The 55,745-nt window shown below is 69.7% G+C and carries 52 protein-coding genes (2 of these 52 only partly in view); 27 read left to right on the top strand and 25 right to left on the bottom strand.

The window, feature by feature from the left end; genetic code table 11:
* The 5 genes from HLB44_RS27230 to HLB44_RS27250 all read left to right on the top strand — a co-directional run.
* On the top strand, window positions 1-26 hold the 3' end of the coding sequence (locus HLB44_RS27230; RefSeq protein WP_343051581.1) for a response regulator. The gene continues 442 nt to the left of window position 1, outside the view; the window shows 26 of its 468 coding nt (coding positions 443-468); its start codon lies beyond the left edge, outside the window; it ends in the stop codon at window positions 24-26.
* Between the two features lie 298 nt (window positions 27-324).
* Window positions 325-1,680: a TolC family protein gene (locus HLB44_RS27235; protein ID WP_173130362.1), complete on the top strand. Its 1,356-nt coding sequence runs from the start codon at window positions 325-327 to the stop codon at window positions 1,678-1,680.
* A 14-nt stretch (window positions 1,681-1,694) separates the two neighbouring features.
* Entirely contained in the window at window positions 1,695-3,062 is a 1,368-nt protein-coding gene (locus tag HLB44_RS27240; protein ID WP_173130365.1) for a multicopper oxidase family protein, read from the top strand.
* Between the two features lie 115 nt (window positions 3,063-3,177).
* Complete coding sequence (locus HLB44_RS27245) at window positions 3,178-4,251, top strand: hypothetical protein (protein WP_173130368.1); 1,074 nt, start codon at window positions 3,178-3,180, stop codon at window positions 4,249-4,251.
* The gene (locus HLB44_RS27250) at window positions 4,248-5,459 is read left to right on the top strand and encodes a hypothetical protein (RefSeq protein ID WP_173130371.1); all 1,212 of its coding nucleotides are present in this window, start codon (window positions 4,248-4,250) and stop codon (window positions 5,457-5,459) included. Before HLB44_RS27245 ends, HLB44_RS27250 begins: the two co-directional genes overlap by 4 nt.
* Before the next feature lie 45 nt (window positions 5,460-5,504).
* Here the strand turns inward: HLB44_RS27250 and HLB44_RS27255 are convergent, their stop codons facing one another.
* From HLB44_RS27255 to HLB44_RS27280, 6 genes are all read right to left on the bottom strand, one after another.
* On the bottom strand, window positions 5,505-6,953 hold the full coding sequence (locus HLB44_RS27255) for a GTPase domain-containing protein (RefSeq protein WP_173130373.1): 1,449 nt from the start codon (window positions 6,951-6,953) through the stop codon (window positions 5,505-5,507).
* Window positions 6,950-8,296 (bottom strand): DUF2868 domain-containing protein, encoded by a 1,347-nt coding sequence (locus tag HLB44_RS27260; protein WP_173130376.1) that lies wholly within the window; start codon window positions 8,294-8,296, stop codon window positions 6,950-6,952. The genes HLB44_RS27255 and HLB44_RS27260 overlap by 4 nt, the downstream gene beginning before the upstream one ends.
* A gap of 153 nt (window positions 8,297-8,449) precedes the next feature.
* Window positions 8,450-8,728 carry a YkvA family protein gene (locus tag HLB44_RS27265; protein WP_217283821.1) on the bottom strand — a complete coding sequence of 93 codons (279 nt, stop codon included), beginning with the start codon at window positions 8,726-8,728 and terminating at the stop codon, window positions 8,450-8,452.
* Between the two features lie 72 nt (window positions 8,729-8,800).
* Window positions 8,801-9,289 (bottom strand): hypothetical protein, encoded by a 489-nt coding sequence (locus HLB44_RS27270; protein ID WP_173130379.1) that lies wholly within the window; start codon window positions 9,287-9,289, stop codon window positions 8,801-8,803.
* 218 nt (window positions 9,290-9,507) lie between these two features.
* Window positions 9,508-10,521 (bottom strand): PEP-CTERM sorting domain-containing protein, encoded by a 1,014-nt coding sequence (locus tag HLB44_RS27275; protein ID WP_173130382.1) that lies wholly within the window; start codon window positions 10,519-10,521, stop codon window positions 9,508-9,510.
* A gap of 271 nt (window positions 10,522-10,792) precedes the next feature.
* Window positions 10,793-11,557, bottom strand: coding sequence for a uracil-DNA glycosylase family protein (locus tag HLB44_RS27280; protein WP_173130385.1), 765 nt, complete (start codon window positions 11,555-11,557; stop codon window positions 10,793-10,795).
* Between the two features lie 198 nt (window positions 11,558-11,755).
* Between HLB44_RS27280 and HLB44_RS27285 the strand changes: the two genes are divergently transcribed.
* On the top strand, window positions 11,756-14,206 hold the full coding sequence (locus HLB44_RS27285; protein WP_173130387.1) for an EAL domain-containing protein: 2,451 nt from the start codon (window positions 11,756-11,758) through the stop codon (window positions 14,204-14,206).
* Here HLB44_RS27285 and HLB44_RS27290 read toward each other — a convergent pair.
* The 3 genes from HLB44_RS27290 to HLB44_RS27300 all read right to left on the bottom strand — a co-directional run bounded on the left by HLB44_RS27290 (window position 14,173) and on the right by HLB44_RS27300 (window position 18,327).
* On the bottom strand, window positions 14,173-15,042 hold the full coding sequence (locus tag HLB44_RS27290; RefSeq protein ID WP_173130390.1) for a hypothetical protein: 870 nt from the start codon (window positions 15,040-15,042) through the stop codon (window positions 14,173-14,175). The genes HLB44_RS27285 and HLB44_RS27290 overlap by 34 nt on opposite strands.
* 61 nt (window positions 15,043-15,103) lie before the next feature.
* Window positions 15,104-16,765, bottom strand: a complete 1,662-nt coding sequence (locus tag HLB44_RS27295) for a serine/threonine protein kinase (protein WP_173130393.1) — start codon at window positions 16,763-16,765, stop codon at window positions 15,104-15,106.
* Between the two features lie 137 nt (window positions 16,766-16,902).
* A complete protein-coding gene (locus HLB44_RS27300) occupies window positions 16,903-18,327 on the bottom strand; it encodes a M20 family metallopeptidase (protein WP_343051582.1) in 1,425 nt (474 codons plus the stop codon).
* Between the two features lie 90 nt (window positions 18,328-18,417).
* Between HLB44_RS27300 and HLB44_RS27305 the strand changes: the two genes are divergently transcribed.
* The gene (locus HLB44_RS27305) at window positions 18,418-19,332 is read left to right on the top strand and encodes a LysR family transcriptional regulator (protein WP_173130400.1); all 915 of its coding nucleotides are present in this window, start codon (window positions 18,418-18,420) and stop codon (window positions 19,330-19,332) included.
* A 94-nt stretch (window positions 19,333-19,426) separates the two neighbouring features.
* Here the strand turns inward: HLB44_RS27305 and HLB44_RS27310 are convergent, their stop codons facing one another.
* Entirely contained in the window at window positions 19,427-20,302 is an 876-nt protein-coding gene (locus HLB44_RS27310; RefSeq protein WP_173130403.1) for an AraC family transcriptional regulator, read from the bottom strand.
* Window positions 20,303-20,390: 88 nt separating this feature from the next.
* On the opposite strand from HLB44_RS27310, the gene HLB44_RS27315 reads away from it, so the two are divergent.
* A complete protein-coding gene (locus HLB44_RS27315; RefSeq protein ID WP_173130406.1) occupies window positions 20,391-20,963 on the top strand; it encodes a carboxymuconolactone decarboxylase family protein in 573 nt (190 codons plus the stop codon).
* A 70-nt stretch (window positions 20,964-21,033) separates the two neighbouring features.
* Complete coding sequence (locus HLB44_RS27320; protein ID WP_173130409.1) at window positions 21,034-21,576, top strand: thioredoxin domain-containing protein; 543 nt, start codon at window positions 21,034-21,036, stop codon at window positions 21,574-21,576.
* 95 nt (window positions 21,577-21,671) lie between these two features.
* Here HLB44_RS27320 and HLB44_RS27325 read toward each other — a convergent pair whose 3' ends face one another.
* Window positions 21,672-22,775 carry a substrate-binding domain-containing protein gene (locus tag HLB44_RS27325; RefSeq protein ID WP_173130412.1) on the bottom strand — a complete coding sequence of 368 codons (1,104 nt, stop codon included), beginning with the start codon at window positions 22,773-22,775 and terminating at the stop codon, window positions 21,672-21,674.
* A gap of 133 nt (window positions 22,776-22,908) precedes the next feature.
* Between HLB44_RS27325 and HLB44_RS27330 the strand changes: the two genes are divergently transcribed.
* The 9 genes from HLB44_RS27330 to mobA all read left to right on the top strand — a co-directional run bounded on the left by HLB44_RS27330 (window position 22,909) and on the right by mobA (window position 31,898).
* On the top strand, window positions 22,909-23,370 hold the full coding sequence (locus tag HLB44_RS27330) for a formate dehydrogenase subunit gamma (RefSeq protein WP_343051583.1): 462 nt from the start codon (window positions 22,909-22,911) through the stop codon (window positions 23,368-23,370).
* Entirely contained in the window at window positions 23,367-24,929 is a 1,563-nt protein-coding gene (locus tag HLB44_RS27335; RefSeq protein ID WP_173130415.1) for a formate dehydrogenase beta subunit, read from the top strand. The genes HLB44_RS27330 and HLB44_RS27335 overlap by 4 nt, the downstream gene beginning before the upstream one ends.
* A gap of 10 nt (window positions 24,930-24,939) precedes the next feature.
* Window positions 24,940-27,807, top strand: a complete 2,868-nt coding sequence (fdhF, locus tag HLB44_RS27340) for a formate dehydrogenase subunit alpha (RefSeq protein ID WP_173130418.1) — start codon at window positions 24,940-24,942, stop codon at window positions 27,805-27,807.
* Entirely contained in the window at window positions 27,804-28,628 is an 825-nt protein-coding gene (gene fdhD / locus HLB44_RS27345; RefSeq protein ID WP_173130421.1) for a formate dehydrogenase accessory sulfurtransferase FdhD, read from the top strand. The genes fdhF and fdhD overlap by 4 nt, the downstream gene beginning before the upstream one ends.
* 17 nt (window positions 28,629-28,645) lie before the next feature.
* On the top strand, window positions 28,646-28,864 hold the full coding sequence (locus HLB44_RS27350) for a formate dehydrogenase subunit delta (protein ID WP_425500864.1): 219 nt from the start codon (window positions 28,646-28,648) through the stop codon (window positions 28,862-28,864).
* A 204-nt stretch (window positions 28,865-29,068) separates the two neighbouring features.
* Window positions 29,069-29,782, top strand: coding sequence for an ABC transporter permease (locus HLB44_RS27355; protein WP_173130427.1), 714 nt, complete (start codon window positions 29,069-29,071; stop codon window positions 29,780-29,782).
* Complete coding sequence (locus tag HLB44_RS27360; protein ID WP_173130430.1) at window positions 29,779-30,477, top strand: ATP-binding cassette domain-containing protein; 699 nt, start codon at window positions 29,779-29,781, stop codon at window positions 30,475-30,477. Before HLB44_RS27355 ends, HLB44_RS27360 begins: the two co-directional genes overlap by 4 nt.
* Complete coding sequence (locus tag HLB44_RS27365; protein WP_173130450.1) at window positions 30,465-31,292, top strand: ABC transporter substrate-binding protein; 828 nt, start codon at window positions 30,465-30,467, stop codon at window positions 31,290-31,292. The genes HLB44_RS27360 and HLB44_RS27365 overlap by 13 nt, the downstream gene beginning before the upstream one ends.
* A 9-nt stretch (window positions 31,293-31,301) precedes the next feature.
* Window positions 31,302-31,898: a molybdenum cofactor guanylyltransferase MobA gene (gene mobA, locus HLB44_RS27370; RefSeq protein ID WP_173130452.1), complete on the top strand. Its 597-nt coding sequence runs from the start codon at window positions 31,302-31,304 to the stop codon at window positions 31,896-31,898.
* A 3-nt stretch (window positions 31,899-31,901) separates the two neighbouring features.
* Here mobA and HLB44_RS27375 read toward each other — a convergent pair whose 3' ends face one another.
* The 11 genes from HLB44_RS27375 to HLB44_RS27425 form a co-directional block, all read right to left on the bottom strand.
* Window positions 31,902-32,300 carry a hypothetical protein gene (locus tag HLB44_RS27375; RefSeq protein ID WP_173130454.1) on the bottom strand — a complete coding sequence of 133 codons (399 nt, stop codon included), beginning with the start codon at window positions 32,298-32,300 and terminating at the stop codon, window positions 31,902-31,904.
* Window positions 32,301-32,323: 23 nt separating this feature from the next.
* Window positions 32,324-33,499, bottom strand: a complete 1,176-nt coding sequence (locus HLB44_RS27380; RefSeq protein WP_173130456.1) for a formate dehydrogenase subunit gamma — start codon at window positions 33,497-33,499, stop codon at window positions 32,324-32,326.
* 28 nt (window positions 33,500-33,527) lie between these two features.
* Complete coding sequence (locus HLB44_RS27385) at window positions 33,528-33,770, bottom strand: hypothetical protein (protein WP_173130459.1); 243 nt, start codon at window positions 33,768-33,770, stop codon at window positions 33,528-33,530.
* Window positions 33,767-34,396 (bottom strand): formate dehydrogenase FDH3 subunit beta, encoded by a 630-nt coding sequence (gene fdh3B / locus HLB44_RS27390; RefSeq protein WP_173130461.1) that lies wholly within the window; start codon window positions 34,394-34,396, stop codon window positions 33,767-33,769. Before fdh3B ends, HLB44_RS27385 begins: the two co-directional genes overlap by 4 nt.
* A gap of 15 nt (window positions 34,397-34,411) precedes the next feature.
* A complete protein-coding gene (locus HLB44_RS27395) occupies window positions 34,412-37,381 on the bottom strand; it encodes a formate dehydrogenase subunit alpha (RefSeq protein ID WP_173130462.1) in 2,970 nt (989 codons plus the stop codon).
* A 12-nt stretch (window positions 37,382-37,393) separates the two neighbouring features.
* Window positions 37,394-37,651 (bottom strand): formate dehydrogenase, encoded by a 258-nt coding sequence (locus tag HLB44_RS27400; RefSeq protein WP_246312498.1) that lies wholly within the window; start codon window positions 37,649-37,651, stop codon window positions 37,394-37,396.
* 150 nt (window positions 37,652-37,801) lie between these two features.
* Window positions 37,802-38,431 carry a TorD/DmsD family molecular chaperone gene (locus HLB44_RS27405; protein WP_173130465.1) on the bottom strand — a complete coding sequence of 210 codons (630 nt, stop codon included), beginning with the start codon at window positions 38,429-38,431 and terminating at the stop codon, window positions 37,802-37,804.
* Entirely contained in the window at window positions 38,424-40,529 is a 2,106-nt protein-coding gene (locus tag HLB44_RS27410; RefSeq protein ID WP_173131119.1) for a 4Fe-4S dicluster domain-containing protein, read from the bottom strand. Before HLB44_RS27410 ends, HLB44_RS27405 begins: the two co-directional genes overlap by 8 nt.
* Window positions 40,486-41,091: a DUF3306 domain-containing protein gene (locus HLB44_RS27415; RefSeq protein WP_173130468.1), complete on the bottom strand. Its 606-nt coding sequence runs from the start codon at window positions 41,089-41,091 to the stop codon at window positions 40,486-40,488. Before HLB44_RS27415 ends, HLB44_RS27410 begins: the two co-directional genes overlap by 44 nt.
* Window positions 41,091-41,597 (bottom strand): DUF3305 domain-containing protein, encoded by a 507-nt coding sequence (locus HLB44_RS27420; protein WP_173130470.1) that lies wholly within the window; start codon window positions 41,595-41,597, stop codon window positions 41,091-41,093. The genes HLB44_RS27415 and HLB44_RS27420 overlap by 1 nt, the downstream gene beginning before the upstream one ends.
* A gap of 129 nt (window positions 41,598-41,726) precedes the next feature.
* Window positions 41,727-42,701: a LysR family transcriptional regulator gene (locus tag HLB44_RS27425; protein WP_343051585.1), complete on the bottom strand. Its 975-nt coding sequence runs from the start codon at window positions 42,699-42,701 to the stop codon at window positions 41,727-41,729.
* A gap of 113 nt (window positions 42,702-42,814) precedes the next feature.
* Here HLB44_RS27425 and HLB44_RS27430 point away from each other — a divergent pair, with 113 nt between their 5' ends.
* Genes HLB44_RS27430 through HLB44_RS27465 form a run of 8 tightly spaced genes read left to right on the top strand, consistent with a single transcriptional unit; the run spans window position 42,815 to window position 50,002 of the window.
* Entirely contained in the window at window positions 42,815-43,774 is a 960-nt protein-coding gene (locus HLB44_RS27430) for a tripartite tricarboxylate transporter substrate binding protein (RefSeq protein ID WP_173130473.1), read from the top strand.
* A 48-nt stretch (window positions 43,775-43,822) separates the two neighbouring features.
* Window positions 43,823-45,502: a malonate decarboxylase subunit alpha gene (gene mdcA / locus HLB44_RS27435; protein ID WP_173130476.1), complete on the top strand. Its 1,680-nt coding sequence runs from the start codon at window positions 43,823-43,825 to the stop codon at window positions 45,500-45,502.
* 17 nt (window positions 45,503-45,519) lie between these two features.
* A complete protein-coding gene (mdcC, locus tag HLB44_RS27440) occupies window positions 45,520-45,840 on the top strand; it encodes a malonate decarboxylase acyl carrier protein (protein WP_173130479.1) in 321 nt (106 codons plus the stop codon).
* 56 nt (window positions 45,841-45,896) lie between these two features.
* On the top strand, window positions 45,897-46,787 hold the full coding sequence (locus HLB44_RS27445) for a biotin-independent malonate decarboxylase subunit beta (RefSeq protein WP_173130482.1): 891 nt from the start codon (window positions 45,897-45,899) through the stop codon (window positions 46,785-46,787).
* A gap of 12 nt (window positions 46,788-46,799) precedes the next feature.
* Window positions 46,800-47,501: a biotin-independent malonate decarboxylase subunit gamma gene (locus tag HLB44_RS27450; protein WP_173130485.1), complete on the top strand. Its 702-nt coding sequence runs from the start codon at window positions 46,800-46,802 to the stop codon at window positions 47,499-47,501.
* Window positions 47,502-47,511: 10 nt separating this feature from the next.
* Window positions 47,512-48,207 carry a malonate decarboxylase holo-[acyl-carrier-protein] synthase gene (gene mdcG, locus HLB44_RS27455; protein ID WP_173130488.1) on the top strand — a complete coding sequence of 232 codons (696 nt, stop codon included), beginning with the start codon at window positions 47,512-47,514 and terminating at the stop codon, window positions 48,205-48,207.
* Window positions 48,201-49,094: a triphosphoribosyl-dephospho-CoA synthase MdcB gene (mdcB, locus tag HLB44_RS27460; protein ID WP_173130491.1), complete on the top strand. Its 894-nt coding sequence runs from the start codon at window positions 48,201-48,203 to the stop codon at window positions 49,092-49,094. The genes mdcG and mdcB overlap by 7 nt, the downstream gene beginning before the upstream one ends.
* On the top strand, window positions 49,091-50,002 hold the full coding sequence (locus HLB44_RS27465; RefSeq protein ID WP_173130494.1) for an acyltransferase domain-containing protein: 912 nt from the start codon (window positions 49,091-49,093) through the stop codon (window positions 50,000-50,002). Before mdcB ends, HLB44_RS27465 begins: the two co-directional genes overlap by 4 nt.
* 214 nt (window positions 50,003-50,216) lie before the next feature.
* Here HLB44_RS27465 and HLB44_RS27470 read toward each other — a convergent pair whose 3' ends face one another.
* The 3 genes from HLB44_RS27470 to HLB44_RS27480 all read right to left on the bottom strand — a co-directional run bounded on the left by HLB44_RS27470 (window position 50,217) and on the right by HLB44_RS27480 (window position 55,488).
* On the bottom strand, window positions 50,217-51,611 hold the full coding sequence (locus HLB44_RS27470; RefSeq protein WP_173130497.1) for an FAD-dependent oxidoreductase: 1,395 nt from the start codon (window positions 51,609-51,611) through the stop codon (window positions 50,217-50,219).
* A gap of 113 nt (window positions 51,612-51,724) precedes the next feature.
* Window positions 51,725-53,779, bottom strand: a complete 2,055-nt coding sequence (locus tag HLB44_RS27475) for an ATP-binding protein (protein WP_173130500.1) — start codon at window positions 53,777-53,779, stop codon at window positions 51,725-51,727.
* A 110-nt stretch (window positions 53,780-53,889) separates the two neighbouring features.
* Complete coding sequence (locus HLB44_RS27480; protein ID WP_173130503.1) at window positions 53,890-55,488, bottom strand: AMP-binding protein; 1,599 nt, start codon at window positions 55,486-55,488, stop codon at window positions 53,890-53,892.
* 74 nt (window positions 55,489-55,562) lie between these two features.
* Between HLB44_RS27480 and HLB44_RS27485 the strand changes: the two genes are divergently transcribed.
* Window positions 55,563-55,745 carry the 5' end (the start) of a TetR/AcrR family transcriptional regulator gene (locus HLB44_RS27485; RefSeq protein ID WP_173130506.1) on the top strand. The gene runs 483 nt beyond the window's last position, so the window shows 183 of its 666 coding nt (coding positions 1-183); it begins with the start codon at window positions 55,563-55,565; its stop codon lies beyond the right edge, outside the window.

The following is a 55,745-nucleotide window of genomic DNA, read 5'->3' on the forward strand; positions in this document are numbered from 1 at the left end:
CCATCGGCGGCCGCGCGCCGGCCTGAAGGGCCCTGCCAATACCCCTTCGCGGGCAGGTCCACGGGGCGCTGGCTTGACGTTTCCCAACATGGGAACGTTGAAGATGCGGGCCTGAGCCCAGGGCGGCGGCCGGGCCGGCAGTTCAAGGCGCTGGCCCAGGCGCACATTCGGCGACCTCGACCGCAAGCTTGCAGAGCTGCAAGCGATGAAGGCGACACTCGAGCATCTGGTGCGCTGCTGCCGCGGCGTCGACCGGCCGGCGTGCCCCATCATCGGCGCGCTGGCGGGCCAGCGTGCCGATGGCGATTCAGACCCTGGCGAACCATGAACCTTCTGCGATCGATTGCCACCGTGGCGGCCGCCGCGCTGCTCGCCGGCTGCGCGTCGTTCTCCGACGACGGCGGCTTCGGCGCCGTCAGCGAGCTGACGCGTGAACGCAGCGGCCACGCGCCGGCCTGGCAGCGCGGTCCCGACCCGAGCGCCGCCGTGCGCGCGCGCGTCGCCGAGCTGCTGAACGCGCCGCTCGATGCCGACACGGCGGCCGAGGTCGCGCTCTTGAACCACCGCGGCCTGCAGGCGCGCTTTGCCGAGCTGGGCATCGCCGAGGCCGAGCTGGTGCGCGCGGGGCGGCTGCGCAATCCCGGCTTCTCGTTCAGCCGCATGCGCGGCGCCTTCGCGCTGAAGGAGATCGAGCGCTCGCTGATGTTCGACGTGCTGGGCCTGCTGACGCTGCCGAGCGCGCGCGCGGTCGGTGAGCGCCAGTTCGAACAGGCGCAGCTGCAGGCCGCCGCCGATGCCGTCGGCGCGGCGACCGAGGCGCGGCTGGCCTTCTTCGGCGCCGTCGCCGCCGCAGAGTTGCTGCGCTATCACGAACAGGTGAAAGAAGCGGCCGACGCGTCGAGCGAGCTGGCGCGCCGCATGCAGCAGGCGGGCAACTTCAGCACGCTCGCGCAGCTGCGCGAGCAGTCGTTCCAGGCCGATGCGACGGCGCAGCTGGCGCGCGCAAACCAGGAGGCCGTCGCCGGGCGCGAGCGGCTGGCGCGTGCGCTCGGGCTGGCCCAAACCACCTTTCGGCTGCCCGAGCGCCTGCCGGAGCTGCCGGCGCAGCCGCCCGAGCCGCGCGGGCTCGAGCAGGCCGTCATCGACCGCCGGCTCGACGTGCTGATGGCCCGCCGCGCCGCCGAAGCCACCGCGCGCAACCTCGGGCTGACGAAGGCGACGCGGATGGTCAACGTGCTGGAGCTCGGCTACCGCAACAAGAGCACGAGCTTCGATCCGCGCGAGAACGGCTGGGAGATCGAGCTCGAGCTGCCGCTGTTCGACTTCGGCGGCACACGCGTCGCGCGGGCCGAAAGCCTGTACCTGCAGGCGCTGCACCAGGTCGCCGACACGGCGCTGAACGCGCGCTCCGAGGTGCGCGAGGCCGATGCGGCCCGGCGCGGCGCCTATGCGCTGGCTCGGCACTACCGCGACGAGGTCGTGCCGCTGAAGAAGCGCATCTCGGAAGAAAACCTGCTGCGCTACAACGGCATGCTGATCAGCGTCTTCGAGCTGCTCGCCGATGCGCGCGAGCAGGTGCACGGCGTCAGCGGCTACGTGCACGCGCTGCGAGATTTCTGGATCGCCGAGACGCAGCTGCAAGCCGCCCTCGCCGGCCGCTCCCCCGGCGCCGCGCCCTGAAACAAGGCCCCCCGATGTCGAACCGCAGAATCTTCTTCCGCGCGGCCGGGGCCGCCGCGCTCGGCGCCACCGCCGTCAGCCGCATCGGCGCCGCGTCGCTGCCCGAGGCCGTGATCCAGACCTCGCCGACGATGCAGCCGCTGCTGCATCCGAGCACGGGCCGCCCCTACCAGCCGGTCGCGACGCTGAACGGCTGGTCGCTGCCCTGGCGCATGAACCAGGGTGTCAAGGAGTTCCACCTCGTGGCCGAACCGGTGGTACGTGAGCTCGCGCCGGGCATGAAGGCCCGGCTGTGGGGCTACAACGGCACGAGCCCGGGACCGACGATCGAGGCGGTGGAAGGCGACCGCGTGCGCATCTTCGTCACCAACAAGCTGCCGGAGCACACAACAGTGCACTGGCACGGCGTGCTGCTGCCCTCGGGCATGGACGGCGTCGGCGGGCTGACGCAGCCGCACATCCAGCCCGGCAAGACCTTCGTCTACGAGTTCACGTTGCCGCGTGCCGGTACGCACATGTACCACCCGCATGCCGACGAGATGACGCAGATGGCGATGGGCATGATGGGCCTGTTCATCATCCATCCGAAGGATCCGCGGCAGATGAAGGTCGACCGCGACTTCGCCTTCCTGCTCGCCGCCTACGACATCGAGCCCGGCAGCGCGACGCCGCGCACCGCCGAGATGACCGACTTCAACCTGTGGACGTGGAACAGCCGCGTCTTTCCGGGCATAGACCATCTGGTGGCGCGAACCGGCGAGCGCGTGCGCATCCGCATCGGCAACCTGACGATGACCAACCACCCGATCCACATGCACGGGCCGAACTTCGTCGTCACCGGCACCGACGGCGGCTGGGTGCCGCCCGCGGCGCGCTGGCCCGAGGTGACCACCGATGTCGCGGTCGGCCAGATGCGGGCCATCGAATTCGACGCCGTCGCCGGCGACTGGGCGATCCATTGCCACAAGTCGCACCACACGATGAACGCGATGGGCCACAGCCTGCCGAACATGATCGGCGTCGACCACCGCGGCATCGCCGAGCGCATCACGAAGCTGGTGCCCGACTACATGGTGATGGGCGACAAGGGCATGGCCGAGATGGGCGCGATGGAGATGCCGCTGCCCGACAACACGCTGCCGATGATGACCGGCACCGGACCGTACGGGCCGCTCGAGATGGGCGGCATGTTCAGCGTGGTCAAGGTGCGCGACGACGTGAAGCCGGGTGACTACAGCGACCCCGGCTGGTACCGCCACCCGCCGGGCAGCGTGGCCTACGAGTACACCGGCGAGGTCCGGCAGCCGGCGCGCGCCGCGGCGCCGAAAGCGGATGCGAAGACCTTGCAGGTGCGCAAGCCGTCGGGCCACTCGGGGCACTGAGCCGCCGACTTGCGCTCGGCGTCGCCGGCCCGCCCGTCACCAGAATGAAGGAGGCACCGCCTTCCCCTGGGCCCTAGCATGCGCTCCAGTCAGCCGTTTCTGCAGGGGAGGCGCCGTGGCCCATCACATCTTTCTCGTTCATGGAATGGGGAACTTCGAGGACGGTTGGTCGAAAGCCGGCGAGCCGAGCGTTCAGGACGGGATCCGAGCGCTCTTTCAGCAGTACACCGGAACCGCGGACCTGGTCGGCGACTTCGAGATCCATGAGCTCAACTACAACCAGGTCTTCGAAGCTTGGCGCAAGCGATGGGCCGAGCTTGCGAAGGACGCGGCCGCGGCGGCCCAGGCGCTGAAGATCACCACAGGTTTCGCGAAGAATCTGATCAAGCTGGCCGATGCGGCCACGGGCGACAACTTCCTGCGCACCCACATTCTCGATGTCGCGCTGTACCGCTTTGCGCGGCCGGTGACCGAGGAGGTGATGACGCTGGTGCAGGACCAGATCGGCCGGGTGTTCGAGGAGCCTGCGAAAAAGGGCGAGCCGATCGAGTACACGGTCATCGCTCACTCGCTCGGCACGCTGGTCGCCTACGAGGCGTTTCACGCGATGATGACGGACAGCAGTCCACTGCCGCCGTCGGCGCGCCCGAACAATGTCTTCATGGTCGCCAACGTGGTGGCGGCACTGTGGCAGCGAGGGCCGAATATCTACGTGCCCGCGATGGCGCCCAACCTGAAGTTGTCGGAGGGCTGGTGCTTCCGGCTAACGAATGTCGGGCATCGCCTGGATCCGGTCGCCCGGCTGCGGCCTTTCGATCCACCTGACGCGTGGTTCCAGCCGGGCAAGAAGGACAAGACGTACCTTGATGTGTGGCTGCAGGAAGACGACGTGCTCAGCGAGAACATCCACTCGTTGACCCACTACCTCAGCCATCCGCGGGTGCACGTGCCGCTGCTTCGACAGCTGACGCATCCCTCGCTGATCTCGGACGAGGAGGAGGAAGAGGCGATCGCCGAATGGGAACAGCTCGGCGACGACGTCGTGAAGCAGAAGGTGCAGGACGCGCTGGGCGGATTGCTGCTGAAGCTCGACCCCGACCTGATGAACCAGCTCGCGCTCTGGAAGAGCCTGCGCGAGTTGCTGCTGAAGTCGAACGATCCGAACCCTGACGGGGAGCGCCAGTCATGAGCACGTCCGGAACACGGATCGGCCCGCATGCCGCCGCGCTGTGCCTGTGGCTGTGGTTGTCCTGTGCGGCAGCACAGCCGGCGCAGCCCGCTGCGGCAGCGCCCTGCGAGGTCCCTTCCGCCGATGAAGCCGTGCCGAACTACACCGGCCGCGCGGTCTCGCTGAGGCGGTGCCTCGGCAATACCGACCGCGACAAGCATGCCCTGACGCAGTCCTTCGTCGGCAGTCTCGAGAAGCCGGTTGCCGTCACGCACACCCAAGGTGTCGAGGCGGCCCTGGACCTTCTGCTGACCGAGATCGCGCTGCAGTCGAAGGAAGGATTCGACCAGGCGCTGTGGACCGCGCTGGCTACCGAGCTCAGCTTCGTGCGGGCCCGGGCGGCACAGCTCGCGCAGGTTGCCGATGCCGGCGCATGGCGCAAGGCCAGCGAGGACCTGGTGCCGAGCAAATGGAATGCCCCGCAGGGGGTCATCGAACTGGCCGGTACCGAGTTCGACGTGCTGGCGGCCCCGACGGCGTGCGAAAACGCCAAGCCGTGCAGCGCGTTTGCGAGTCGTGTAGCGGCGATCCGCGTGATCAACCTGGTCCGGCGCCTGGATGTGCACCTGGAGAGCCCCTTCACCCTCCAGCACTTCGCGGCGGGTCGCGTCAGGCTTCAGCGTTGGGAAGCGTACCGGAAGGACGCACACCCCCTGTACTGGTGGGAGGTCTTCGTCAATGGGGCGTTGATGGATGGTCCGCTGCTCGGTGCCGGCGGCAAGGCGCCCTGCGAAAAGGATGGTTCCGGTACGTCGATCGGCTTCTGCGACGTCCCGACAAGGCAGCTGATCCTGCTGCATCCCGAACCCGCGGTCCGGTTTTCGCGCACGGCGACGAAGTCCAGCGAGCTGAAGCCAGCCCTCGTGGTCGAGCTGATCGGCTGGTATCGCTGGGATTGGGCCGGTGAGACATCGGCCGAGATGCGCGGCCGGAGAGGACTGTCGCTTGCCGCGACCTATACCAGCACCGAGCGCGAAGCCGAGCTGGGTTATGGGCCGATGTTCCACTGGAACGACTTCTCGTTGGCGGTCACCAAGGCCAGTCGCGGACGATGGAGCCTCGTCATCAGCGTTCCCCTCGCCGGCGAGTACTACGGCCGCAAGCAGCAGATCGTCGACGAGCTGTCCAAGGTCAAGAAGTCGAGCTTGTCCGAGCTGCTGCTGAAGTGACTTGCACGGCCGCGACCGGCGATGCGCTGAAGACCGCACACGACTTCATGAAGCAGCCGGCCAGCTGCCGGGATACAGGCGCTCGAGCAGCGCCTGCGTCAGGCCGGCGAGCAGCGGCTGCAGCTGCGTGCCGAGCCGCTCGGCTTCGCCGGCGTTGTCCAGCGTCGTCGCGCGGCCGGCCCACAGCGCCGCGAGCGCCGGCTCGCGCGCCGCGAGCAGTTCGTCGACCAGTGCGGTCCAGTGCGCCGGCGCTTCACCATCGACCCATTCGCCGCGGCCGCGCCCGAAGTGCGCGACGGCGAGGTAACGCAGCAGCGTCGCCTGCACGATCGGCGCCAGCGCGCTGTCGCTCCACGCGGCGAATCCGCTGCCGGTGCCGCGCACGACGTTGATCGCGCGCGCCGCGCCGGCGGCGCCCAGCGCACCGAGGATGCCGCCGGCCAGCATGCCGCCGCCGAGCGTCAGGCCGCCGGCCATCAGGTCGGCCGCCAGGCCGGACAACGCGCCGCCGACGACGCCGCCGACCAGCGTCGCCGCCGGTTCGCCGACCGGCTTGCGCAGCTGCACCTGCGACGCGACGCGTTTCAGGATGGCGCCGGTGGCGCGGCCGTCGATAGCATGCAAAGTGAGCAGCCGCGCGGTGCTCGCGCGGACCTCGGCGTCCAGCGCCTCGGCGAGCCGGCGCTCGGCGGCGGAGGCGGCACGGCGCCGGCCCGGGATGAAGCGCTCCAGGCCGCGGTCGCCGTCGTCGAGCGGCGCGCGCGCGGCGGCGATGCGGCCCAGGCTCGTCGCCAGCTCATGCATCGCGGCATCGAAGCGGGCCAGCCGCTGCCGCGCCCATTCGGCGTGCAGGCGCTGCAGGCGCGCATCGCCACCCAGCGCGCGGCCGATCGCTTCGAGCAGCGCGCCTTCCTGCACCCAGCAGCGCGCGAAGGCGTCGAGCGGCAGCACGTCGCGCACCTGGGCGAACGCGGCGACCCACACGCGCCAGCGCTCGACGTCGGCGCGCTCGTCGGCCGCGGCGCGCGGCGCGCCCATCTGGTTCAGCAGCACGATCACCGGCTTGTCCAGCCACGACAGCAGCTCGAGCTCGGGCTTCACGTAGCCGGCCGTCGCCACTGACTCGGCGGCGTTGACGAGGTACAGCACGATGTCGCTGGCGTCGTGCACGTGGCGCAGCGCCTGCTGGCTGGACCAGAACGGCCGGTCGCGCCAGCGGTCCCACACTTCGGCGAGGAACCAGCCGAGCGGCGTCGCGCGCTGTTGCAGCCGCCGCAGCAGCCGCACGCTGTCGCCGAAGCCGGGCGTGTCCCACAGCTGCAGCTGGTCGCCGGCGGCGGTCTCGAGCAGCACGTTCATCTCGGCGAACTCGGTCACGTGCGGCGCGTCGCGCACCTCGCCGATGTCGCGGCCCAGCAGCGTGCGCGCCAGCGTCGTCTTGCCGACGTTGGTGTGCGAGACCAGCGACAGGCGCAGCGCGGTGGTGGGGGTCATGCCAGCGCCGCTTTCAGGTCGGCGGCGGCGGCCTGCACGTCGCCTTCGAGGTCGACGCAGACCACGCGCACACCGTGCGCCTCGGCGAGGCGCTTCCACAGCGCGCGGCGCTCGCGCAGCCGCTCCGGCATCGCGGCGAAGCGGCGCTTGAACGCCGCTTCGTCGACGATCGCCACCAGCGGCAGCGAACCGGCCAGCGCCGCCAGCAGCTTGCCGTGGGTTTCCGGCTCGGGCGTGGCAGCCAGATCGAACAAGGCCAGACGCAGCGTGGCACCCGGCGCCGCGGCACGCGCCGCCTGGTCCTCATCACCGTAGGGCAGCGGGTCGGCGAAACGCAGCTCGACGCCGGCGCCCCACTCCAGCGCCAGCAGCGCGCGCAGGCCGAGGGCCGCCTGCGCGGACGGTGCGGCGGCATGCGGCTGCACCTCGGCGATCAAACGCTGCTCGCCACGCTGCAGCAGCCGCAGGCGGTCGAAGTACATGCCGTCCAGCGCGAGCGGAAAACGCCGCGCCAGCGAGCGCGCGCGCCCCGCGGCGATGGCCGCCAGCAGCAGCCGCGGCAGCACCACCGCGAGCACCAGCGTCGCCGCGAACAGGTGGATCCACGGTGCCGCGTGGCCGGCCGGCGCGCTGCCCGGCAGCATGCGCAGCGGTGCGACGTCGGGCACCGCGATGCCGGTCAGCGCGGCAGCCGGTGCCAGCAGGGTGCTCAGCGCCGCCTGCACGGTCGACGCGTCGAGAAACGTGCTCTGCCAGCCGGCGCGGTAGTCGTGTCCGAGGCCGCGCAGGTACAGCCCGGCGATCAGCCCGGCCGCGAGCAGCGCCGCGGCCACGTGCAGCAACGCCGCCATGCGTGCGCGCGTCAAGGGCGCGGCTTGCGTGGCCCAGCTCGCGCCGATCGCCGCCGGCCCTGCCGCGCGCAGCGACCACCCCGGAAGCCTCCGCGCGCGCCACGGCAGCAGCAACATGCCATAGACGCCCAGGTTCCACAGCACGATCAGCCACACCGCCGGCGCCAGCAGATCGATGCGCTGCTGCGGCCCGATGCGATCGGCCAGCAGCCCGAGTGCGAACGACAGCAGCACGGTCGCCGCCAGCAGACCCCGGGCGGGCCAGCGGCGCCGGTCGATCCAGCGCCGCGCGGCGGCATCCCGCGGCAGCAGCCGTTGCAGTGCGTGCCCGGCGCGCACGACGACGAAGCGTTCGAAATCCTGTGCGCTGCCCAGGTCCTGCAGCGACGCGCGAGTGGCCCAGGCGCGATCGTCCAGCGTCCAGACGGAGGTCGCGGCGCCGGACTCGAAGGCTCTTGCCAGCAGCACGCGGCGGGCCTCGTCTTCGGTCATCGGTGCCGGCCCGCGCTCCGTTGGGAGACCGCGAGCGACGTGAGCTGGGGGGTCATCGGTGCCCGCCCGGCCGTCCGAAGGGCACCGAGCGCCCCTTGGGGGCCGCGAACGAAGTGAGCTGGGGGCTGACCATCCACCACTGTAGCGGCGCCGTCAGCGCCGGCGCGGGCGTTCCACTTCGGTGCTGATCTCCGGCGGCAGCCGCTTCAGCAACCAGCGGATCGCCAGCGGCACGATGACCAGGTCGTCGAGCACGCCGATCACCGGCAAGGCGTCGGGCAGCAGATCGATCGGCGACAGCACGTACAGCACGATCAGCGCGGTCCCGAGCTTCAACCAGGACGGCGCGGCGGGATGGCGCAGCGCGAACCACAGTCGCCGCACATCGCCGCGCAGCACGCTCCACCACAAGACCAGCCGCTTGAACACCATCGTCCGCTCCTCGGTCGCCCGGGGCTCAGGTGGGGCAGCGCCGGCCGGTGTCAAGGGTGCCTGCACAAGCGGTTACGACCGGGTGGAGCGCCGGACGGGCTGGGCGTTGTCGCACCAGGCCTGGATCTCGCGCTCGAGTACCTGCCGCTGCAGCTGGTCGAGCGCATGCGCCAGCGTGCGCGTCGGCCGCGCGCGGCGCGCAATCCAACGCAACTCGGCGAGCGCCTGGCGCAGCACCGCGTCACTGACCTGTTCGAACGACCCATTCGGCCGCTTCAGCGCCAGCACGACGATGCGCAGGCTGGCGACGCCGGCATGGTCGCGGCTGACGGCCTCGATCACGCGCGACAGCTCGATCGCGGTCGGCGCCACCAACGGCGCGCACAACGGCGGCGCGGCACGGCGCAAGTGGCGGCGGCCGGTCGCGGGAGGCGACTGCAGTGGCAGCGTGGACGGCGGCGGCTTGGTCGTGGCGCGGTGCCAGGCGTCGCCCACCGCGGTGAACAGGCTGCTGCACACCTGGACGATTCGTTCCTTGCCGGCCATGGTCGACACGCGCATCACTCCTCCTCCTGGCGGCATGCAACGTTCCGCCTCACTCTGTTGCGAATGGCAAACCTCGTGCCCATGGCGGCGCGCCACCCGCAAACGGGTGGCGAGCTGCGACCTGCCTCAAAAGTCGCGCTCAGGCGCATTGCGCCAAGGCGTTGCCGTGGGGGAAGCCTGCGGCGGCGTTCGGGAGCGCGGTGCGAGGCGAGCGCCGTCGCACCTTCGCGCTGTTACCGGCGGCGGGGCGGGGCCTGCTCGGCTCGGCGCCGCGTCACACCGCCCAGTCCGAGCAGCGCCAGGGCCAGCAGCAGCAGGCTGGCCGGCTCCGGCACGACCGCAGCGACCACGTCGTTCGGGCCGGTGCCGTCGGGGCCACCGATCGGGGCGACGGGATTCCCCCATTCACTCGGTGGTTGTCCGCCATCGCCGATGGGGTCGGCAATCCGGCCGGGCCCCTCGAAAAGCCGCTCGAACGGATCATCCGGACCGTGGCCGCCAGGACCCCACGGACCCCCGGGACCGAATGGCGACCCTGACGGGCGGTTTGCGGCCGCCACGGGACGCCCTGCGGGCAATGCCCCCAGGTTTTCGCGCTTCCGAGGCCCGAAGCTATCGCTCGGCTTGATGGCGGCGACCCTGCGCAGGTCCGATGGGGCCGGGTCAAACGCATCGGCCGGCAGCACCCCGGGGATCGCGGCCAGGATGTCGGGGGTGTTCGAGCCGGGAGGCTCGCCCACCGACGATGGCTCCATGCGTCCATTGGGCTCGATCAGCGCCGCGATGATCGGCTGAACGCCGTCGCGGTCACGCGGGTCGTGGCCGCCCGCGACGCCGGGCAAGGACGGCAGGCTCGGGAGTGCGATCCCCCCGCCCGACACAGGGGCACCGGCCAGCAGGCCCGCCACGGCCGCGATGGCCCGTGAATCGCCGTTTGTCGGCGTGGCGAAGTCTCCGCTGCGCGGTGCGTCGGGGTCGGCCACCGTCGCGACACCGAAATCCAGTCCCAGCGCGGCCAGCCACTCGACGGTGGAGCCCGCCGGCGCGGGCAGCAGCACGCCTGCGATCGTGACGCTGCCATCCCCGGGATCGGCCACAGCGGTCATGAAGGCGCCCGGATCGAAGGGCAACAGGTCAGACGAGGCGGCCCTTTCGTCGGGCAATATCCCTTGCCCCAACATGCCGCACGTCAGCAACAAACCTGCGCCAGCCAGGGCGCGACAGGCCGAGTTCTTCAGGGGTTTCATGGTCATTGCCCGATCGGTTGAGTATCGAAAGCAATTCAAATCGCTACTGCCGATTACCCCAAGCAATTGCCGCGCCAGTTATTGAAATGCGATAGATAACAACGACTTGAATTCACGCCGAGCGATCGTACCGATTGACCTGTAAAAGGTATCGACGGGGGCGCTCCCAATGCGGAATCGACAGGCACGCCAATTGCCCTTCACTACGTTTTCGCACAAATCCGGCATTCAATGAATGATTGCAATGAGTGACGATTCGTGTGAATTGAAATCAGTCGCGCGTCTCTGGTAGCACGCCCAGCTGCGCGAACGTCTGGTCGACCGCATCGGCCCACCCTCGATTCGCCGCGGGGCTGGCTGGGCTCGGGTGCAGGATGCGCGACAGCTTGATCGCGCATGCCGGACCGGCCTCGACGCGATCGGTCTGCAGCACGGCGCGCAATCGTCGCTCCGCGAAATCGCCGATGCCGATCGCCCATTCAGGCTGCAGCGCCTGCAGTGCCGCGGCGAGATGGCGGTCGCAGACCTCGGTGAGCGCGCGGCGGACTGCGGCCGGCAGCTTGTCGGGCGTGAAGTTGCGGCCCGATGCCTCCAGGAAGACGAGCGGACAGTAGTTGAGGACGAACCAGTGCTCGAAGAAGGCCGCCGCCGTGCCGAAGCGACGCGCGGCCCAGCCCCACAGCCGCCGGCCGCTCGCCTCGGAGCGAGGGCAATCGAAGCCGGCGATCGGGCGCGCGGGGTGCTCGTGGGCCGGCCGCTGCACCGGCTCGACGATGCCCAGCCAATCGCGCACGGCCGCCACCTCGCCGAAGGGCACGCCGGTCTGCATCATGCCGAACGGCCCCGGGTTCATGCCGAGCAGCACGACGCGCTTGCGCGTGTCGCCATAACGCCTGATGTACGCCTCATACGGCGCCCAGGCGTACTGAAAGGGATCGTAGACGTGCGCCACTGGCGGCGGAAAGCTCAAGGCCGCGAGCGAGCGCGAGAGCGCGCGTCCAGCGATCAGGAGTTGTTGCGCGATGGGCGATGCCATTGGCCGAGTATGAGTCGGTGCATACCGGCTTGGCTTTCCCTACGGGCGGACTGTCGGGCGCCTTGGTGATTTGCGTAGGGAGTCCTTGTCGGCCGCCACAAGCTGCATGCAGGCGCGTGGTTTCAGCGCGATCCGGGCTTGAGTGCGCGGGGCCATCCGTCGAAGATGGGTGTTCTGCTCGTCGCTGGAGGCTCCGTCGTGGGCCGGCTCCTCAGGATCCCCGAAAAACTCAAGTCGGTGGGCGCCGTGTTCGGCGTCATCGTGCTGCTGCAGGTGGCCCTGGCCATCCTGAGCATCGACATCCTGTCGTCGGTGCGCGCCTACGTGTCGGGCGAGAGCCTGTATTCCAAGGGCCAGAAGGACGCGCTGCTGCATGTGCAGTCCTACCTCCGGTCGCACAGCGAGGCCGACTACCGGCAGTTCCTGTCCGCGCTGGTCGTGCCTGAAGGCGATGCGAAGGCCCGCCGGGCGCTGCAGCAGCCGATGCCAGACCGCGATGCGGCCCACGACGGATTCATCGAGGGGCTGAACCATCCCGACGATGTCCCCGGATTGATCCGGCTCTTCGTGTGGGCCCACGAAGTGCCGTTCATGGCCCGGGCGATCGCCGTCTGGACCGAGGGCGATGCCGCCATCGCGGAGCTTCACGCCCTGGTGCAGGCGGCCCGGCAGGGCGTGCGGGACGGTCAGCCCGATGCCCCGGCGATGCGCACCCTTGCCGCCCGGGTGCCCGAGATCAACCAGCGCCTGACACAGCTGGAGCGCGAGTTCTCGGACGAGCTCGGGCAGGCGTCACGGCTCGTGCAACGCCTGCTGCTGGGGCTGAACCTGCTGACGGCCACCATCCTCGCCACCTTGGGAGGACGCTACATCCGCAGCGTGATGCATGCGCTGCGGCGGCGCGAGGCCGAGATGACCGGCCTGATGCGCGCCGTGCACGAGGCCGTCGTGACGGTGGATCGCGCGCAACGGATCGTGCTGTTCAATCGAGCGGCCGAGCAGCTGTTCGGATGTGCATCGGACGCCGCCCGGGGCAGCCCCGTCGACCGATTCATCCCCGGCGGCCTGCCCGGGACGGCCCGCGCGCCGGCTTCGGGGACGCTGGAGGCCATGCACGAGCTCACCGGGCTTCACGCCGATGGCCGGGCCATGGGCCTGGAAGTCTCCTTCGGCGCGCTGGACGCGGCCGATGGCCCGCGAACCGTCATCGTCTGCCGCGACGTGACCGCCCAGCGCGAAGCGCGAGAGCGCGAGCGTTCGCTGCTGTTGCGCCGGAACACCGAGCTGGCGCGCAAGGCCCATACGGACGCGCTGACCGGCCTGCTCAACCGCGAGGCGCTCGAGCTCCACCTGAGCGACACGCTGGCCGGCGCGCAAGGCCGGGGCGATCCGGTGTCGGTGCTGTTCCTCGACCTGGACGGCTTCAAGGCGGTGAACGACCGGCACGGGCACTTCATGGGCGACGAGCTGCTGCGGCAGGCCGCCGAGCGGCTGCGCGACGCCGTGCGGCGGCAGGACGAGGTGTTCCGCATCGGCGGCGACGAGTTCGTCATGGTGCTGGCCGGCGACGTGGAGCCCGGCAAGGCGGAGGCGCTGGCGCAGCGCATCCTGGCTGCCGTTCGACGGCCCTACGGGCTGGGCGGCGCGACGGTGAACCTCACGGTGAGCGTGGGCATCGCCCACTACCCCGACAACGGCAGCGACGGGCGCTCGCTGCTGCTCGCGGCGGACGCCGCGATGTACCGCGCCAAGCAGAGCGGCAAGAACGGCTATCACGTCGGCGTGCCTTCGGCCTCCATCGTCCGCGAGCGGCCGCCGCTGATGCGCGAGCTGGAGCGCGCGCTGGCCGATGACGAGCTGGTGCTGCATTACCAGCCCATCGTCAGCGCGCTGGCGCCCGGCGCGCTCGGCGCCGAGGCGCTGGTGCGGTGGCAGCATCCGACCCGGGGGCTGCTGTCGCCTGCCGCATTCGTCCCGCAGGCCGAGTCGCACGGCATGTGCGACGCGCTGGGCCACTGGGTGCTGCAGCGGGCCTTGAAGATGCTGTCGGGCAGTGCCGCCGGCGCGCCGGCCTGGGTGACGGTCAACCTGGCCGCCGACCAGTTGCTGAACCCGCGCCTGCCCGAACAGCTGGAGCAGCTGCTGGGCGCTGCGGGAGTCAGCGCCGCCCGCCTGGGCGTGGAGCTCACCGAGTCGATGGCCATGCGCGATGTCGCGACCAGCCACGCGGTGCTGCAAGGCATCCGGGACGTGGGCGTGTGCGTGTGCCTGGACGATTTCGGCACCGGCTACTCCAGCCTCTCCCAGCTGCACCGCATGCCGGTGGACAAGCTCAAGGTCGACCGGTCCTTCGTCGAGCACCTGCCCGCCGATGCGAACGCGCTGTGCATCGTCGAAGCCATCATCGCGCTGGCGCGCGTGCTGGGCCTGCCGCTGGTCGCCGAAGGCGTCGAGACCCTCGAACAGGCGCGGACCTTGCGCGTGCTGGGGGTGGGCGAGTTCCAGGGCTTCGGCATCGCCCGCCCCATGCCCTGGGACGAGCTGCTCGCGTTCAGCACGGCGTGGCGCAGCCGCCCCCGCCTGGAAGACTGGATCCGGCCGGCCGCGGCCGAGCGTCACCCGGTTCCGGCGCAAGCGTTGCGTTGCTGATCGCGCTCGTGCGGCTCGTGCGGCTCGTGCAGCAGGATGCGCGCGGCCTCGACACGCACGGCAAGCACTGCGGTCTCGTCGTTGATCACCCGCAGCAGAAAGGCCCGCGCGGACTGGCGGCCCTGCTGCGCCGTGGCGAGCGCGTCTGCGATCGGCCGCAGGACGGGATCCGGCGGCAGCACAGCGGCGCCGACCGCTTCGTCCGCGGGCGCGTCGCCGAGGGACTCGAGCGAACCCGCCGTCATGACGCTCAAGCGCTCCAGCAGCGCGGCCTGGCCTTCGTCGCTCGGCGCACTGTCGAGCCACGGCGTGTCCTCGAAGACGGGCACCAGGTCGGGCGTCACGAACGCGGACCAGGTGGTCGCCCCCGGCAGCGGCGCAGGAATGCAGGGCGCATGCTGCGGCTGCTGCTGCTCCGGCGTCGTGGCGTCGATGGTCGGGTACAGGCGCAGGCGGTGCCGCGCGACGGTCGGCAGGTAGCGTGCGCAGAGCGCTTCGAGAAAGCGCCGGCCGGTGCGGGCGCAGACCGGCGCCGGCGCCGAGAACCACAGCTGCAGACCCGCGCCGCAGACCGCGATCGCCGGCGCGGGTTGGCCGAGCTCGGACTGCACCCCCTGCCAGACGGCGCGCAGCGGGGCCCATTCAGCAGGTGATCCCAGCTCGAGCACGAGGGCCCGCGTGCAGCCCTGCGCATCGACCAGATCGGCGGCCGCTGGCGGCTGCCCGGGCTGCGGCGTGGCAGGCGGGAGATACAGCCGCGCGAACTCGCTGCGCAGGCGGCTCGCAGCGGCTTCGGAGGGCACGGGGCGCGGGGAGACGAGCGACGCCATGGTCATGGCCGCGATTGTCTCTCGGGGGTGCAAGGCGGCGCACGACGCGTTCGCCGGCTGCGCCGGATCAACCGGCGCGGTCGGCCATCTGGAATCGCATGCACTGCCGGTGGTGTTTCCAGCGCGCCTTGGCGCACTGCTGCTCGACACAGCGAAGGCGGGCGAAGTCGCTGCGTTCGGCGCAGACCGCCCTCGGGCTGGTCGCGGCGACTTTCGCCGGGCGGACCTTCGATTCGGTGAGCCGAGACCCGCGCGACCCGGCCGGGCCGACCGCGCTGGCCGCACTTGAACCGGTGGTGGCAACGGTCCGGGCGACCGCTTCGGGCTTCGTTGCGGCCGGTCCCGCCGCCTGCGCCGCCACGGTCTCGCCCGGCGGCGCCGTCTCCGGCGGCGCCTCCACCGTTGCCGCCGGTGTCGAGCCGGCCGACTCGAGCGCCACTGCAAGCTGCTCGGCCGATCCCGCCGGCGACCGCGGCCCCTGCCAGGCGATCGCGGCGAGAACACCCAGCAGCGCGACGGCGGTCAGCAGGCTGCTGCCGGCAAAGCGGCGCCTGCGCGGCGACTTCGGCGGTGGATCGGCCAGGCCATCCTCCGACGCGGCTGCGGCGCGCGCAGCGGGCGGCGACCCGCTGCGCTCGGGGATCGCATCCAGAACGCGCCGGATCAGGTCGGCGGTCTCCGGATCGACCGCAGCTTCATCGGATGGCGCATCGGCAGCCGGCTGCGGATCGGCCGCGGCCGCCGCTGCAGGCATCGGCGGCATGATGTCAGGCGGCGCTGTGGCTGCGGACGCGGACCGAACCGCCAACCGTGGCGTACCGCGATCCAGCCACTCGCGGAACTCGGCGGCCGATTGCGGCCGCTCGTCGATGACCGGGGAGGCGGCGGCATCCAGCGCGCGCAGGAAGCGTTCGCCGTAACGCACGCCGGGCGTGTCGAAGTACAGCTTCTCGACGGTCGCGGCCAACGGCTCCGGCGCGGGCTCGTCGACCTGAGGCGGCAGCATGCGCGTGATGTGGAAGCGCGCGACGCGGGACAGCGCGAAAAAGTCGGTCCACGGTCCGGCACGACGCTCGCCAACGGCCAAGCGCTGCTCCGGCGCGAGAAAGCTGCCCGCGAGGGAATTCGCCGGCGGATCGACGTGATCGCCCGTCCCGCTGCGCCGGTGCATCACCGGGCCGAGCAGCAGGACGCGACCCTCGTTGTCGAGCAGGATCCGCGACGGGTTCACGCCGCCGTGCACGGCGCCGATGCGCTGAAAGGCCTCCAGCGCCCCGAGCAGGTTCGACAGCAGCCGGCGCAGCGCGGCTTCGTCGGGCGGGTGCGGCATGTCGCGGCGGACGTCGAGCAAGGGTCTGCCGCCGTGCCAGGGCATCACGCGGTACGCCGTCCGGTGGGCACGCAGCAGATGGCTGACGCGCACGAGCGAGGGGTGGTCGCAGCGTGCCAGCAGGCGGGCTTCATCGACGAAGGCCTCGAGGCGGCGCCGGAACTCCTCCGCACTGCGGCCATCGAGTGGCACCACGTACCCGTCGGCCTGGCGCCGCGCCAGCGCCAGCGGAAAGTGCTCCTTGATCGCCACGGCGATGCGCAGCTCATGGTCCCACGCGCGGTAGACCACGTCGTCGGCATCCCGGCGGGCGACGCCCTGCAGCTCGAAGCAGCCCAGGCGGTGGCCCGGCGGAGCACCGCCGTCGGCCGGAAGGGCCAGCGGGTCGGGTCGACTCATCGGCATGGACGCATCGATGGTCGCCGCACGCCGGCCCAGCCGGGGCGCGACCTGTTAGCCGATGTAGTGTCGGGATCGTCACCACGCCTGTGCGCAAGGCACGGCGAAGGCTTACCTCCGCTTGCGAGGTCGAAGCTTCAGGCGGTTGTGTTTTCGGCTGCCGCGCGGCGATCGCGCATCGTCGTGCCCGCGTCGCCGAGGTCCCAGAACAAGCCGGCCATCAGGCCCAGGGCCTCGCGCGCGACCGGCTCGAGCAGGTGCTCGTTCGGCGCATGCTGGCCGCAGGCCGGGTACGAGTGCGGCACCCACAGCGTCGGCAGGCCCAGCACGTTGGCGAAGATGTCGTTCGGCAGCGATCCGCCCAGGTTCGGCAGCAGCGCCGGGCGCTGGCCGGTGGTGCGCTGCATCGACTCCAGCGCCCAGTGCACCCAGGGGTCGTCGGGATCGAGCCGCGTCGCCTCGCCCTGCGCGCCGACGTGCAGCTCGACCGCGCCGAAGCCCTGTGCATCGAGGTGTGAGCGCAGCGCCGGCGCGATGTCCGCGAGCCGCGTGCCGACGACGAAGCGCAGCTGGCAGAACATGCGCGCGCTGCCGGGAATGGCGCCGACCGGCTGCGCCGGGTTGCCCGCGGTCATCGCCAGCACCTCGAGGCTGTTCCAGCCCAGCACGCGCTCGGCCGGACGCAGGCCGGGCTCGCCCCAGTCGCGGTCGATCGCCGGGTCGTCGGCGCCGCCGCCGACCTCGATGTCGCGCAGCGCGCGCTGCACGGCCGCCGGGATGCCGGTGGGCCGCAAGGCCTCGACCCGGATGCGGCCGCGCGCGTTGACCAGGCTGGCCAGCGCGTTCGCCAGCACGATCGCCGGGTTGGCCAGCAGACCGCCCCAGTTGCCGGAATGGAAGGCGCGCTCGCGGCAGGTCAGCCGCAGCTCGAAGTTGAATGCGCCGCGCGAGCCGAGGAACAGCGTCGGCCGCCCGGCCTGCAGGCGCGGCCCGTCGCTGGCGAGGAACAGGTCGGCGCGCAGCGTCTCGCGGTGCTGCTCGCAGACTTCGCGCAGGCCGGGCGAGCCGGCCTCCTCGCCCATCTCGACCAGCAGCTTGAGATTGAAGCCGAGCCGGCCGCCGCGCACCGCGAGCACCTGCTCGAGCGCGGCCAGGTTGATGCTGTGCTGGCCCTTGTTGTCGGCGGTGCCGCGGCCGTACCAGCGCTCGCCCTCGATGCGCAGCTCCCAGGGCGAGAGGCCGCTGCGCCACTGCGCGGCATGGCCGCGCACGACGTCGCCGTGCGCGTACATCAGCACCGTCGGCAGCCCGGGCGCCTCGATGCGCTGCGCGATCAGCAGCGGCAGCCGCTCATCCACCGGGTTATCGACCAGCTGCAGCGCGAAGCCCAGCACGGCCAGCGACGGCACCATCTCCGCATCCAGGTAGGCCTGCAGCGCGCCGGCAGCGGCATCGGGCTCTTCGCTCTCGGTGGCGTAGCGCACGCGTCGCGCCAGCACCGCCGCGAAGGCGCCGGAGTCGATCAGCGCTTGGGCCCGCTGGATGGCCAGGTTCCTCGTCACGCTGGAACTGTGCGTGCGAAGCCGCGCCGGCACCAGCATCGATAATCGAAACCAGCCTTGCCGCCACGGCAAAGCGGAGGGAGACCGCGCTTGCGTGCCCACGAACTGCAGGAGACTGCGCTGCGCTACTTCCTGGAGGTGGCACGCAGCGGGTCGCTCACGCTCGCGTCCGAGCGGCTGCACGTCGCCGCCTCGGCACTCAGCCGGCAGATCGCGGGGCTGGAGCAGGCGCTCGGCACGCCCTTGTTCGAGCGCCACTCGCGCGGCATGGTGCTCAACGCGGCCGGCGAGATCCTGGCCGGCCACGCGCGCCAGACGCTGCTCGATGCCGAACGCGCGATCGAGGACATCCGCGCCCTGCAGGGCCTGCGCAGCGGCCGCGTGCGCCTGGCCGCGACCGAGGCCTTCGCCAACGATTTCCTGCCGCGCGCGATCATCGGATTCCGGCGCGAGCACACCGGGATCCTGTTCGAGCTGAACGCGGCCTCGCACGCTGCCGTCTCCGAAGCCGTGCGCAACGGCGAGGCGGACATCGGGCTGACCTTCAGCCGCGCCCCGGAGCCCGGCATCCAGGTCGAGTACCAGCAGCCCTCGCCGGTGCTGGTGCTGATGCCGCCGGGCCATCCGCTGGCTGCGGCCGAGTCGGTCACGCTGCAGCAGATGCAGGCTTGTCCGCTCGCGCTGCCGTGGGCGCAGACGACGCTGCGCGCGCTGATCGACCTGGCCTGCAGCCGCCGGCGCGTGCTGCTGGAGCCGGTGCTGACGACCAACAACATGGTCACGCTGCACAACTTCGTGCTGCATGGCGGCGGGCTCGCGGTGTCGGGCGAGGTCTCGGTGCGCCATTTCGTCGCGGCCGGGCTGATGGCCGCGCGGCCGCTCGCCGATCCCGGCCTGGAGCAGCGCGAGATCGAGGTGCAGACCCTCGCCGGCCGCACGCTGCCGGCCGCGGTGCGCTCGTTCGTCGAGCACCTGACGCGGCAGTTGAGCGGCGTTGAAATCTAGTCGCCGCTCGGCGTCGGAAACGCTTCGCCTCGCAGAGCGCCAGCAAGAGACGCGCAGCCCTTGCCAACCGGCCGCGCACTTTCAGAGATAGCACTCAAACGGTCTTCAACCATGCTCGCGGCGAAGCCCCGACGACCTGGGAGAAGGCTCTCGAGAATGCCGCGGGACTCGTGTAACCCAGGTGATCACTGACCGCCTTGACCGACACCCCACCGCGCAGCATCGTCTGCGCGACTGAAACACGCCACCGCAGCAGATAGTCCCCGGGCGTGGTCCCGAGCGCCGCCTTGAACTCCGCCGCGAACGCGCTCCTGGACATGCCCGCCTCGGCCGCCATGGTCTCCAGCATCCACGCATGGCCTGGCCGTTCATGGAGGCCGGTGAGCGTTCGAGCCAGCTTCGGATGCGACAGGCCTGACAGCAGGCCTTCGTGAATGCCGGCTTGCGCAGGGTGATCCAGCAGCCATCGCAGCATCTGCAACAAGAGGACCTCGAACAGCCGGTCGGCGAGCAGCCGCCGACCACAGCGCACGCGCTCGGTCTCGCCGAACAGCAGGGCCAATGTCTGCTCGATGCCTTCGACCTCCTGCAGTCGAAGCGTCACCAGCGCCGGCAGCGCCTGCACGAGCGGGTGCTTGCTGCCACCGTCGAAGTCGAGCGTCGCGCAGACGAAGTCGCTGCCGTCGCTGGGCGCATGATGGAACTCGTGATCGAGGGGGCGCGGGTAGAACAGCAGGGTGGGTTCGGACACCTTGATCTTGCGCGGCGCGCCGCTGCGAGCCCGGTGGGTGACCACCATGTCGCCGCGACGCAGCACATGCAGGAACGCCCGACCCGGCTCCGCGGCGAAGTGGGTGATGCCGCAGAGGGGCCCGGCAAAAAACAGGTGCGCGCGCACGCGAAAGCGCTCGAGCAGCGCGGAGAGGCGGTCGACGGTGGGCAGCGATCGATCACTGGAAGCGCCTGCCATGGACGATCAGCAATGTTCTGTGGACGATATGCATCCAATGATACGGACTTGCCGCCCACACTGGGGTCCTGCCACCCACGGAGATCCCATGCTTTCCACACGACCCGCCCTGTTCACGAATCGTGTTCCCCTCATCGACCGCGCCGAGACCACGCCCGACCGCAAGGCGCTGCTCGACCAGATCCACGGAGCCTTCGAAACCACGCCCAACATGTTCCGCGCCGTAGCCAATTCGCCCGCGGCCCTGCAGAGCATGTGGGGTTCGTTCCGCGCCCTGGGCGCCGGTACCCTCGGCGCCAGGCTCGGCGAGCAGATCGCCGTCGCGGTGGCTGACCGCAATGCGTGCGAGTACTGCCTGGCCGCTCACACCGCGCTGGGCAGGAAGGTCGGCGCGAGCGGCGAAGAGATGGCGGCAGCCCAGGCCGGCCAGTCGAGCGACCCGAAGACCCAGGCTGCGCTGCGGTTTGCGCTCAAGGTGGTCGATCACCGCGCCCAGGTCAGCAGCGCCGATGTGCAGGACCTGCGCCATGCCGGCTTCAGCGACGAGCAGGTGGTCGAGATCCTGGCCCACGTCGCGCTGAACCTGTTCACCAACTACGTGAATGTCGCGCTCGCCGTGCCGGTGGACTTCCCTTCGATCAAGCTGCGCCACGCGGCCTGATCGGGCCGCAGCGTTCCAGCGCCCGGCGTCGTGTCGACGCCGGGCGTACATTGCGTTCGTGGAGAGAGCCATGGATCGTCCGGTCCCATCCGCACTGCAGCTTCACGTCAGTCGCTGGTTCAACACACCGAAGCCGATCGCGCTGGACGAGCTGCGTGGCAAGGTGGTTGCCGTCCACACCTTCCAGATGTTGTGTCCCGCTTGCGTGGCCCATGGCCTGCCCCAGGCGATGAGGCTGCGTGAGGCTTTCTCGGCGGATCAACTCGCGGTGATCGGCCTGCACACGGTCTTCGAACACCATCCCGTGATGGGGCCGGATGCGCTGCAGGCCTTCATCCACGAGTACCAGTTGCGCTTCCCGATCGGCGTCGACGAAGCCGACCCACACGGCACCGTGCCCAGGACGATGGCAGCCTGGGGCTTGCGGGGCACGCCCAGTCTCGTGCTGCTGGACCGGTACGGACAGGCCCGACTGAGCCACTTCGGCCGCATCGACGACCTCACGCTCGGCGCCGTCGTGGGGCAGTTGCTGGAACGGCCGTACCAGCCCGAGGTCATGGCCGATGAGCACGTTCGAGATGGCCGGTGTGACGGCGACGCCTGCCACCCATGAAGACGCTGGTTGCGCTGCGACACCTGGCTTTCGAGGATCTCGGCTTGCTCGCGCCACTGATGCAGGGGAGCGGCGCTGCCGACGTGACGCGACCTCTATGCGGGATACCGACTGCCTGAACTGTCGGCGCTCGACGCGGGAAATGCTTCGCCGATCTCGAGCACGCGGCCGCAATCGTCGGCCTGGTAGCCCGCCAGCTGGTCCACCGCCTCGCGGAAGGCCGCGCCGCGCAGCACCTCGAGCAGCGCCTGCACCACCGGCGCCGCCAGCGAGCGTTCATCGCACAGCAGGAAATAACGCTCGATCTGATCGGGGATGAAATCGAGCTTGAACTGCCGCGCCGGCGTCTCGACGCCGTAGCCGACATCGGCCATGCCGCTGGCGACGAAGGCCGCCACCGCGGCATGCGTGAACTCCACCTGCTCGTAGCCGGCGATGCGCAGCGGATCGATCGCCAGCGAGCGCAGCCGCAGGTCCAGCAGCAGCCGCGTGCCCGAGCCGGCCTGGCGGTTGATGAAGCGCACACCCGGCCGCACCAGGTCGGCGGGCGAATAGATCTTCTTCGGGTTGCCGCGCGCGACCATCAGGCCCTGGCGGCGCGTGGCGATCGTGATCAGCTTCTGCGTGCGAGCGTTGAGCCAGCTGCGGTAGTGCTCGAGCACCGGCGCCTCGAACTCGCCGATCGGCACGTGGAAGCCGGCGATGTCGCAGGCGCCGTTGCGCAGCGCGGCCAGGGCCTCGACGCTGCTGCAGTACTTCAGGTCGTTCGGCACCTGCGCGTCGGCGAGAAAGCGCTGCAGGGTGGCGACGGCGAAACCATGGCTGGCGTGGATGCGCAGCAGCGCCGGCAGCGGCGCGAGCAGCTTGCCGATCTCGGCGCCGAGCTCCGAGGCCAGCGAATCGAGCATCGGCGTCAGCCGCGCCTGGATGCGGCGATCGGCCCACACCAGCTTCTCGCCCAGTGGCGTCAGGCGCGAGCCCTTGCCGCGCTCCATCACCACCAGCGGGTCGCCGAACAGGGTCTCGCCCTGGCGAATGAGTTCCCAGGCGTGGCGGTACGACACCTCGCTGGCCTGGCAGGCGGCGGCCAGGCTGCCGTGCTCGTGCACGCCGACGAGCAGCTCGATCACCCGCGGCGGCAGCGCGGCGCCCGTGCCGGCGCGGATGGTCCATTGCGGGCGAATGCGCACCTCGTGCATTTGAAATATGCGGCTCAGAGCCTATTAACGTGCGGACTCCGATCATATTGCCGCCCACGTGCACGGTCCATAGACTGCCTCCGCAGCGCTTCACAGCCTTATGCCGTGAAGAGCCTATTGAAGGAGACTGCCCGTGGACCTTGCCGCAAGCGCCCGAATCATTGCCGCCGCGCACCGGGACACCCCGGGCGGCCTGCTGCCGGCCCTGCACGCGGTGCAGGACGCGCTCGGCCACGTGCCGCCGGCGGCCGTGCCGGGCATTGCCGAGGAGTTCAACCTGTCGCGCGCCGAGGTGCACGGCGTGCTCACCTACTACCACCACTTCCGCTCGACAGCGCCGGCGCCGCGCGTGCTGCAGGTCTGCCGCGCCGAGGCCTGCCAGGCGATGGGCGCCGACGCGCTGCTCGCGCATGCGCAGCAGCGCCTGGGCTGCGGCCTGCATGGCCGCAGTGCGGATGGGGGCGTGACGCTGGAGGCGGCGTACTGCCTCGGCCTGTGCGCTTCGTCGCCGGCGGTGATGCTGAACGACGAGGTGCATGCGCGCATGACGCCCGAGCGGCTCGACGAGTTGCTCGGCACCGAGGTACCGGCATGACCGCGCCGATCACGATCTATGTGCCGCGCGATTCTGCGGCGCTCGCGGTCGGCGCCGATCGCGTCGCCGAGCGCATCGCGGCGGTTGCCGCGCAACGCGGCATCGCCGTGCACATCGTGCGCAACGGCTCGCGCGGCCTGTTCTGGCTCGAACCGCTGGTCGAGGTCGCGACGCCGGCCGGCCGGATCGCGTACGGTCCGGTGATGCCGGCGGACGTGCCGGCGCTGTTCGATGCCGGCTTCCTGCACGGCGGCGCGCATGCGCTCGGCCACGGCCTGACCGAAGAGATCGCCTACCTGAAGCGCCAGGAGCGCCTGACCTTCGCACGGATCGGCATCACCGATCCGCTGTCGCTCGATGACTACGCGGCCCACGGCGGCTGGGCCGGCCTGCGCGCGGCCATCGCGCTGGACCCGGCCGCCATCGTGCAGCAGGTGGCCGATGCCGGCCTGCGCGGCCGCGGCGGCGCGGCGTTTCCGGCGGCGATCAAGTGGAAGACGGTGCTGCAGGCCGACGCGCCGCAGAAATACATCGTCTGCAATGCCGACGAGGGCGACTCGGGCACCTTCTCCGACCGCATGGTGATGGAGGGCGACCCGTACCTGCTGATCGAGGGCATGGCGATCGCCGGTCTCGCGACCGGGGCGACCGAGGGATACGTCTATGTGCGCTCGGAGTACCCGCATGCGCTGGCGACGCTGACTGAAGCGATCAACCGTGCCGAAGCCGCCGGCTGGCTCGGCGACGACGTCGGCGGCAGCGGCCGGCGCTTCGTGCTGCACGTTCGAAAAGCGGCCGGCTCCTACGTCTGCGGCGAAGAAACGGCGCTGCTCGAGAGCCTGGAAGGCAAGCGCGGCATCGTGCGCACAAAGCCGCCGGTGCCGGCGATCGCCGGCCTGTTCGGCCGGCCGACGGTTGTCAACAACGTCATCACGCTGGCCTCGGTGCCGCTGATCCTGGCGCAAGGGGCCGCGTACTACAGAGACTATGGAATGGGCCGCTCGCGCGGCACGCTGCCTTTCCAGCTGGCCGGCAACATCCGCTTCGGCGGGCTGGTCGAGAAGGCGTTCGGCCTGACCTTGCGCGAGCTGGTGATGGACTTCGGCGGCGGCAGCGCCACGGGCCGACCGGTCAAGGCGATCCAGGTCGGCGGGCCGCTCGGCGCCTACGTGCCCGAGTCGCAATGGGACCTGCCGCTCGACTACGAGGCCTATGCGGCAGTCGGCGCGGTGCTCGGCCATGGCGGCATCGTCGTGCACGACGACACGGCCGACATGGCCAGGCTCGCGCGTTATGCGATGGAATTCTGCGCGCTCGAATCCTGCGGCAAGTGCACACCCTGCCGCATCGGCTCGACGCGCGGCGTCGAGGTGATCGACCGTCTCGTCGCGAACCACAACCGGCCGCAGCAGGTGATCCTGCTGCGCGACCTGTGCGACACGATGCTGCACGGCTCGCTGTGCGCGATGGGCGGCATGACGCCCTACCCCGTGCTGTCCGCGCTCGACCACTACCCGCAGGACTTCGGCCTCGCCGCCCCGGACCGCGAAGCGGCCTGAAAGGTCTCCCATGCAGAACCACCTGAACGAAGTTGATTTCGGCACGCCGAAGCGCGTGTCCGAGCGCGAGGTCACGCTGGAGATCGACGGCACGCCCGTCACGGTGCCGGCGGGCACCTCGCTGATGCGCGCCGCCGTCGACGCCGGCATCAAGGTGCCCAAGCTCTGCGCCACCGACAGCCTGGAGCCCTTCGGCTCGTGCCGGCTGTGCCTGGTCGAGATCGAGGGCCGCCGCGGTTATCCGGCCTCGTGCACGACGCCGGCCGAGGCCGGCATGAAGGTGCGCACGCAGAGCGACAAGCTGCAGCAACTGCGCAAGGGCGTGATGGAGCTCTACATCTCCGACCACCCGCTCGATTGCCTGACCTGCGGCGCGAATGGCAATTGCGAGCTGCAGGACATGGCCGGCGTCACCGGCCTGCGCAACGTGCGCTATGGCTTCGATGGCGCGAACCATCTGGATGCGAAGAAGGACGAATCGAACCCGTACTTCACCTACGACCCGAGCAAGTGCATCGTCTGCAACCGCTGCGTGCGCGCCTGCGAGGAGACGCAGGGCACCTTCGCGCTGACGATCGAAGGCCGCGGCTTCGAGTCGCGTGTCTCGCCGGGCCAGGGTGAATCGTTCATGGACTCCGAGTGCGTTTCCTGCGGCGCCTGCGTCGAGGCCTGCCCGACCGCCACGCTGCAGGAGAAGTCGGTCATCTGGCTCGGCCAGGCCGAGCACAGCGTCATCACCACCTGCGCCTATTGCGGCGTCGGCTGCGGCTTCAAGGCCGAGATGAAGGGCACGCAAGTCGTGCGCATGGTGCCGTGGAAGGACGGCCAGGCCAACGAGGGCCATTCGTGCGTGAAGGGCCGTTTCGCGTGGGGTTACGCCACGCACCAGGACCGCATGCTCAAACCCATGATCCGCCGCAAGATCACCGATCCGTGGCAGGAAGTCAGCTGGGACGAAGCGATCAACCACGCGGCCAACGAATTCCGCCGCATCCAGCAGGAACACGGCCGGGAATCGATCGGCGGCATCACCTCCTCGCGTTGCACGAACGAAGAAACGTATCTCGTGCAGAAGCTCGTGCGCGCGGCCTTCGGCAACAACAACGTCGACACCTGCGCGCGTGTCTGCCATTCACCCACCGGCTATGGCCTGAAGCAGACGCTGGGCGAATCGGCGGGCACGCAGACTTTCGCCTCGGTCGACCACTCCGACGTGATCCTGGTGATCGGCGCGAATCCGACCGATGGCCATCCGGTGTTCGCCTCGCGGTTGAAGCGCCGGCTGCGCCAGGGCGCGCAGCTGATCGTCATCGACCCGCGCCGCATCGACCTCGTGCGCTCGCCGCACGTGCAGGCCGCGCACCACCTGCAGCTGAAGCCGGGCACCAACGTCGCGGTGATCACCGCCTTCGCGCACGTGATCGTCAGCGAGGGCCTGGTCGACGAGGCCTTCGTCGCCGAACGTTGCGAAGCGAAGTCGTTCAACGAATGGCGCAACTTCGTCACGCGCGCCGAGCATTCGCCCGAAGCCACCGAAGCCATCACCGGCGTGTCGGCGGCCGAGTTGCGCGCTGCCGCGCGGCTCTTTGCGCGCGGCATGAATGGCCGGCGCAACGCGGCCATCTACTACGGCCTCGGCGTCACCGAGCACAGCCAGGGCTCGACGATGGTGATGGGCATTGCGAACCTGGCGATGGCCACCGGTAACGTCGGCCGCGAAGGCGTCGGCGTCAACCCGCTGCGCGGACAGAACAACGTGCAGGGCTCCTGCGACATGGGATCGTTCCCGCACGAGCTGCCGGGCTATCGGCATGTCTCCGACAGCACGATCCGCGCCGAGTTCGAAGCCGCCTGGGGCGTGGCGCTCGACGCCGAGCCGGGGCTGCGCATCCCGAACATGTTCGACGCCGCGCTCGGCGGCAGCTTCAAGGGCCTGTACTGCCAGGGCGAGGACATCGCGCAGTCGGACCCCAATACGCAGCACGTCTCGGCCGCGCTGTCGGCGATGGAATGCATCGTCGTGCAGGACTTGTTCCTCAACGAGACCGCGAAGTTCGCGCACGTCTTCCTGCCCGGCTCGTCCTTCCTCGAGAAGGACGGCACCTTCACGAATGCCGAGCGCCGACTGTCGCGGGTGCGCAAGGTGATGCCGCCCAAGGCCGGGCTGGCCGACTGGGAAGTGACGCAGCAACTCGCCAACGCGCTCGGCTACCCGATGGCCTACCGCCATCCCGCCGAGATCATGGCCGAGATCGCCGCGCTGACGCCGAGCTTCCGCGGCATCGACTACGCCAAGCTCGACCGCCTCGGCAGCGTGCAGTGGCCGTGCAACGACGAAGCGCCCGAGGGCACGCCGACGATGCACGTCGAGCGCTTCGTGCGCGGCAAGGGGCGCTTCGTCATCACGCAGTACGTGGCCACCGACGAGAAGGTGACGCGGCGCTTCCCGCTGCTGCTGACGACCGGCCGCATCCTGTCGCAATACAACGTCGGCGCGCAGACGCGGCGCACCGACAACAACCGCTGGCATGCCGAGGACCGGCTCGAGATCCACCCGCACGATGCCGAGGAGCGCGGCATCCGCGAAGGCGACTGGGTCGGCATCTTCAGCCGCGCCGGCGAGACGGTGCTGCGCGCGCTGGTGACCGAGCGCATGCAGCCGGGCGTCGTCTACACCACCTTCCACTTCCCCGAGTCGGGCGCCAACGTGATCACCACCGACAACTCCGACTGGGCCACCAACTGCCCGGAGTACAAGGTCACTGCCGTGCAGGTGATGCCGGTGATGCAGCCGTCGACGTGGCAGCAGGCCTACCGCCAGAACGACCGCGAGCAGCAGGCGCTGCTCGAAGCCGGCCGCGCGGTCCTGGACCGATGAAACCGGCGGACGGCGTGATGTTCACGGGCGGCGCGGTGCAGTGTCCCGTCGCGGGACGGCGCGGCGGCCGAAGCTTCGAGGCGAGTGATTGGCTGGCCGAGGAAGTGCCGGTGGCGCTGGAATTCAACGGCGTCGCCCATGCGGTGATGCTGGCGACGCCGCTGGACCTGGAGGACTTCGCGCTCGGCTTCGGATTGAGCGAGGGCATCCTCGCGCACCGCGGCCAGCTCTACGGTGTCGAGCGACACGACGGCGCCGAGGGCATCACCTTGCGCCTGGAGATCGCCAGCGCCGCCTTCGTGCGCCTGAAAGACCGGCGCCGCACGCTGGCGGGCCGCACCGGCTGCGGCCTGTGCGGCACCGAGAGCCTGGCGCAAGTGGCGCGGCCGCTGCTGCCGCTGCCGGTCACGCAGGCACCGATGGCGTCCGCCGCGATCACGCGCGCGATGGGCGAGCTGCGCGCGCTGCAGGCTTTGCAGCAGGCCACCGGCGCGGTGCACGCAGCGGCCTGGTGTGGCGCCGATGGCGAGGTGCGGCTGCTGCGCGAGGACGTCGGCCGCCACAACGCGCTCGACAAGCTGGTCGGCGCGCTGGCCGTCTCGTCGGTGAACGCGGCGAGCGGCTTCGTCGCGGTCACCAGCCGCGCCAGTTTCGAGATGGTGCAGAAGACGGTCTGCGCCGGCGTGCCGCTGCTGGCTGCCGTGTCCGCGGCCACCGCGCTGGCGGTGCAGACGGCCAAACGCAGCGGGCTCACGCTGGTCGGCTTCGCGCGCGGCGACGACCACGTGGTCTACAGCCATCCGCAGCGCCTGTACAGCTGAAAGGAGCGGCCATGGAAATGGACAACCTGATTCGCATGGCCAACCAGATCGGCCACTTCTTCGACGCGATGCCCGACCGGCCCGAGGCGTTGGAGCAGCTGGCGCAGCACCTGCGCCGCTTCTGGGAGCGCCGCATGCGCGAGCGGCTGCTCGCGTTTGTCGATGACGAGGGCGGCGCCGGCTTGCATCCGATGGTGCTCGAGGCACTGGTGCTGCACCGGGGCTTGTTCGGCTAGCCACCGCCAGATTTTCGAACCTTGACCTTTGGTCAATGCTGGGCGAGCACACGGACCAGGTGCTGGCCGAGCTCGGCTACGACGCCGACCGGATCGCCACCTTCCATGCGGTGGGCGTGGTCTGAGGGAGGTGCGAGGCTGAGGGGTTGCACAAGGGTCATCCGCCTGTGGCGGTGAAGGGGGGCTGCGGATAATCGTGCCCACATGAGCGCCTTTGCAGACAGCTTTCGCACCGCGGTCGAGCTCGTCTGGCAGGCCGACCCGGTGTTGCTGCGCACCGTGGCGCTGTCCTTGACCGTGAGCGCCACGGCCTGCGCGCTCGCGGCAGGCCTGGGCCTGGCGGCCGGCGCGTGGCTGGCCATCACCACCCTGCCCGGCCGGCGTGTGCTGATCACGCTGCTCAACACCCTGCTCGCCCTGCCCTCGGTCGTGGTGGGGCTGCTGGTGTACCTGCTGCTGTCGCGCAGCGGCCCGCTGGGCGCCTGGGGCATCCTCTTCACGCCTTCGGCGATGGTGGTGGCCCAGACCATCCTGGTCGTCCCGGTGATTGCCGCGCTGTCTCGGCAACTGGTCGCGGACGCGCTGCGCGATGGCGGCGACCAGCTTCGCTCGATGGGGGCCACCGGCTTCGTCGCCGCCTTGCTGATGCTGCTGCACGAACGCTGGGCCGTCGCCACGATCCTTCTGGCGGCGTTCGGGCGGGCCATCTCCGAAGTGGGCGCGGTGATGATCGTCGGCGGAAACATCGATGGCGTCACCCGGGTCATCACCACCACCATCGCGCTCGAGACGAGCAAGGGCGACCTGCCGCTGGCCCTGGCGCTCGGGCTCGTGCTGTTGTGCATCGTCGGCGCCATCAACGTGCTGATCGGCGCTGCGCAGCGGATGCAGGGCAGCAGTCTCGCGGGGGTGCGATGACGATCCTGCTTGCACTCGACGACGTCGGCGTGCGCTATGGCGAGGTCCGCGCGCTGCAAGGCGCGGCCTTGCAGATCCATCGCGGCGACTTCGTTGCGCTGATCGGTGCCAACGGGTCCGGCAAGACAACCCTGCTGCAGGTGCTGCACGGCCTGGTGCCGCATTCCGGCATACGCACCGTCAGCCCGCTGGGCGCGGCCCAGACCATGGTGTTCCAGCGTCCGTTCATGCTGCGCATGTCCGTCTGGAACAACATGCGGCTGGCCCTGTGGCTGGCCGGGGTCCCGGCCGCGCAGAGGCCGGCCCGCGCCGAACAAGCCCTGGACCGGGCGGGGCTGCGGGGGGTGCGCGCACGGCCCGCACGCACGCTCTCCGGCGGCCAGCAGCAACGCCTGGCACTGGCTCGCGCGTGGGCTCTGAAGCCCGACGTGCTGTTCCTCGACGAGCCCACGGCCAACCTCGATCCTTCAGGCAAGAAGGAGGTCGAGGCGATGCTCGCAGGGTTCGCGGCCGATGGCATGACGCTGGTGATGAGCACCCACAATCTGGGGCAGGCCAAGCGCCTCGCCACCCGCGTGGTCTACCTCGATCGGGGCATCATCCGGGCCGATCTTCCGACGACACACTTCTTCCAGGACAGCCTGGACGACCGCACCGAACTGTTCTTGAAAGGCGACCTGAAATGGGAAGTGTGAGCAGGCTGGCGATCTCGCTGGCGCTGATGCTGGCGTCCGCATGGGCCACTGCGCAGGAGCGCAGCATCCTGATGGCGTCGACCACCAGCACCGAGCAGTCCGGCTTGTTCGCCCATCTGTTGCCGGCGTTCAAGAAGGCCACCCACATCGACGTGCGGGTGGTGGCTCAAGGCACCGGCCAGGCCCTGGACATGGGGCGGCGTGGCGACGCCGACGTGCTCTTCGTGCACGACCAGACCGCCGAAGAGAAATTCGTGGCCGATGGCTTCGGGCTGCCGCGCCGTGCGGTGATGTACAACGACTTCGTGCTGATCGGCCCGGCATCCGATCCGGCGGGCGTGAAAGGCCGGGACGTGGTCGCTGCGATGAACCGCCTTGCCAACTCGGCGTCGGCCTTTGTCTCGCGCGGCGACAAGAGCGGCACCCACGCCGCCGAGCTGCGCTACTGGAAGTCGGCCGGCATCGACGACCCGGCGATCAAGGGCCCTGCCCGTCCATTCGACTACCGTGCCTGCGGTTGCGGCATGGGGGCGGCGCTCAACATCGCTGCCAGCAGCAACGCCTACGTGCTGGCCGACCGCGGCACCTGGCTGTCGTTCAAGAACCGCGGTGAACTGGCGGTGCTGGTGGAGGGCGACACGCGGCTGTTCAACCAGTACGGCGTCATCGTGGTGAACCCGGCGAAGCATCCCCACACCAAGACCGCACTGGCGCAGGCGTTCGCCGACTGGGTGGTGTCGCCCGACGGCCAGGCCGTGATCGCCACGTACAAGATCGGCGGCGAACAGCTCTTCTTTCCCAACGCGAGGCCCTGAGGTCGTTCGATGATCGAACCCCATGACATCACCGGTCTGGTGCTGGCGGGTGGCCGCGGCAGCCGCATGGGCGGCGTCGACAAGGGGCTGCAGAAGCATGCCGGCGTGCCGCTGGCGATGCACGCGCTGATGCGGCTGGCACCGCAGGTCGGCGCGGTGATGATCAACGCCAACCGCAACCTGGGCGCCTACGAATCCTTCGGCGCGCCGGTCTGGCCCGACGCCGTGACCGACTATGCCGGTCCGCTGTCCGGCTTCCTCGCGGGCCTGGAGCATTGCGAGACCCCCTGGCTCGCCACGGTGCCCTGCGACTCCCCGCTGTTCCCGCTCGACCTGGTGCAGCGCCTGGCGGCGGCCGCGCATGAACACGACGCCGAGATCGCGATGGCGGCAACGCGAGAAGCCGGGGTGCTCCAGGTCCAGCCGGTGTTCTGCCTGCTGAAGATCGGCTTGCTCGAGAGCCTGGTCCGGTTCACGCAGGGCGGCCAGCGCAAGATCGACAAGTGGACGGCGCAGCACCGTTGCGTCGAGGTCGAATTCGAAGACGCGCACGCGTTCGCCAACGCGAACACGATGGACGAGCTGCAGCAGCTGCAGCCCCGCTGAGTCTCACTTCTTGGCCGTGCCCTGCAATTCGGCTGCCGTTTGTTTCGAGCTCGGCGGCGCTGTCGCGGTCTTGGGCGGTGAATGGGCGCCAGCGGCTTCCAGCGGTGGAGTCGCAGCGGGCGGCACGAACGCGCCCGGATCGGTGCAGGGGGGAGTGTCGACGGGCGCCATCACCGGCTTGCCGCCGGCCGACGCGGTCTTCTTGTAGTGCTCGACCGTGCGCTCCATCGAGCGGCAGAGCTGGTACGCGCCTACCTTGTTCGTCCACTCTGTCTTCGCCGCGGTTTCCGCAGCCTTGGCTTTGGCTTCGTCGCTGAGGGGCGGCAGCTTGGCAGCCGCGGGCGACGAGACGAGAAGGACGGCCACGCAGACGGCGATCAGTGAAGTCTTGGCAAGGCGCATGACAGTGTCCTCTCGATCGTGATTCAGACCTGCGCGGCTGGTTGCCCAGGGCGATCATCCGGCGCGGTGCGCCGTGCAGGAATGCGGCCGGCGCGGATGTCCTCGTACCAGAGCTCGTGGTGCTCCTTGGCCCAGCCCTCGTCGACATGGCCCGTCTTCATCGCCTTGAAGGCATCCTTCATGCCCAGCGTGCCCAGGTAGATGTGGCCGAGGAACATCGCCATCATCAGCGCCGTGGCGACACCGTGGACCATGTGGGCGATCTGCATGTCGCCGCGCTGGTAGGCCATGCCCGGGATCACCTTGTCGAGCACCAGCCCGGAGACGACCACGATGACGCCGAGGAAGAACACGCCGCCCCAGAAGATCAGCTTCTCGCCGGCGTTGAAGCGTCCCGAGGGCGGCTCCTTGCCGCCGAAGAGGCCTCCTCCCTTGCGCAGCCATTGCATGTCGGAGGCATTCGGGAAGTTGTCCTTCAGGAAGGTGAAGAACACGATCAGCAGGGACACCGCAAAGAGCGGACCCAACAGGTTGTGCGCGGTCTTCAGCGCATAGGTCAGCCATCCGAACAGCGTGGTGCCGGTCAATGGCAGCAGGATGAACTTGCCGAAGGCCATCACCAGGCCGGATATCGCGAGCACGCAGAAGGCGATCGCGTTGCTCCAGTGCGCCGCGCGCTCGAAATAGGTGAAGCGTTCGATCTGGCGTCCGGTGTCGGGCTCATGCCCGCCGAGCGGCCCGCGCGTGAAGAAGTAGAGCGCGATGGCCAGCACGGTGATGACGATCAGCGCGCCGCCATACGGAATGATCCACTCGTTGCGCACCTGTCGCCAGGCATCTCCGGCATTCGTGTAGCGCGACCCCGGGTACTGCACGAACGGCTGGACCAGCACGCCCTGCTCGGCACCGGGCAGGCTGGACGTGCCCTTGTTGACACCCGACTCCCGCACGGCGCGCCAGAACGGCGCGTTGTTGCCCGGCTGGCTCTTGGCGCGCTGGGCGTTGGTCTCGTCGGGTTTCGGTTCGGGGGGCGCCACGAAGCCGGCCGGCGGGCCGGCCAGGGCGGGCGTGGCTGCCGGCGCTGTTGCAGTCGAAGCCGAAGCTGAACCGGCGGCCTCGGGCACGGCCTGTCCGGACGCCATCGTGACAGCCAGCGCGGCCAGGAGCCCTGCCAGCACGCGGGGAATCAGGGGTCGCATCGCGGTCTCCGTGGGGGCTCGGGGCTTCTCAGCGCACGTAGTCGTTCTGCGCCTGGGCTCGCTTGCGGATCTGCTCTTCCCAGGCGGTCTTGTCGCCCACCTTCCACCCGGAAGCAAGGAACGCCGGGGTTGCGGCGTCAGACGCCGACCAGGGCTGCGCGTCAGGCTTCCTGGCCGTCTGATCCAGCTTCTGGGACCGTTCGCCGCAGCCCGCCAATGCCGCCGCCGCCAGCACGACGGCAGCGACACCGCAGGCCGCCCGCTGCGTCACTTCTTTTCCCCGGTGGTGGGCGTTGCCAGCGAGGTCTGCGTCGGCTTGCCGTAGGCGGTTCCCCAGCCCCAGACTTCGCTGCCCTTGCCGCGATTCAGCACACGGGTGCGGAAGATGTCGGCCACCACGTCACCGTCACCGCCGAGCAGCGCCTTGGTCGAGCACATTTCCGCGCAGGCGGGCAGCTTGCCTTCGGACAGGCGATTGCGGCCGTACTTGGCGTTTTCTGCGTCGCTGCCATTGGCCTCCGGGCCACCGGCGCAGAAGGTGCACTTGTCCATCTTGCCGCGCAGGCCGAATTCGCCATTGCTGGGGAATTGGGGCGCACCGAATGGGCAGGCATAGGAGCAATAGCCGCAGCCGATGCACACGTCCTTGTCGTGCAGCACCACCCCTTCGTCCGTGCGATAGAAGCAGTCGACCGGACAGACGGCCATGCACGGCGCATCGGAGCAGTGCATGCAGGCGACGGAGATGCTCTTCTCGCCGGCGGCGCCGTCATTGAGGGTGACCACGCGACGCCGGTTGACGCCCCAGGGCACGTTGTGTTCGGCCTTGCACGCCGTGACGCAGCCGTTGCACTCGATGCAACGATCGGCGTCGCAGATGAATTTCATTCTTGCCATGCCGTTCTCCTGGGGTCAGGCAGTTGCCTTCTGCACCTGGCAGACCGTGGTCTTGGTTTCCTGCATCATCGTCACGCTGTCGTAGCCGTAGGTCGTGGCCGTGTTGACGGCCTCGCCTCGAATGACCGGTGCCGCGCCATTCGGGTAATAGGGCAGCATGTCCGTGCCCTGCCAACGGCCCGAGAAGTGGAACGGCAGCCACACGGTCTCCCGGTCCACGCGCTCGGTCAGCAGCGCCTTCACCGTGAGCCTCGCACCGGTCGGTGTGGTGACCCAGACATTCTCGCCATTGCGAATGCCGCGATCGTTGGCGGTGGCCGGATTGATTTCGACGAACATTTCCTGCTGCAACTCGGCCAGCCAGGGGTTGGATCGTGTCTCCTCGCCGCCGCCTTCGAACTCGACCAGGCGCCCCGAGCTCATGATCAACGGGAAGGTCTTGCCGATGTCCTTGTTCTTTTCCTGAACGCTCTTGAACAGCGTCGGCAGGCGCCAGAACGCCTTCTTGTCGTCGTGCGTCGGGTACTTGGCGATCAGGTCGGGCCGGGTGGAATACAGCGCTTCCCGGTGCTGCGGGATCGGATCGGGGAAGTTCCACACGACAGCGCGCGCACGCGCGTTGCCGAACGGATGGCATCCATGGGCCAACGACACGCGCTGGATGCCCCCGGACAGGTCGGTCTTCCAGTTCTTGCCTTCGGCAGCGGCCTTTTCGGCTTCGCTCAGGTCGTTCCACCAACCCAGCTTCTTCAGCAGGATGTGGTCGAACTCCGGGTAGCCGGTGGTGATCTCTGCACCTTTGGAGCAGGACCCATCGGCGGCCAGCAGGTTCACGCCTTCGCGCTCCACGCCGAAGTTCGCGCGGAAATTGCCACCGCCCTCCATCACGTGCCTGGACGTGTCGTACAGGTTCGGCGAGCCGGGATGCTTGAGCTCGGGGTTGCCATAGCAGGGCCAGGGCAGGCCGAAGTAGTCGCCGTCGAGCTTGTAGCCGGTCTCCTTGTCGACGCCGCCCTTGGCCCTGAGCGTCTTCACGTCGAAGACATTCATGTTGCGCATGTGCGCCTTCAGCCGCTCCGGGCTCTGGCCGGTGTAGCCGATGGTCCACATGCCCTTGTTGATCTCGCGCAGCACGGACTCGGGCTCCGGCTCCATCATCCCGCCCTTGCCGGCCACCAGCTTGTGGCTCTTGGTGAACTCCTTGTCGAAGCCCAGCTTCTGCGCCAGCTGGTACATGATCATCTGGTCGGTGCGCGAGTCCCACAGCGGCTCGATCACCTTCTCGCGCCATTGCAGCGAGCGGTTCGACGCGGTGCAGGAGCCGCTGGTCTCGAACTGCGTGGCCGCCGGCAACAGATAGGTGGCGCGGTTCGGATTCAGCTCGCTGTCCTTGCCGGGCATGGCCGCCATCGCCGCGGTGGCCGACGGGTACGGGTCGATCACCACCAGCAGGTCCAGCTTGTCCATCGCCTTCTTCATCTCGAGACCGCGCGTCTGCGAGTTCGGCGCATGCCCCCAGAAGAACAGGCCGCGCAGGTTGCTGTCCTGATCGATCAGCTCGTTCTTCTCGAGCACCCCGTCGATCCAGCGCGAGACGGTCATGCCGGGCTTGGTCAGCATGCCCGGCGCGTACTGCTTCTTGATCCACTCGAAGTCGACGTCCCACACCTTGGCGAAGTGTTTCCAGGCGCCTTCGGCCAGCCCGTAGTAGCCGGGCAGCGAATCCGGATTCGGGCCCACATCGGTGGCGCCCTGCACGTTGTCGTGGCCGCGGAAGATGTTGGCGCCACCGCCCGAGACCCCGATGTTGCCCAGGGCGAGCTGCAGGATGCAGGAGGCGCGCACCACCGCATTGCCGGTGGTGTGCTGGGTCTGACCCATGCACCAGACGACGGTGCTGGGCCGGTTGTCGGCCAGCGTCTTGGCCGTCTTGTAGCAGGTGGCTTCATCGACGCCGCAGGCCTCGAACACCTTGTCCGGCGTCCACTTCGCCATGATGTCGTCGCGCACCTTGTCCATGCCATACACGCGGTCGGCGATGAACTTCTTGTCTTCCCAGCCGTTCTTGAAGATGTGATAGACCAGGCCGAAGAGGAAAGGAATGTCGCTGCCCGAGCGGATGCGCACGTAGTCGTCGGCCTTGGCTGCCGTGCGCGTGAAGCGCGGGTCGACCACGATCATCTTGCAGCCGGTTTCCTTGGCATGCAGCATGTGCAGCATCGACACCGGGTGCGCTTCGGCCGCGTTCGAGCCGATGTACATCGCGGCCTTCGAATTGCGCATGTCGTTGTACGAATTGGTCATCGCCCCGTAGCCCCAGGTGTTGGCAACACCCGCGACCGTGGTGGAGTGACAAATGCGCGCCTGGTGGTCGCAGTTGTTGCTGCCCCACAGGCTCACCCACTTGCGCAGCAGATAGGCCTGCTCGTTGCTGTGCTTGCTCGAGCCGACGATGAAGATCGAGTCGGGCCCGCTCTGCTTCTTCAGCTCGAGCATCTTGGCGCTGATCTCGTTGAGCGCCTGATCCCAGCTGATCTTCTCGTACTTGCCATTGACCAGCTTCATCGGCGTGCGCAGCCGGTATTCGCCGTGGCCGTGCTCACGCAGCGCCGCGCCTTTCGCGCAATGAGCTCCCAGGTTGATCGGCGAATCGAACACCGGCTCCTGGCGCACCCACACGCCGTTCTCGACGACCGCATCGACGGCACAACCGACGGAGCAGTGGCCGCACACGGTGCGCTTGATTTCCACCTTGCGTGCCTTGCCCGATGCCGGGGCATCGGCCGCCTGCGCCTTCTTCTGCACCAGCGCCAGTTGCGAGACCGCGATGCCGGTGCCGACACCCAGACCCGATCGGCGCAGGAAGGCACGCCGGTCCATCGTGGGAATCGCACGCGAGACGCCGCGCGCCAGGCTGGCGACGAGTCCGCTGTCCGAAGCGCCGGCGTGACCGCCGGAGTGGCCGGGTTTGCGCGTGAGCAGCATGACAGCTCCTCTTTAGCTGCGGGTGGTCTCGTAGTAGCGCAGCACGTGCGCCGACAAGCGATATCCCGCCGATGTGTCGAGCGCCTTGGGCACCGCCGCGGCAGCGGCAGCCACTTCGGGCGTGGCCTCAGGAAGCGCCGTCACCGCCAGGGCGGCAGCCCCTGCTGCGCCCGCGCCGGCCAGCAGGCCGCGGCGCTTCAACGGGTTCGCCGGTGGAGCCGGTGGAACCGGTGCAAGAGGCTTGGCGTCGGAACCGTGATGCTTGCTCATGGCTGATGCTCCAGCTGGGCGCAGCCCGGCCGGCGGGCCAGCGCATAGGGCCGAATGTGGCAGGTCCGGCCCTGGGCTTCATCAGGGTCTTTCCGTAGCCGGTCTAGACAAGTTGCCGCAGCGATGCCGCGGGGTGCTTGCTGCGGTGCGTCAAAGCAGATCGAAAGCCTGCGCTTCGACGGCCATGAAGTCGCGCGTGAATCCGGCCAGCGCGCGGTAGAAGTCCGCTGCCGGCTGTTGCTCGATGGTTTCGCACAGCCGCTCGCACCAGCTGCGCAGGTGGGCATTGAAGAACCGCTGCTGTGTCGCGAGGTTGCTGACGCTCACGTCCTCGCCGGTGATGAGGTAGCTCATCACCTCGCACAGCGCCGCGATGTGGTCTTCGGTTTCGAGCACCGCCACCGGACGCTCCAGGCCCAGTGCGTCCAGGTCATCGCGCAGCGCGACCAGCGGTTTCTCGTTCAACGCACCGGCCAGGAACCACGAGGCGTTCAGGGCGACCTCCGGCTTGCCGACCCCGCCGAACAGCGTGACGAACTCGTCCGCCACATGGCCCACGGGCACGCGCCTCGCCGCAGCGACCAACGCGGACCAACTGCTTTCCAGGAAGCCACCGGCGCTGGGCGCTTCAGTGGCCGCCATGCGCAGCCGGTCGTACAGCTCGGGCGTCGGCGCGGCGTGGTAGAGCTGGGCCAGCAGCCCGTAGACCTCGGCACGCGCCCGCTCCTCGGCATCGTCCGGCAGGCCGAGGTGCACCGGGGACACGGCCGCATCAGACATCGGTGATCCTCACTTCGCTGCTGCTGGAATGGATGTCGATGACTCGACAGTCTCCACACATGCGCAAGCGGTCGGCGGCCGCGCCCTGGAACATCGGGTGCATCCCGAGTTTCGTGACCATCAATTCGATGGCTTGCAGCGTCCCGAACGGTTTGCTGCAACGAATGCATCGGTAGGGCTGCCCTTCGTTGAGCACGCGCGACTCCTTGCGCGTCCGGCCCTCGTCGGCGAGAAGCAGCCGCGGTTGCAAGGTGATCGCCTGCTCCGGGCAGGTGCTCGCGCAGAGACCACATTGCACGCAGTTCTTCTCGATGAAGCGCAACTGCAGCTTGGCCGGATTGTCAGCCAGCGCCGCCGACGGGCAGGCGCCCACGCAGCTGAGGCACATCGTGCACTTCTGCGTGTCGATGAGGAGGCTGCCGAATGGGCTGGCCTGGCGCGGCAGCGCAATGGCATCGACGGCGGCCGCCGACTCCACCCGCAGATGTTCCACCGCGAATTCCAGGGCCGTGCGCTTGTCGGCGGGCACCGCGAACTTCGCCGGCCGCAGTGTGATCCCCGGCGAGGCGATGCGCAGCGCGGCGTCGAGCGAAGGCACATCGCGCGCATCGAGCAGGCCGAAGTGCTGGCCCGGGAATCCGAGTCCGTTCACGATGGCCTGCGCAACGGCCATTTGCGCCGCCACCGCACGCCGGTAGTCGGGCGCTTCCTCGCCGGTCATCAGCACCAGGACCTGGGAGGCACCGTACGCGATCGCCGACAGCCACAGTTCCATGCCCACCGATGCGGTGTGCCAGACATCCAGCGGCAGGCAGCGCGCCGGCACCCCGTGCACGGCCGCATCAACCTGAGCCGACCGGCCGAGTTCCCCGATCAAGCTGGCGCCGCCACCCTGGCTATGGACCAGCAACGCGGCATCCTTGCCGCCCGCGCGCTGGTAGGTCGTCAGCAGGGTCTTGATGCGTCGGCCCTGATGGTCGATGCGTGGCGCTGCGTAGCTGATGGCGCCGCTTGGGCAGACCGTCGTGCATGCGCCGCAACCGACACACAGATGAGGCTCGACGATGATGCCGGGCAAGGCCAGGCCACCGGCCTTTCCCTTGGCGGATGCGTCGCTGCGGATGGCGCGCGCCGAGCAGACGTCGATGCAGGCCGTGCAGCCGATCTTCTCGTTGCGGCTGTGGGCGCAGATCCTCTGTTGATACTGGAAGAACCTGGGCTTCTCGAACGCTCCGGTGCTGTCGCGCAGCTCGAGCACCGCGCCGATCAGGGCCTGGTCGTCCGCGGCGTGAAAGTAGCCCTGCGGTGGCTGATGCAGGCTGATCAGCGGCGCGGGGTTCAGATCCAGCACGAGGTCGAAGCGTTCGCTGACCGCTTGGGCGTCGCGCTGGAAGTCGATGGCGCCTGCCGCATCGCACACCTTCACGCAGTCGCGGTGACTGCTGCATTTGGCCAGGTCGATCTGGTAGCTGAAGTCGATCGCCTGCTCGGGACAGGCGCGGATGCAGGCATTGCATCGGGTGCACAGATCGAGGTCGATCGGGTTGCTCGTTTCCCAGCTCACCTCGAAGGCACCCAACCATCCGCTGATGCCGGTGACCCGGCCTGCATGCACCGGCACGGTCCGCGCCTGCGGCAAGGTGCCGGGGCCCTGGAGCAACAGGCTGACCTGCAACGTGTCCGCCAGCATGGCGGCCGCGCGCACCGCGCGATCCGTGGGGCCGATCACCAGCACGCGCCCGTTCGAGGTGTATTCCACCGTCGGTACGGGATCGGCGTCCGGCAGCTGCGCCAGCGCGATCAGCGCCGCGATCTTCGGCGTGGCCAGCGCGGCATCCTTCGACCAGCCCCCCGTCTCGCGGATGTTCACGAACCGGATGGGACGCTCGGCCAACCCGGGCGCACCCACCGTCTGCTCGTTCAGCTCGAGGAAGAGGCGGCTCTCCTGCGTGCACGCGACCAGCAGGTCATCACCGCGCTTGGCCGCGCGCTGGAAAGCCGGCGCCTCCCGCCTGCACAGCGTGCAATGAACCGTTTCGAGGCCAGCCCCGGCGTCAGGCCCCAGTGCCTTGACCAGGCTCGGGCCGTCCAAGGGCATGGTCTTGTTGCAGTTGCAGATCAGCGTGGTCATCGTGCGTGGCTTCAGGATCGGGTGACGCGGCGTCGGCAAGTTCAAGCGCGGGGCGTTCAGCGGCCACGTCGACTGCGGCGGGGGTTTCCTCCTCGAGATCGAACAAGCGAAGCGCCTTCGACTGGGTCATCTGCCGAAGCATCGCCATCGGAATCGGATCGGGCTTGTTGTAGTCGTCGATGTAGGTGTCGAGGCCGTCCATCACATTGAAGTGCGGATCGCTGAACAGCTTCTTCATGGCGGCCTGCTTGACGCCCTCGTCGATGCCGGGCGCGACGAAGCGTGAAAAGTCCGAGTCGCGCGTCAGTTGCGCCACATCGGCGTGCGTCGGAAGCGGTTCGGCCACTGGCGGCCGAGCCTGCACGTCCGGCTCGGCCCGGGCCGCAACGGCCAACGGTGTTGCAGCAGGATCCGGCGGAAGCGGGACGACGGCCTCGACATCGGTGGCGGCCGGCTCGGCCGGATGCCCTCGCCTGGCCTGCACCTTGCGCCGTGACCAGCGCGCGAGGAAAGGGGTGTCGTCGGCCATCACTGCCGATCCCCCGGGGCCAGAAAGGACTGGGGCCGCCGCCGCTGCTTCGGCTCCGGCCGATAGTGTTCTTCAGTGAAGCCTTGAAGCCAGGCCACGATGTCCGCCGGCAGCGGCACGTTGTCGACACGCTCCTGCGCATCCAGCCAGCGCCCTGCCTCGGTGTACGAGACGCTCACCGTTTCCGGCCAGGCCACCGAGGGGTCTTCGTCGTCGGACCGCCAGACGACAAACCAGACCGGCGCACCGGAGGCCAGGTTCAGGTGGTAGCCCTCGGCTTCATCACGGAACAGTTCGACCGTGAAGCCCGGATACAGCTTGCGCTGGAATGTGCCGTCGTCGCGCAGCACGCGGGGCGCCGAGCCGAACGCCGGCTCGGCCGGGACGACGTCGATCAGCTTGAAGCGCCAGGCTTCCCACTGATTCGGGCGCGCCTGCCTTTCCATCACCACGGCAACCTGCACAGAGGGCCGCGCGATCGTCGGGAGGCGCATGTCGGAGGACATCGCCAAAGTCTAGTGGAGTTCCGCCGCAAGTCCTATCGGCAGCGAGCCTCATGGAGACTCGGCAGTAACCCTGGTCTGCAGGGCTGCAGGGCTGCAGAAAGATCGGCCAGCGCTCGTGGCGACGAGCGTTCAGTCCGATCCGTCAGCGGCGCCCACTTCGGCTTCGATCATCTGCACCAGCGCCAGGGCCGGCGCCGAGAGCGCCGAGCGCCGCCGCATGGCCAGCAGCAAGCGCCGCTCGACCTCGGCCCCGGTCAGGCGCAGGGTGACGAGACCGAGGGCCTGTGCGTAGAGCTGCGCCGCAGACGACGGCAGCACGGCGATGCCCAGACCGCAGGCCACCATGCGGCACATCGAGTCGAAGCTGCGCACCTGAACGCGGATGCGCAGCGTCAGGCCCGCCGCTTCGGCGGCGGCGATCACTTTGCGCGTTAGCGATGCACTTCGCGCCAGCGCGATCTGGTCGTGGCCGAGTGCATGTTCCATCGCCACCGTGCCGGCACCGGCGCCCGCACCCGCCGTGGCCAGCGGGTGGGTCATCGGAACCAGCAACACCAGCTCGTCGACATTGCAGGGCAGCGTTTCGAGCCCGTCACAGGGCACGTTGTCGCCGATGACGGCCAGTTCCGCCGTGCCCTTCTGGACGGCGCGCACGCCGTCCTCGCTGAGCGTGTCGTCGAGGTCGATGCGGACCTTCGGGTAGCGCTCGGCATAACGCGCCAGCACCGCGGGCAGGAAACCGCCGAAGGCCGACGGGTTCGCGCACAGGCGCAGGTGGCCTGCCGCGCCGGCGCGGAAATCGTCGATCGATTGCGCCAGCTGCTCCAGGCGGGCGATGACCTCGATCGCCAGGCGGTGCACCGTCTGCCCTTCGGCGGTGGCGGACACGCCGCGCTGCCTGCGCTGCAGCAGCGGTACGCCGCAATGCTGCTCGAGGTCGGCGATGCGCTTGCTCGCCGCCGCCAGCGAGATGCCGAAACGATCGGCGCCGGCGGTCAGGCTGCCTGCATCGAGCGCGGCGACGAACAGGCGCAGCGTGACGAGGTCGAAGCGGTTCAGATTGATCATGGCCAGCGGGTCGACGGCAACGAAGGTCAACGGCAACGAAAGGACACCTCAACCGATGCCGAATGGCGCATCGGCACGCGAGCGGCAACCATTGGGTCAAGCCGTTGCGTCACGCAGGGCCCATCCGTCTGACAAGCCCAGGAGACATCATGCAACGACTCTTCGTCGCCGCGGCGCTCGCCGCCTTCTCGCTGCTCGCCCAGGCCCAGGCCTGGCCGGCGAAACCGGTGACGGTCATCGTGCCGTTCCCGGCCGGCGGCGGTACCGACGCGTTCGCGCGGCCGCTGTTCGCGCAGCTCACGAAGCAGCTGGGGCAGCAGGTGATCATCGACAACCGCGGCGGCGCGGGCGGCAACATCGGGGCATCGATGGCCGCCCGGGCCACGGCCGACGGCCACACCTGGCTGATGGGCGCGGTGCACCACGCCATCGCGCCTGCCGTCTACCCGAAGCTCGACTACAGCCTGGCGCATGACTTCGTGCCGGTCGCGCTGCTGGCCAGCGTGCCGCAGGTGATCGTTGCCAACCCGCAGCGCGTGCCCGGCAAGACGCTGAAGGAGCTGCTCGCGCAATTGCGCGCGCCCGCCAGCGCGCTGAACTACGGCTCGGCCGGCAACGGCACCTCGCACCATCTGGCCGGCGAGCTGTTCAAGCTGCAGACGAAGACGGCCATCGGCCACGTGCCCTACAAGGGCGCCGGCCCGGCGCTGCAGGACCTGATCGGCGGCCAGGTGGACCTGATGTTCGACGGCCTGGGCTCGTCGGCCACGCACATCAAGAACGGACGGCTGAAGGCCATCGCCATCGCCGGCACACGGCGCGCGACCGCCTTCCCCGACATTCCGACGACGGTCGAGGCCGGTGTCCCGGATTACCAGGTGTCGACCTGGTACGGCCTGTGGGCGCCGAAGAACACGCCGCCCGCGGTGATCGAGCGCATGACGCAGGAACTGGCGAAGGCCTTGGCCGCGCCGGAGATCAAGGCCGCATGGACGGCCCTGGGTGCCGACACGCCCGCGCTGGTCGGCGCGGCCTTCGGCGAGTTCGTGGCCTTCGAGACGAAGCGCTGGGCCGACGTGGTGAAGGCCGCCAGCGTCAAGCTGGACTGAAGCAGGTGCCGTGACGATGCGCCATCCTCTCGAGACCTTGGGCATGCCATGACTGCCAGGACCTGGACCACCCGCGCCGACAACCGCGCCGCGCGGCTGGCGCGCGCCGCTCAGGCCCTCGGCCCGCGCCTGCGCGGCAAGCGCGTGCCGAGCGAGGCCATCACCGAGCTGCTCGAGGCGGTGATCGAGCCGCACGACCGCGTCTGCCTCGAAGGCAACAACCAGAAGCAGGCCGATTTCCTCGCGCAGGCCCTGGTGCGGCTCGACCCGCAGCGGGTGCACGACCTGCACATGGTGCAGTCGGTGCTGGCGCTGCCCGAGCACCTGGACCTCTTCGAGCTCGGCATCGCGTCGCGCCTGGACTTCAGCTTCTCCGGCCCGCAGGGCGCCCGCCTGGCGAAACTGGTCTCGGAACGCCGCATTCAGATCGGCGCGATCCACACCTACCTCGAGCTGTTCGCGCGCTATTTCGTCGACCTGACGCCCCAGGTCGCCCTGGTGGCCGCACACGCGGCCGATGCCGAGGGCAACCTCTACACCGGACCCAACACCGAGGACACGCCGGCCATCGTCGAGGCCACCGCGTTCTCCGGCGGCATCGTGATCGCGCAGGTCAACGAGCTGCTCGACGACGGCAGCGCCCTGCCGCGGATCGACGTGCCGGCCGGCTGGGTCAGCTTCGTCGTCAAGGCGCCGCGGCCGAACGTCATCGAGCCCCTCTTCACCCGCGACCCGGCGCAGATCAGCGAGATCCAGGTGCTGATGGCGATGATGGCCATCAAGGGCATCTACGCCGAGTACGGCGTGCAGCGGCTGAACCACGGCATCGGTTTCGACACCGCGGCCATCGAGCTGCTGCTGCCCACCTACGGCGAGTCGCTCGGCCTGAAGGGCAGGATCTGCCGCCACTGGGCGCTGAACCCGCACCCGGCGCTGATTCCCGCGATCGAGGCCGGCTGGGTCGAGTCGATCCACTCCTTCGGCTCGGAGCTCGGCATGGAGGACTACATCCGCGCCCGCTCCGATGTGTTCTTCACCGGCCCCGACGGCTCGCTGCGCAGCAACCGCGCGTTCTGCCAGGCCGCGGGCCACTATGCCTGCGATCTCTTCATCGGCTCGACGCTGCAGATGGACCTCGACGGCAACAGCTCGACCGCGACGCTCGGGCGCATCACCGGCTTCGGCGGCGCGCCGAACATGGGCGCCGATGCGCGCGGCCGCCGCCACGCCAGCCCGGCCTGGCTGCAGGCGGGTCGCGAGGCACGCCAGGGCCGCTCCGGCGCGGCCGGCACGCCGCGCGGCCAGAAGCTGGTGGTGCAGATGGTCGAGACCTTTCGCGAGCACATGCAGCCCGCGTTCGTCGAGCGGCTCGATGCCTGGCAGCTGGCAGAGCAGTCGGGCATGGCGCTGCCGCCGATCATGATCTACGGCGACGACGTGAGCCACGTGCTGACCGAGCAAGGCATCGCCAACCTGCTGCTGTGCCGCAGCGACGAGGAGCGCGAGCAGGCGATCCGCGGCGTGGCCGGCTACACCGCCGTCGGCCTGGCACGCGACGAGCGAATGGTGGAGAACCTGCGCGACCGCGGCGTGATCCGCCGGCCGCAGGATCTGGGAATCGATCCGCGCCAGGCCACGCGCAACCTGCTGGCCGCGCGCTCGATGCGCGATCTCGTGCGTGCGTCCGGTGGCTTGTACGAGCCGCCGAAGCGCTTCAGGAACTGGTGAACGGACATTCGACCGCGATGAGCAAGCTCCCTCCGGGCCTCGAGACGCTGGCCTACACCCTGCCCGGGCAGCAGCCTGCCGGGCCCTTCGCGCCGGTGCTGGTCGGCGTCGTCGGATCGGGCAACCTCGAAGTGCTGCTGGAATCGATCGCCGGCAGCGAGTGCCGCGTGCACATCGAGACCTCGGCGCGCGGCTTCGGCGCGATCTGGGAAGCCGTGGTCAACGACTTCCATCGCCGCCATCCGCTGGCCGGCGTGCGGGTGTCGATCCACGACATGGGTGCGACGCCCGCGGTCGTCAGTCTGCGGCTCGACCAGGCTGTTGCGGAGCTGCCATGAGCCCGCCCGGCCGCCCGAAGGGCTCATACCGGAGCGCGCAGCGCGGAGGTTTCCCAATGATTGACGCGTCCTCCATCAGTTATTCCGAATGCTCGGCGCGCGAGCGCATCGCGCGATTGCTCGACGCCGGCAGCTTCCACGAATGGCTGCCGCCGGCCGAGCGGGTGACCAGCCCGCACCTCGCGCAGCTGGGCGTGCCCTGCGCGTTCGACGATGGCGTGGCGATCGGGCGGGCGACATTGGCCGGGCGGCCCGTCTTCGTCGCGGCGCAGGAAGGCGCCTTCATGGGCGGCGGCGTCGGCGAGGTGCATGGCGCGAAGCTCGTCGGGCTGCTCAGGCGCGCGCTGCGCGACCGGCCCCAGGCGGTTCTGCTGCTCGCCGAATCCGGCGGCGTGCGCCTGCACGAAGCCAATGCCGGACTGATCGCGGTGTCGGAAGTGATGCGCGCGCTGCTCGATGTGCGCGCCGCCGGCATCCCGGTGATCGTGCTGATCGGCGGCGCCAACGGCTGCTTCGGCGGTATGGGCATCGTCGCGCGCTGCGCCGACCACGTCGTGATGAGCGACGTCGGCCGGCTCGCGATGTCGGGGCCGGAGGTCATCGAGGCCTCGCACGGCGTTGACGAGTTCGACGCGCGCGATCGTGCGCTGGTCTGGCGCACCACCGGCGGCAAGCACCGCTGGCTGGTCGGCGATTGCGATGCGCTGGTCGAGGACGACGTCGAGGCGTTTCGCACGGCGGCCGTCGCTGCGCTGGACGCTGCTCGACCCGTGACCTTGGACACACTCGAAGCAGAGCACGCGCTGCTGAAGGCGCGGCTGGCGCTGCTGGCCGAGCCGGTCGACGGCGACGAGGCACGGACCCTGTGGTCGCGGCTGGGCGTGGCCGAGGCCGAGCGGATCGGCGACCTCGATGTGAATGGCATGCACGCGCTGCGCCGCACCTGAAGGAGATCGGCAATGGACTGGAACACGCTGGCAAGCGCGCTCTTCGGCGCCGACCACGGCATCGTCCGCACGGGCGACTTCCTGCACGGCGACGTGCTGTTCGACGGCGCGCCGCTGACGATCATCGGCACGACCCACCACGCGCCGATCGGCGTCGCGCTGGCACTGGCGCAGGCGCGCCTCGTGCTCGACACGATGGCCCGCCATCCCGCGCGGCCGATCCTGCTGCTGATCGACACGCAGGGCCAGCAGCTGCGGCGGCGCGACGAGCTGGTCGGCATCAACCGCGCGATGGCGCACCTGGGCATGGCGATCGACCTGGCGCGGCGCCGCGGCCATCGCGTGTTAGGACTGGTGTACGACCAGGCGCTGTCGGGCGGCTTCATCACGTCGGGCCTGATCGCGGACGCCTGCGATGCGCTGCCCGAAGCCGAGATCCGCGTCATGCGCATTCCGGCGATGGCGCGCGTGACCAAGCTGCCCGAGGCGATGCTGACGGAGCTGTCGCAAGCCAATCCGGTGTTTGCACCGGGGGTCGAGAACTACGTCGCGATGGGCGGCCTGCGGCGCCTGTGGCAGGGCGACCTGCCCGCCGCGTTGCGCAGCGCACTGGACGATTCGCCGACGGACGACCGGCGCGCCAGCGACGGCAAGGCGCGCGGCGGCCGCCGCCTGGCCGCGGACGTCGTGCAGCGCGTGCTGCATGCGGACTGAAGGCGCTGCCATGCCCCCGCTGCATCGGCACCAGCTCGTGCACCTGACGGCGCAGGGCTGGCATCAGGTTCAAGCGCAAGCCACGGACGCAGAGGCACGCACCTGCATCGCGCACTGGGCCGCGCGGCGCCTGCCGCTCGTCGTGACCCGTCAGCTGCGTTGCGACGGGGCCGCGAAGCCGGACGAGCTGGCCGTGGGCCTGGCCGCGCCAATCGCCTGGCAGCGCCGGCGCATCGGATTGACGGTGGCCCGGGCCGACGTCGCGTGGTTCGACGAGTTTCCGCGCATCGAGTCGCTGCTGCCGGAGCTTCGCGGCCGCGGTCGCGAGGAGGTACGACGGCTGTGCGTCGCGCTGTCATCGCTCAACGCACGGGCCCGCGTGTACGGCAGCCATGGCTGGCAATTGCTGAGCGGACTGTCGTACGTGCATCCGCGCTCGGACATCGACGTGTGGATTGCCGTGGCCGACGCCGGCCACGCGGATGCCGTCGTGGTGGTGCTGGATGCCTTCGGCCACGAACGTGCGCCCCGCCTCGATGGCGAGCTGCTGTTTCCCGACGGTCGCGCAGTCTCGTGGCGCGAGTGGCGGGCGTGGCGCGCGGGCCGGTGCAGCGCGATCCTCACCAAGACCTTGACCGGTGCAGCGCTCACACAGGCACCCGCGGCCGAAGCCATCGGCACGGGCAAGGAGACGGTGCCATGGTGAATGCGCAAGCTGCGCGCGCGCCCCGCACGCCTTGGACCGCGGCGAGCCCGGCGGCCTGCGCGATCGGCCGTGCGGCGACGCTCGCCCTCTACGACGAGCTGGCGCTGTCGCCCAAGCCCGGCCTCGTGACGCTGACCGATCGCGGCAGCCACGACGACATGGATGCGCGCACCTTCATGCGCAGCCTGATCGCGTTGCGCAACTACTTCCGCACGATCGCCGCGCTGGGCGCCGCGCGTGCGCCCTTCGACGCGCTGGAACGCTGCGGCATCGACGCCGAAGCGCGCATGCTCACCGCCACCGGTGGCGTCAACACGCACCGCGGCGCCATCTTCACGATCGGCCTGCTCTGCGCTTCGGCCGGCGCGCTGGTGGCCGCGAACCGTCGCATCGACGCCGGGCGATTGCGTGCCGAGCTGCTCGAGCGCTGGGGCGATGCGCTGGTGGCCCGCGCAGTCCGACCCTCCCACTTGCCGGGCGGACAAGCCGCCCGCCGCCTCGGGCTGCGCAGCGCGTCGGCCGAAGCGTCGCTCGGCTTTCCGGTCTTGTTCGACACGGCGGCGCCTGCGCTGCGCGATGCCTTGCGCCGCGGCATGCCTGCGGACGCTGCGCGCCTGGATACCCTGTTCCACGTCATCGGCGTGTTGGACGATGCCAACCTCGCGCACCGCGGCGGCCTCGAAGGCCTGCGCTTCGCGCAGCGTGCGGCGCAGGCGTTCCTCGCCGCCGGCGGGTCGTCGACATCGGATGGCCTGGCCCGTGCGCAGGCGATCGGTCGCCAGTTCGTCGCCCGCCGGCTTTCGCCGGGGGGCGCCGCCGACATGCTCGCCGCCGCCTGCTGGCTGCAGCGCATCGGTGCCTCGGGAAGCCCCGGTCGCGTGACATGAGCGTCGGCCTGCTGTTCTCGGGCCAGGGCACGCAGCATCCGCAGATGCTGAACTGGCTCGACGACAGCCATCCGCTGCTGCGGCAGATGACATCCCTTTTGGGAGTTAGCAACTGGCGCCAGGCACTCGACGATCCGACCTGGGCCACGCGCAACCGCCACGCCCAGGTGCTGCTCACCGGCGTCGCGCTCACCGCCTGGGCGCAGCTCTCGGCCGGGCTGCCAACGCCGGCAGCCATCGCCGGCTACAGCGTCGGCGAACTCGCCGCGTTCGCGGCGGCCGGCGTCTTCGATGCCGACATCGCGATGGCCTTGGCCGTGCAGCGCGCCGAGGCCATGGACCGCGCGGCCGCGCAATCGCCCGGCGGCCTCGCTGCCGTCGGCGGCCTCGGCGCGCCGGCCGTCGCTGCGCTGTGCCGTGCCACGGGCGCTGCGGTCGCCATCCGCATCGCCGCCGACACGGTCGTGCTGGGCGGCTCGACAGCGGCACTGATGGACGCCGAGCCACGCGCGCTCGAGCTGGGCGCCAAGTGGTCGCCGCTGAAGGTCGGACTGGCCTCCCACACGCCGGCGATGAGCCCGGCGGCGCAGGCGTTTGCGACGGTGCTTGCCGGCATGGCGTTGAAGCGTCCGACGACCCCACTGTTCAGCAACACCGATGCCGGACGGATCTTCACTGCCGAGCAGGCGGCCCGGGCACTGGCAACCCAGATCGCGCAGCCGGTCCAATGGTCCGGGTGCCTCGAGGCCGTGCACGCGAGACAGCCTGCGTGCGTGCTCGAAGTCGGGCCGGGATCGGCGCTGGCCGCGATGTGGAACCGGCGCTATCCCGAGGTGCCGGCGCGCTCATGCGATGAGTTTCGCAGCGCGCGGGCGGTGATCGACTGGGTCGCCAGGCTCGCCCGTTGATCGCCGGAACGGAAAGCAAAGACCCCATGTCGACAACGCTTGGCGCGATCGACACGGGGTGTACTTGGCGTCCCCGAGGGGATCTGAATCAACCCCTGGCCAGTACCAGCACGGTCGCTGGATCCACGATCTCGTACAGGGCCAGGTAGCCGATGCTGCCGGCCCCCCCGAGCGTTTCGCGAGAGCGCTTCGTGCATTGGCGGGATGTGGCTGATCAGTGGATCACCTCCTCCAAGGGGAGCGACACCTCCGCGCGCACTGCGCGGCGCAACACGCGCACCAGCATGCCGGGCGCAAAGAGCGATGCCGGGGCCGCCACCAGGTGCGCCACCTTCATGAACGCGAGCGCCACGGCGGGGTCGTGCTCGGCGGCGCGGAACACGCGTGCGAGGTAGGCATTGACGAAGCGCACCGGCGCCGGCCGGGCACCGGGCACGCTCGGGATCGCGAGATCGGCACCCACGGCCAGTTGCCACGGCACGTCGATGGCTTTCGACGCCGCGATGAAGAAGCGTGCGTGCAGGCTCTCCAGGCCTGTCGCAAGCGCGTCCCGCAAGGCGAGCGCCTCGCTCGCGGCCACGCTCATGCCCTGCCCGTACACGGGATTGAAGCTCGCGATCGCGTCGCCCATCACGAGAAATCGCTGCGGAAACCGCCTGAGCTTCTCGAAGTGACGGCGCTGGCTGTGCGCGAAGCTGTAGCGCGTGACCGGCGCGAGCGGCTCGGCCTCACGCAGGATGCGCAGCAGCGCCGGGTCGCCCATGCGGCGCGCGCGCTCGCGCATGCCCTCGAGTGTCGGCGCGGGATGGTCACCCGCGTAGCCGCCGAGCGTCACCACCCAGCGCGCCACGCCGTCGGCGCAGGCTTCCTGTGCGAGCAGCACGCCGGGCATGGGCAACTGCGGCGTGGCGGCGAAGACCAGCGCGGCGATGCCCGGCGCATGCTGCGGCTCGCGCTTCAGGTAGGTGGTGGCATAGCCGATGCCCACCGTCACGCGCTCCTCCTCCGGCGCGTCGAAGCCCCAGTCGCGCAGCCATGCCGGTGTGCGGGAGCCGCGCCCGGTGCAGTCCACCACGAGGTCGGCGGCCAGCGTCTGCTGCGCGCCGCCGCTGCGCTGCGCGATGCGCACACCGGTGACGCGCGGACGCGCCTCGTCGAGCGTCGGCTGCAGGATGTCCACGTCGGTCAGCGCGCGCACGCGTGACAGCGCGAGCACACGGCGTCGCACCTCGGCCTCGACGGCGAGGCGGCTGCACGCGATGCCGGCGCGGCCGCAGGCCGTGCCGTGCGCGAAGCGCCGTCCGGCGGCGACGAATGGCGCGTTGGCCTGCAGGTCGCCGACGAGCGCGCCTTGCGCTTCGAGCGCGGCGGTGAAGCCGGGAAACAGCGACTCCAGGATCTCGCGCCCGCGCGCGAGCAGGCCATGCGCATGCAGCGCCTGCGGCGTGCCCTTGCGCGGCGCCGGGCCGTCGGGCAGCGCATCGCGCTCGAGCAGCCACACTTCATCGAAGCGCTCGGCCAGGATGCGGGCAGCCAGCAGGCCGGCCATGCTCGCGCCGAGCACGAGCGCGCGCCGGCCGAGCATCTGGGGGGATTTCGAGAACCACATGGGACACCTCCGGTTCGCTGGGTGCCCAGAGCTTCGGCGCGGGCGGCGCCGAATCGCCAGCCGAAGATGCTGTCGAAGAGGGTGTCGAAGAGGCCGTCGACCGTGCGCCCTGTTCAACCCGTCTCTTGCGTCCACAGCGTCTGCACGACGCGCTCGATGCCGGTGGCGAGTTGGTAGCGGTAGGTGCCGAACGGCAGCGCCAGCCGCTCCGCCGCCAGTTCCTGCGAGCCGGCCGGGCGGAAGTACGTGAGCTCGAGCGCGCGCCAGAACTTGGCGTCGCGCGGCCGTGCGCGCAGCGCCTGGGCCTGCTCGAGCAACAGGCGCCGCAGGGTATCGACCGGCGCTTCCCCGTCCGACGCGGCGGCGCGAACGCTGTCGCATTGCACCAGCGGGTTGGCAGCCAGCGCCGTGGCATCGTGGTACAGCCGCAGAGCATCGCGCACGGCGCGTTCGAAGTCCGGCCGCGCCAGGCGCTGCGGCGCCGTGATCGCGGCATCGAAGGGTGCTGTCGGCCGGGCAAACGTGCGGGCTGCCATCGACCCGAGCCACGGTCCCGGCGGCACGGCGCGCCAGTCGTGCACGTAGCAGCCGAGCGGCAAGGCGTCGACGACCCTGTCGCAAGCGGGCATGCGCACAAAGCCGATGTGGCTCATCATCGGCCGCCAATGGTCGGGTTGCTCGACGCAGATCACGAAGGCGCCGAGCCGCGGCAGCGTGAGCCATTCATGGAACTGCGACATCTGCAGTGCGTTCATCGCCGCCGAGGGTCGGCGCTGGCCGCCCTGCGCCAGGTTCCAGCGCGCGAGCAACTGGTGGTCGTTGGGACGCATCGAACCCGCGTCCTGAAATGCGCGCCACACCGCGGCGAAGACGGGGTCACTGGCTCGTTCGGCGTCATCCAGCAAGGCCAGGTCGATCGAGAGCGTCGCGGCCACCAGCTCGCCGGGCGCTAGCCGGGCGACCCAGGTGCGCGTGGCGCGATGCGCGAACCAGTGCTCCACCGTGGCGTGCTGCGACGCGGGCAGCTCGGTGCTCATCAGCGCCCGCAGCGCTGCGAGGTCGTCCGCACCCGCGGGCTCGAAGTACACGCTGCCGAGCGCGCGGAAGTCGACGAATGGCTGCAGCGCGGGCGAATGCCGATTCAGGAACATGATGTCGAACACCCGGCGCGCGTTGCGCGCGACATCCTTGAGCAGGTGCTGGTGCACCGCGACGTGAACCTCACGGTGACGCTCGCGATTGCGCCAGTGCAGCTCGTCATCGATCGCGTCGCGCACCAGATCGTGCGGGAACAGCCCGCCGGGCGCGTGTTCGATGAAGCTGAGCGACGCGAGCCAGTCGAACAGCTCGCGTGCATGGTCGCAATCCACCGCGTCGACCAGCAGCGGCTCGGTCGTGATGCGCGCGTGCGCGCAGACCTCGAGCGCGCGGCGATGCAGTTCGGTCGGCACGTGCGCCGTGAAGCGCTCGGCGAGCCGGCGCACGACGTCGGGGCCGAGCTGTGCCGGCAGTTCGCCGCGGGCGGCCGCGATATCGGCCAGCAGCGTCAGCGCGAGCGGGTGGCCATGGCTTGTGCGCACGATGCGCTCGTGCAGCTCGAGCGGGATCGCACGCGCATCGAGATAACGCGCACACTCGGATGCCGCGAGGTTGCGCAGGCCGATCACCCGCGCCCCCTCGCGCCACAGCGCGTCGCTCGTCCACGCCGGGTCGGGCGGCACACGCGCGGCGATCACCACGCGCGTGGTGTCGGGCAGTTCCGGCAGCAGCGTCTCGCGCAGCCAGCCGTCCAGGTGCGCGATGCATTCGAACGTGTCGATCACGAGCAGGCGACGCGGCTGCTGCGACCAGCGCTCGACGACGCACGCGAGGGTCGCGTCGCCCGCTGCGAGCCCGAGCGCCGCGCCGAGTGCGCTGAGCACGCCATGCGGCGCGGGCTCGATGTCGCGCGCGTCCAGGCGCAGTGAATCGATGCCGTGGGAAGCCGCGAGCGCACGCACGCGCTCGAGCAGGCTCGTCTTGCCGACGCCGCCCGGCCCGTGCACGAAGAACACCGCCACGCGTGGCGGATCGAGCGCCAGCGATTCGCGGACCAATGCCAGCTCCGACTCGCGGCCGACGAACCGCTCGGCTGCGCGAGCACGCAAACGATCGATAAGGCGGGTCATGGCTGCACGATGATAGCCAGCCGGCAGTTGTCGAGCACGATCGACTGGCTGCGCGCCTGCGATCTCGCGCCGGTGCGCGATCCGTCGCTGGTCGCGAACTCGCCACCCCCTCAGCGCAGGTCCCTGAGCAGCCGGCGCAACACCTTGCCCGCGCCCGTGGCGGGAAGCTGCTCGACGAAGCGCACCTCGCGCGGCACCTTGTAGGCCGACATGTTGTCGCGCGCCCACGCCATGAGCGAATCCGCGTCGAGCTCGCGCCCGGGCTTGCGCACGATGAAGGCCCGGACCACCTCGCCCTTGGTGGCGTCCGGCACACCGATCACGGCCGCCTGCGCCACGGCAGGATGCTTGATGAGGATGCCTTCCACCTGCTCCGGGAAGACCGGATAGCCCGACACCTTGATCATCTCCTTGATCCGTCCGGTGAAGGTGAGATAACCGTCCGCGTCGAGGGACCCCATGTCGCCGGTGTGCACCCAACCGTTGCGCAGCGTTCTCGCCGTGCCCTCGGGATTGTTCCAGTAACCCTTGAAGACGCCGGGACTGCGAAGCACGATCTCGCCCTGCTGGCCCGTGGGAACGGGTGATCCGGTGTCGGGATCGAGAATGCGCAGCTCGTTGCCTGGAATCGGAATGCCATTCGTGCCCCACCGGATGGCGTGCTGCGGCATGTAGGTGTCCACCGTGTGCGTCTCGCTCAGGCCATAACCCGATTCGAACGACTGACAGTTCGGCGCATGCGCGCGCCACTGCATGGCGAGCGACTCGGTGAAGGTGATGCCGAAGCTGGTGACCGAGTTGATCCGCAGGCTGGACAGGTCGTGGTCTTTCGCGCCCGGCACCTGCATGCAGGCCACGTTCATCGGGGCGATGCTGTACCAGTTGGTGATGCGATGCCGCTCGATCGCCTGCAAGGTGGCCACGGGATCGAAACGGTAGAAGAGCACGCTGGTCGCACCCTTCAACACCGGTACGTTCACGCCCGCCACCATGCCCGCGATGTGGTACAGCGGCGCGACCGCGAGCAGCACGTCGCTCGCCTGCACGCCTGCGCAATCGGCCGCCGCCGCGCTCTTGAAGAGGGCGTTGCCGTAGGTGAGCATCGCGCCCTTGGGCAGCCCCGTGGTGCCCGAGGTGTAGGTCATCAGCGCGACGTCGTCCATATCCACCGTCACGGGCGGTGCCGCAGCGCCGGACCGGGTGACTGCCAGGAAGTCCTCGCAGCCGGCAGGGATGGCGCGAGGTTCACGCTTCATCGCCAGCAGTTCCGGCAGGACGTCGACCGCGGGCTCCTCCGGCAGCAGGTCGGCGTAGCGGACAACGAAGACATGCTCGACGGCCGTCTGCGAGCGCACCTTGTCGACCACGGGCAGCAGGTCGTCCGCGACGACGATCACGCGTGCCTGGAGGTCGTCGAGCTGGTACTGCAGCTCATGCTCCTTGAACAAGGGGCTGCAGGGGCACACGATGGCGCCCAGCTTCTGGATGCCGTAGTGCGCCATGACGTACTGCGGGCAGTTGTTCATGAACAGGACGACCGGCGCGCCCTTGCCGACACCGAGCTGTGCCAGCCTGGCCGCAAATGCGTCACTGGCTCGGTCCAGCGCCGCATACGGGATGGGGCGGCCGTACCAGACATAAGCAGCCTTGTCGGGCTGCTCGCGCGCGTGCCTCCGCAGGTGTTCGTGCAGGGGTTGCCGTGCTTCCATCGCGTCACCTTCGGTCTTCGGATCAACCCACTATATACCAAACGGTAGGAATCATGCTACCGTGCGGTATACGTATGCGACCACCTGCCACATCCCCCCAGGGCCGCCAGCGCCCCGACCTGCGCGATGCCCGCGCCGAGGCCGACGCGAAGCGAGAGCGCATCCTGCGCGTCGCGGAGCGGCTCTTCCATGAGAACGGCTACGCCGACACGACGATGGAACAGATCGTCGGCGAGCTCGGCGTGACCAAGCCCTAT

Origin of the sequence: Pseudaquabacterium terrae (assembly GCF_013266755.1) — a bacterium.
GTDB classification, from domain to species: Bacteria; Pseudomonadota; Gammaproteobacteria; order Burkholderiales; family Burkholderiaceae_C; genus Pseudaquabacterium; species Pseudaquabacterium terrae.

What these genes read in the sequence shown, in the direction of transcription:
- HLB44_RS27235 (WP_173130362.1), top strand. Translation starts at nt 325, where the DNA reads ATGAACCTTCTGCGATCGATTGCCACCGTGGCGGCCGCCGCGCTGCTC.
- HLB44_RS27240 (WP_173130365.1), top strand. Translation starts at nt 1,695, where the DNA reads ATGTCGAACCGCAGAATCTTCTTCCGCGCGGCCGGGGCCGCCGCGCTC.
- HLB44_RS27250 (WP_173130371.1), top strand. Translation starts at nt 4,248, where the DNA reads ATGAGCACGTCCGGAACACGGATCGGCCCGCATGCCGCCGCGCTGTGC.
- HLB44_RS27255 (WP_173130373.1), bottom strand. Translation starts at nt 6,953, where the DNA reads ATGACCCCCACCACCGCGCTGCGCCTGTCGCTGGTCTCGCACACCAAC.
- HLB44_RS27260 (WP_173130376.1), bottom strand. Translation starts at nt 8,296, where the DNA reads ATGACCGAAGACGAGGCCCGCCGCGTGCTGCTGGCAAGAGCCTTCGAG.
- HLB44_RS27265 (WP_217283821.1), bottom strand. Translation starts at nt 8,728, where the DNA reads ATGGTGTTCAAGCGGCTGGTCTTGTGGTGGAGCGTGCTGCGCGGCGAT.
- HLB44_RS27270 (WP_173130379.1), bottom strand. Translation starts at nt 9,289, where the DNA reads ATGCGCGTGTCGACCATGGCCGGCAAGGAACGAATCGTCCAGGTGTGC.
- HLB44_RS27275 (WP_173130382.1), bottom strand. Translation starts at nt 10,521, where the DNA reads ATGAAACCCCTGAAGAACTCGGCCTGTCGCGCCCTGGCTGGCGCAGGT.
- HLB44_RS27280 (WP_173130385.1), bottom strand. Translation starts at nt 11,557, where the DNA reads ATGGCATCGCCCATCGCGCAACAACTCCTGATCGCTGGACGCGCGCTC.
- HLB44_RS27290 (WP_173130390.1), bottom strand. Translation starts at nt 15,042, where the DNA reads ATGACCATGGCGTCGCTCGTCTCCCCGCGCCCCGTGCCCTCCGAAGCC.
- HLB44_RS27295 (WP_173130393.1), bottom strand. Translation starts at nt 16,765, where the DNA reads ATGAGTCGACCCGACCCGCTGGCCCTTCCGGCCGACGGCGGTGCTCCG.
- HLB44_RS27310 (WP_173130403.1), bottom strand. Translation starts at nt 20,302, where the DNA reads ATGGCAGGCGCTTCCAGTGATCGATCGCTGCCCACCGTCGACCGCCTC.
- HLB44_RS27315 (WP_173130406.1), top strand. Translation starts at nt 20,391, where the DNA reads ATGCTTTCCACACGACCCGCCCTGTTCACGAATCGTGTTCCCCTCATC.
- HLB44_RS27320 (WP_173130409.1), top strand. Translation starts at nt 21,034, where the DNA reads ATGGATCGTCCGGTCCCATCCGCACTGCAGCTTCACGTCAGTCGCTGG.
- HLB44_RS27325 (WP_173130412.1), bottom strand. Translation starts at nt 22,775, where the DNA reads ATGCACGAGGTGCGCATTCGCCCGCAATGGACCATCCGCGCCGGCACG.
- HLB44_RS27335 (WP_173130415.1), top strand. Translation starts at nt 23,367, where the DNA reads ATGACCGCGCCGATCACGATCTATGTGCCGCGCGATTCTGCGGCGCTC.
- fdhF (WP_173130418.1), top strand. Translation starts at nt 24,940, where the DNA reads ATGCAGAACCACCTGAACGAAGTTGATTTCGGCACGCCGAAGCGCGTG.
- fdhD (WP_173130421.1), top strand. Translation starts at nt 27,804, where the DNA reads ATGAAACCGGCGGACGGCGTGATGTTCACGGGCGGCGCGGTGCAGTGT.
- HLB44_RS27350 (WP_425500864.1), top strand. Translation starts at nt 28,646, where the DNA reads ATGGACAACCTGATTCGCATGGCCAACCAGATCGGCCACTTCTTCGAC.
- HLB44_RS27355 (WP_173130427.1), top strand. Translation starts at nt 29,069, where the DNA reads ATGAGCGCCTTTGCAGACAGCTTTCGCACCGCGGTCGAGCTCGTCTGG.
- HLB44_RS27360 (WP_173130430.1), top strand. Translation starts at nt 29,779, where the DNA reads ATGACGATCCTGCTTGCACTCGACGACGTCGGCGTGCGCTATGGCGAG.
- HLB44_RS27365 (WP_173130450.1), top strand. Translation starts at nt 30,465, where the DNA reads ATGGGAAGTGTGAGCAGGCTGGCGATCTCGCTGGCGCTGATGCTGGCG.
- mobA (WP_173130452.1), top strand. Translation starts at nt 31,302, where the DNA reads ATGATCGAACCCCATGACATCACCGGTCTGGTGCTGGCGGGTGGCCGC.
- HLB44_RS27375 (WP_173130454.1), bottom strand. Translation starts at nt 32,300, where the DNA reads ATGCGCCTTGCCAAGACTTCACTGATCGCCGTCTGCGTGGCCGTCCTT.
- HLB44_RS27380 (WP_173130456.1), bottom strand. Translation starts at nt 33,499, where the DNA reads ATGCGACCCCTGATTCCCCGCGTGCTGGCAGGGCTCCTGGCCGCGCTG.
- fdh3B (WP_173130461.1), bottom strand. Translation starts at nt 34,396, where the DNA reads ATGGCAAGAATGAAATTCATCTGCGACGCCGATCGTTGCATCGAGTGC.
- HLB44_RS27395 (WP_173130462.1), bottom strand. Translation starts at nt 37,381, where the DNA reads ATGCTGCTCACGCGCAAACCCGGCCACTCCGGCGGTCACGCCGGCGCT.
- HLB44_RS27400 (WP_246312498.1), bottom strand. Translation starts at nt 37,651, where the DNA reads ATGAGCAAGCATCACGGTTCCGACGCCAAGCCTCTTGCACCGGTTCCA.
- HLB44_RS27405 (WP_173130465.1), bottom strand. Translation starts at nt 38,431, where the DNA reads ATGTCTGATGCGGCCGTGTCCCCGGTGCACCTCGGCCTGCCGGACGAT.
- HLB44_RS27410 (WP_173131119.1), bottom strand. Translation starts at nt 40,529, where the DNA reads ATGCCCTTGGACGGCCCGAGCCTGGTCAAGGCACTGGGGCCTGACGCC.
- HLB44_RS27415 (WP_173130468.1), bottom strand. Translation starts at nt 41,091, where the DNA reads ATGGCCGACGACACCCCTTTCCTCGCGCGCTGGTCACGGCGCAAGGTG.
- HLB44_RS27420 (WP_173130470.1), bottom strand. Translation starts at nt 41,597, where the DNA reads ATGTCCTCCGACATGCGCCTCCCGACGATCGCGCGGCCCTCTGTGCAG.
- HLB44_RS27430 (WP_173130473.1), top strand. Translation starts at nt 42,815, where the DNA reads ATGCAACGACTCTTCGTCGCCGCGGCGCTCGCCGCCTTCTCGCTGCTC.
- mdcA (WP_173130476.1), top strand. Translation starts at nt 43,823, where the DNA reads ATGACTGCCAGGACCTGGACCACCCGCGCCGACAACCGCGCCGCGCGG.
- mdcC (WP_173130479.1), top strand. Translation starts at nt 45,520, where the DNA reads ATGAGCAAGCTCCCTCCGGGCCTCGAGACGCTGGCCTACACCCTGCCC.
- HLB44_RS27445 (WP_173130482.1), top strand. Translation starts at nt 45,897, where the DNA reads ATGATTGACGCGTCCTCCATCAGTTATTCCGAATGCTCGGCGCGCGAG.
- HLB44_RS27450 (WP_173130485.1), top strand. Translation starts at nt 46,800, where the DNA reads ATGGACTGGAACACGCTGGCAAGCGCGCTCTTCGGCGCCGACCACGGC.
- mdcG (WP_173130488.1), top strand. Translation starts at nt 47,512, where the DNA reads ATGCCCCCGCTGCATCGGCACCAGCTCGTGCACCTGACGGCGCAGGGC.
- mdcB (WP_173130491.1), top strand. Translation starts at nt 48,201, where the DNA reads ATGGTGAATGCGCAAGCTGCGCGCGCGCCCCGCACGCCTTGGACCGCG.
- HLB44_RS27465 (WP_173130494.1), top strand. Translation starts at nt 49,091, where the DNA reads ATGAGCGTCGGCCTGCTGTTCTCGGGCCAGGGCACGCAGCATCCGCAG.
- HLB44_RS27470 (WP_173130497.1), bottom strand. Translation starts at nt 51,611, where the DNA reads ATGTGGTTCTCGAAATCCCCCCAGATGCTCGGCCGGCGCGCGCTCGTG.
- HLB44_RS27475 (WP_173130500.1), bottom strand. Translation starts at nt 53,779, where the DNA reads ATGACCCGCCTTATCGATCGTTTGCGTGCTCGCGCAGCCGAGCGGTTC.
- HLB44_RS27480 (WP_173130503.1), bottom strand. Translation starts at nt 55,488, where the DNA reads ATGGAAGCACGGCAACCCCTGCACGAACACCTGCGGAGGCACGCGCGC.